The sequence below is a fragment of the Gemmatimonadota bacterium genome (assembly GCA_016713785.1).
Lineage (GTDB): Bacteria > Gemmatimonadota > Gemmatimonadetes > Gemmatimonadales > GWC2-71-9 > JADJOM01.
This window is the reverse complement of record JADJOM010000003.1, coordinates 616,247-673,571: the sequence shown is the minus strand read 5'-3', so window position 1 is coordinate 673,571 and position 57,325 is coordinate 616,247. Positions and strand designations below refer to the sequence as shown.

At 70.8% G+C, this 57,325-nt stretch carries 49 protein-coding genes and 1 pseudogene (2 of these 50 cut by a window edge); 34 read left to right on the top strand and 16 right to left on the bottom strand.

Annotated elements, in window-relative coordinates; genetic code table 11:
- Positions 1-952 carry the 5' portion of an aminotransferase class V-fold PLP-dependent enzyme gene (locus IPJ95_10915; protein ID MBK7924124.1) on the bottom strand. Its footprint begins 287 nt before the window's first position, so only the first 952 of its 1,239 coding nucleotides appear in the window; it begins with the start codon at positions 950-952; the stop codon falls past the left edge of the window.
- 118 nt (positions 953-1,070) lie between these two features.
- Here IPJ95_10915 and IPJ95_10910 point away from each other — a divergent pair, with 118 nt between their 5' ends.
- Both IPJ95_10910 and IPJ95_10905 read left to right on the top strand, forming a co-directional pair.
- The gene (locus IPJ95_10910; GenBank protein MBK7924123.1) at positions 1,071-2,426 is read left to right on the top strand and encodes a DUF4147 domain-containing protein; all 1,356 of its coding nucleotides are present in this window, start codon (positions 1,071-1,073) and stop codon (positions 2,424-2,426) included.
- A gap of 104 nt (positions 2,427-2,530) precedes the next feature.
- Positions 2,531-5,938, top strand: coding sequence for a PAS domain S-box protein (locus IPJ95_10905; GenBank protein MBK7924122.1), 3,408 nt, complete (start codon positions 2,531-2,533; stop codon positions 5,936-5,938).
- Here IPJ95_10905 and IPJ95_10900 read toward each other — a convergent pair.
- The 12 genes from IPJ95_10900 to trpC are packed head-to-tail and all read right to left on the bottom strand — an operon-like array spanning position 5,886 to position 17,701.
- A complete protein-coding gene (locus IPJ95_10900) occupies positions 5,886-6,317 on the bottom strand; it encodes a LytR C-terminal domain-containing protein (protein MBK7924121.1) in 432 nt (143 codons plus the stop codon). The two genes, IPJ95_10905 and IPJ95_10900, sit on opposite strands and share 53 nt — an antisense overlap.
- Complete coding sequence (locus IPJ95_10895; protein ID MBK7924120.1) at positions 6,284-6,871, bottom strand: hypothetical protein; 588 nt, start codon at positions 6,869-6,871, stop codon at positions 6,284-6,286. Before IPJ95_10895 ends, IPJ95_10900 begins: the two co-directional genes overlap by 34 nt.
- Positions 6,868-7,722, bottom strand: a complete 855-nt coding sequence (locus IPJ95_10890) for a pantoate--beta-alanine ligase (protein ID MBK7924119.1) — start codon at positions 7,720-7,722, stop codon at positions 6,868-6,870. The genes IPJ95_10895 and IPJ95_10890 overlap by 4 nt, the downstream gene beginning before the upstream one ends.
- Positions 7,722-8,531, bottom strand: coding sequence for a 3-methyl-2-oxobutanoate hydroxymethyltransferase (gene panB, locus IPJ95_10885; protein MBK7924118.1), 810 nt, complete (start codon positions 8,529-8,531; stop codon positions 7,722-7,724). The genes IPJ95_10890 and panB overlap by 1 nt, the downstream gene beginning before the upstream one ends.
- Positions 8,532-8,582: 51 nt before the next feature.
- Entirely contained in the window at positions 8,583-9,017 is a 435-nt protein-coding gene (gene folK, locus IPJ95_10880) for a 2-amino-4-hydroxy-6-hydroxymethyldihydropteridine diphosphokinase (GenBank protein MBK7924117.1), read from the bottom strand.
- Positions 9,014-11,095 carry a GAF domain-containing protein gene (locus IPJ95_10875; GenBank protein ID MBK7924116.1) on the bottom strand — a complete coding sequence of 694 codons (2,082 nt, stop codon included), beginning with the start codon at positions 11,093-11,095 and terminating at the stop codon, positions 9,014-9,016. The genes folK and IPJ95_10875 overlap by 4 nt, the downstream gene beginning before the upstream one ends.
- Positions 11,092-11,856, bottom strand: a complete 765-nt coding sequence (locus IPJ95_10870; GenBank protein MBK7924115.1) for a tryptophan synthase subunit alpha — start codon at positions 11,854-11,856, stop codon at positions 11,092-11,094. The genes IPJ95_10875 and IPJ95_10870 overlap by 4 nt, the downstream gene beginning before the upstream one ends.
- Positions 11,857-11,884: 28 nt before the next feature.
- On the bottom strand, positions 11,885-13,366 hold the full coding sequence (locus IPJ95_10865) for an HD-GYP domain-containing protein (GenBank protein ID MBK7924114.1): 1,482 nt from the start codon (positions 13,364-13,366) through the stop codon (positions 11,885-11,887).
- Entirely contained in the window at positions 13,363-15,066 is a 1,704-nt protein-coding gene (locus IPJ95_10860; GenBank protein MBK7924113.1) for a HEAT repeat domain-containing protein, read from the bottom strand. The genes IPJ95_10865 and IPJ95_10860 overlap by 4 nt, the downstream gene beginning before the upstream one ends.
- A 12-nt stretch (positions 15,067-15,078) precedes the next feature.
- Positions 15,079-16,272 carry a tryptophan synthase subunit beta gene (gene trpB, locus IPJ95_10855; GenBank protein ID MBK7924112.1) on the bottom strand — a complete coding sequence of 398 codons (1,194 nt, stop codon included), beginning with the start codon at positions 16,270-16,272 and terminating at the stop codon, positions 15,079-15,081.
- A 2-nt stretch (positions 16,273-16,274) separates the two neighbouring features.
- Positions 16,275-16,910 carry a phosphoribosylanthranilate isomerase gene (locus tag IPJ95_10850; protein MBK7924111.1) on the bottom strand — a complete coding sequence of 212 codons (636 nt, stop codon included), beginning with the start codon at positions 16,908-16,910 and terminating at the stop codon, positions 16,275-16,277.
- Between the two features lie 2 nt (positions 16,911-16,912).
- Positions 16,913-17,701, bottom strand: coding sequence for an indole-3-glycerol phosphate synthase TrpC (trpC, locus tag IPJ95_10845; GenBank protein ID MBK7924110.1), 789 nt, complete (start codon positions 17,699-17,701; stop codon positions 16,913-16,915).
- A gap of 68 nt (positions 17,702-17,769) precedes the next feature.
- Here trpC and lexA point away from each other — a divergent pair, with 68 nt between their 5' ends.
- On the top strand, positions 17,770-18,378 hold the full coding sequence (gene lexA / locus IPJ95_10840; GenBank protein MBK7924109.1) for a transcriptional repressor LexA: 609 nt from the start codon (positions 17,770-17,772) through the stop codon (positions 18,376-18,378).
- Between the two features lie 94 nt (positions 18,379-18,472).
- Entirely contained in the window at positions 18,473-18,835 is a 363-nt protein-coding gene (locus IPJ95_10835) for a four helix bundle protein (GenBank protein ID MBK7924108.1), read from the top strand.
- A 39-nt stretch (positions 18,836-18,874) separates the two neighbouring features.
- Here IPJ95_10835 and trpD read toward each other — a convergent pair whose 3' ends face one another.
- Positions 18,875-19,897, bottom strand: coding sequence for an anthranilate phosphoribosyltransferase (gene trpD, locus IPJ95_10830; GenBank protein ID MBK7924107.1), 1,023 nt, complete (start codon positions 19,895-19,897; stop codon positions 18,875-18,877).
- Positions 19,898-20,098: 201 nt separating this feature from the next.
- On the opposite strand from trpD, the gene truA reads away from it, so the two are divergent.
- From truA to IPJ95_10765, 13 genes are all read left to right on the top strand, one after another.
- Complete coding sequence (gene truA / locus IPJ95_10825; protein MBK7924106.1) at positions 20,099-20,908, top strand: tRNA pseudouridine(38-40) synthase TruA; 810 nt, start codon at positions 20,099-20,101, stop codon at positions 20,906-20,908.
- A complete protein-coding gene (locus tag IPJ95_10820) occupies positions 20,905-22,335 on the top strand; it encodes a trypsin-like peptidase domain-containing protein (GenBank protein ID MBK7924105.1) in 1,431 nt (476 codons plus the stop codon). The genes truA and IPJ95_10820 overlap by 4 nt, the downstream gene beginning before the upstream one ends.
- Positions 22,332-23,771, top strand: coding sequence for an adenylosuccinate lyase (locus IPJ95_10815; GenBank protein ID MBK7924104.1), 1,440 nt, complete (start codon positions 22,332-22,334; stop codon positions 23,769-23,771). Before IPJ95_10820 ends, IPJ95_10815 begins: the two co-directional genes overlap by 4 nt.
- A gap of 127 nt (positions 23,772-23,898) precedes the next feature.
- Complete coding sequence (locus IPJ95_10810) at positions 23,899-24,822, top strand: phosphoribosylaminoimidazolesuccinocarboxamide synthase (GenBank protein MBK7924103.1); 924 nt, start codon at positions 23,899-23,901, stop codon at positions 24,820-24,822.
- Entirely contained in the window at positions 24,822-25,448 is a 627-nt protein-coding gene (locus IPJ95_10805) for a phosphatidylserine decarboxylase family protein (protein ID MBK7924102.1), read from the top strand. Before IPJ95_10810 ends, IPJ95_10805 begins: the two co-directional genes overlap by 1 nt.
- Positions 25,448-26,314, top strand: coding sequence for a CDP-diacylglycerol--serine O-phosphatidyltransferase (gene pssA / locus IPJ95_10800; protein MBK7924101.1), 867 nt, complete (start codon positions 25,448-25,450; stop codon positions 26,312-26,314). The genes IPJ95_10805 and pssA overlap by 1 nt, the downstream gene beginning before the upstream one ends.
- 117 nt (positions 26,315-26,431) lie before the next feature.
- Positions 26,432-26,680 (top strand): phosphoribosylformylglycinamidine synthase subunit PurS, encoded by a 249-nt coding sequence (gene purS / locus IPJ95_10795; GenBank protein MBK7924100.1) that lies wholly within the window; start codon positions 26,432-26,434, stop codon positions 26,678-26,680.
- Entirely contained in the window at positions 26,680-27,375 is a 696-nt protein-coding gene (purQ, locus tag IPJ95_10790) for a phosphoribosylformylglycinamidine synthase subunit PurQ (GenBank protein MBK7924099.1), read from the top strand. The genes purS and purQ overlap by 1 nt, the downstream gene beginning before the upstream one ends.
- Positions 27,372-27,746, top strand: a complete 375-nt coding sequence (bamE, locus tag IPJ95_10785; GenBank protein ID MBK7924098.1) for an outer membrane protein assembly factor BamE — start codon at positions 27,372-27,374, stop codon at positions 27,744-27,746. Before purQ ends, bamE begins: the two co-directional genes overlap by 4 nt.
- A gap of 129 nt (positions 27,747-27,875) precedes the next feature.
- A complete protein-coding gene (locus IPJ95_10780) occupies positions 27,876-28,199 on the top strand; it encodes a zf-TFIIB domain-containing protein (GenBank protein MBK7924097.1) in 324 nt (107 codons plus the stop codon).
- 95 nt (positions 28,200-28,294) lie between these two features.
- Positions 28,295-30,502, top strand: a complete 2,208-nt coding sequence (gene purL / locus IPJ95_10775; protein ID MBK7924096.1) for a phosphoribosylformylglycinamidine synthase subunit PurL — start codon at positions 28,295-28,297, stop codon at positions 30,500-30,502.
- A 105-nt stretch (positions 30,503-30,607) separates the two neighbouring features.
- Positions 30,608-32,002, top strand: coding sequence for an amidophosphoribosyltransferase (locus IPJ95_10770; protein MBK7924095.1), 1,395 nt, complete (start codon positions 30,608-30,610; stop codon positions 32,000-32,002).
- On the top strand, positions 31,999-34,665 hold the full coding sequence (locus IPJ95_10765; GenBank protein MBK7924094.1) for a pyruvate, phosphate dikinase: 2,667 nt from the start codon (positions 31,999-32,001) through the stop codon (positions 34,663-34,665). The genes IPJ95_10770 and IPJ95_10765 overlap by 4 nt, the downstream gene beginning before the upstream one ends.
- A 303-nt stretch (positions 34,666-34,968) precedes the next feature.
- Here the strand turns inward: IPJ95_10765 and IPJ95_10760 are convergent, their stop codons facing one another.
- Positions 34,969-35,643, bottom strand: coding sequence for a DUF4397 domain-containing protein (locus IPJ95_10760; protein ID MBK7924093.1), 675 nt, complete (start codon positions 35,641-35,643; stop codon positions 34,969-34,971).
- 539 nt (positions 35,644-36,182) lie between these two features.
- On the opposite strand from IPJ95_10760, the pseudogene IPJ95_10755 reads away from it, so the two are divergent.
- The 13 genes and pseudogenes from IPJ95_10755 (at position 36,183) to lepB (ending at position 54,511) form a co-directional block, all read left to right on the top strand.
- Positions 36,183-36,341: pseudogene (locus IPJ95_10755) on the top strand (tyrosine-type recombinase/integrase).
- Between the two features lie 46 nt (positions 36,342-36,387).
- Positions 36,388-36,969, top strand: coding sequence for a GNAT family N-acetyltransferase (locus IPJ95_10750; GenBank protein MBK7924092.1), 582 nt, complete (start codon positions 36,388-36,390; stop codon positions 36,967-36,969).
- A gap of 1,286 nt (positions 36,970-38,255) precedes the next feature.
- Positions 38,256-38,708 (top strand): hypothetical protein, encoded by a 453-nt coding sequence (locus tag IPJ95_10745; protein ID MBK7924091.1) that lies wholly within the window; start codon positions 38,256-38,258, stop codon positions 38,706-38,708.
- A gap of 1,952 nt (positions 38,709-40,660) precedes the next feature.
- Positions 40,661-41,482, top strand: coding sequence for a hypothetical protein (locus tag IPJ95_10740; protein ID MBK7924090.1), 822 nt, complete (start codon positions 40,661-40,663; stop codon positions 41,480-41,482).
- A gap of 773 nt (positions 41,483-42,255) precedes the next feature.
- Positions 42,256-42,636 (top strand): hypothetical protein, encoded by a 381-nt coding sequence (locus IPJ95_10735; GenBank protein MBK7924089.1) that lies wholly within the window; start codon positions 42,256-42,258, stop codon positions 42,634-42,636.
- A gap of 106 nt (positions 42,637-42,742) precedes the next feature.
- Positions 42,743-44,656, top strand: coding sequence for a serine/threonine protein kinase (locus IPJ95_10730; GenBank protein ID MBK7924088.1), 1,914 nt, complete (start codon positions 42,743-42,745; stop codon positions 44,654-44,656).
- A gap of 928 nt (positions 44,657-45,584) precedes the next feature.
- Positions 45,585-46,076 carry an isoprenylcysteine carboxylmethyltransferase family protein gene (locus tag IPJ95_10725; protein ID MBK7924087.1) on the top strand — a complete coding sequence of 164 codons (492 nt, stop codon included), beginning with the start codon at positions 45,585-45,587 and terminating at the stop codon, positions 46,074-46,076.
- 587 nt (positions 46,077-46,663) lie between these two features.
- On the top strand, positions 46,664-47,635 hold the full coding sequence (locus IPJ95_10720) for an alpha/beta hydrolase (GenBank protein MBK7924086.1): 972 nt from the start codon (positions 46,664-46,666) through the stop codon (positions 47,633-47,635).
- Between the two features lie 1,587 nt (positions 47,636-49,222).
- Positions 49,223-50,812 carry an L-serine ammonia-lyase, iron-sulfur-dependent, subunit alpha gene (locus tag IPJ95_10715; protein MBK7924085.1) on the top strand — a complete coding sequence of 530 codons (1,590 nt, stop codon included), beginning with the start codon at positions 49,223-49,225 and terminating at the stop codon, positions 50,810-50,812.
- A 51-nt stretch (positions 50,813-50,863) separates the two neighbouring features.
- Positions 50,864-51,718 carry a sulfite exporter TauE/SafE family protein gene (locus tag IPJ95_10710; protein ID MBK7924084.1) on the top strand — a complete coding sequence of 285 codons (855 nt, stop codon included), beginning with the start codon at positions 50,864-50,866 and terminating at the stop codon, positions 51,716-51,718.
- Between the two features lie 72 nt (positions 51,719-51,790).
- Positions 51,791-52,738, top strand: a complete 948-nt coding sequence (locus IPJ95_10705) for an ornithine cyclodeaminase family protein (protein MBK7924083.1) — start codon at positions 51,791-51,793, stop codon at positions 52,736-52,738.
- 388 nt (positions 52,739-53,126) lie between these two features.
- On the top strand, positions 53,127-53,675 hold the full coding sequence (locus IPJ95_10700) for a hypothetical protein (GenBank protein MBK7924082.1): 549 nt from the start codon (positions 53,127-53,129) through the stop codon (positions 53,673-53,675).
- A gap of 143 nt (positions 53,676-53,818) precedes the next feature.
- Positions 53,819-54,511, top strand: coding sequence for a signal peptidase I (lepB, locus tag IPJ95_10695; GenBank protein ID MBK7924081.1), 693 nt, complete (start codon positions 53,819-53,821; stop codon positions 54,509-54,511).
- Positions 54,512-54,690: 179 nt separating this feature from the next.
- Here the strand turns inward: lepB and IPJ95_10690 are convergent, their stop codons facing one another.
- Positions 54,691-54,867, bottom strand: coding sequence for a hypothetical protein (locus IPJ95_10690; GenBank protein MBK7924080.1), 177 nt, complete (start codon positions 54,865-54,867; stop codon positions 54,691-54,693).
- A gap of 266 nt (positions 54,868-55,133) precedes the next feature.
- On the opposite strand from IPJ95_10690, the gene IPJ95_10685 reads away from it, so the two are divergent.
- The 4 genes from IPJ95_10685 to IPJ95_10670 all read left to right on the top strand — a co-directional run.
- The gene (locus IPJ95_10685; protein ID MBK7924079.1) at positions 55,134-55,514 is read left to right on the top strand and encodes a RidA family protein; all 381 of its coding nucleotides are present in this window, start codon (positions 55,134-55,136) and stop codon (positions 55,512-55,514) included.
- A gap of 707 nt (positions 55,515-56,221) precedes the next feature.
- Positions 56,222-56,728 (top strand): VOC family protein, encoded by a 507-nt coding sequence (locus tag IPJ95_10680; protein MBK7924078.1) that lies wholly within the window; start codon positions 56,222-56,224, stop codon positions 56,726-56,728.
- The gene (locus IPJ95_10675; protein MBK7924077.1) at positions 56,709-57,209 is read left to right on the top strand and encodes a DUF1801 domain-containing protein; all 501 of its coding nucleotides are present in this window, start codon (positions 56,709-56,711) and stop codon (positions 57,207-57,209) included. The genes IPJ95_10680 and IPJ95_10675 overlap by 20 nt, the downstream gene beginning before the upstream one ends.
- A gap of 4 nt (positions 57,210-57,213) precedes the next feature.
- Positions 57,214-57,325, top strand: the 5' end (the start) of a protein-coding gene (locus tag IPJ95_10670) for a DUF2306 domain-containing protein (protein MBK7924076.1). It continues 536 nt past the right edge of the window; 112 of the gene's 648 nt are visible here — the first part of the coding sequence; its start codon is at positions 57,214-57,216; its stop codon lies beyond the right edge, outside the window.

The following is a 57,325-nucleotide window of genomic DNA, read 5'->3' as shown; positions in this document are numbered from 1 at the left end:
CGATCACGTCGGCGCCGTTGAACCCCGGCGGCACCATGATGGCGCTGACCGTGTCGGAGTGCCACTGCGGCCCCTTGGAGCAGAGCGAGAGCCCCCACGCGGCCACGGCGCGGCGGCAGCCTTCCGCCAGGCGGTGGTGCCGCGCGTAGACATGCTCCATCCCCTCCTCGAGCAGCATGGTCAGCGCCTCCCGCAGCCCGTAGAGCATGGGGATCGACGGGGTGTAGGGGAAGTACCCGGTGGCGTTGGCCTTGAGCATGTCCTCGTAGCTCCAGTAGCAGCGCGGCAGCTTCGCCGTCGTGCCGAGCTCGAGGGCGCGCGGCCCCACGCAGACGATGCCGGCGCCCGCCGGCAGCATGAAGCCCTTCTGCGAGCCGGTCACGCAGATGTCGACCTTCCACTCATCCATGCGGAAGTCGATGCTGGCCAGGCCGGACACGCTGTCCACGAACAGCAGCGCCGGGTGCTTCGCCGCGTCGATCGCCTTCCGTACCGCCCCGATGTCGCTGGTCACGCCGGTGGCGGTCTCGTTGTGGACCACGCAGACCGCCTTGTACGCATGGGCGGTATCCTGGCGGAGGAGTTCCTCGATCCGGGCCGGCGGCGCGCCCTCGCCCCACTCCACGTCGATGGCGGTGACGTCGAGGCCGAGCCGTCCCATCATGTCGATCCAGAGGTGGCTGAACTGGCCGTAGCGGAAGGACAGCACCTTGTCGCCCGGGGAGAGCGTGTTCACGAGCGCCGATTCCCAGCCGCCGGTGCCGGTGCCCGGGAACACGAACGGGGTGCCGGTCGTGGTCTTGAAGACGGTGCGCAGGTCGCGGAGGATCGGCAGGGTCAGCTCGGGGAACGCCGACGAGCGATGGTCTTCCATCGGGACGTGCATCGCCCTGAGGATCCGGTCCGGGGTGTTGGTGGGACCGGGGACGAACAGGAAGTTGCGGCCAGGCATGACACCATCCTCTGCTGAAGTCACGACGAACCGGGCGCTCCGGGCGCCCGCGCGAATGCGTGCGGGTGGCTGTATGTTCATACGGCGTCACCCTGCCCCACGACCTCCGGACCCGAGCATGCCGACACTCGAACCGCCCGCGGACCCCCGGGCCCTGCTGGCCGAGCTGTACTGGGCGGCCGTCACCGCGGCCGCCCCCGGCCCCGCGCTGCGGGCCGCCCTCGATGCCGCCACCCCGCCGGCCGGCCCGGTACACCTGCTGGCCCTCGGCAAGGCCGCGCACCCGATGGCCGTAGCCGCGGTGGAGTGGCTCGCGGCCCGGGGCCAGGCGCCGGCCGGCGGACTGCTGGTCGTGCCGGAGCCTGCCGCGTCGCCACACCCCCGACTGGCCGTGGCCGTCGGCGACCACCCGCAACCGGGCGCAGGCTCGCTCGGGGCGGCGGAGGCGCTGGGCCGGGCCGTCCAGGGCGTGGCCCCGGGCCACGAAGTCTGGGTCCTGCTGTCCGGCGGCACCACCAGCCTGATCGGCGCCCCGGTGGCGGGGATCCCCCCCGCCGATCTGGCCCAGCTCTATCGCCTGCTGCTCGGTTCCGGCCTCGACATCACCGCGATGAACCGGATCCGCAAGCGGTTTGCACGGTGGGCGGGCGGCCGGCTCGCCGCCGCACTCTCCCCGGCACACGTGAAAAATTTCACAATCTCCGACGTCATCGGGGACGACTTGGGGTCGATCGGCTCGGGTCCGTGCGTTCCGGATGCGTCCAGCGCGGCGGAGGTGAAAGCAGCCATGGGCTCCGCCGGTGTGTGGGAACAGCTGCCCGCCACGCTGCGCGCGCACCTCGAGGCGGTGATCCGCGGGACCATCCCGGAGACGCCGAAGGCCGGGGACGCCGCCTTCCGGACCACCGAGACGACCCTCATTGCGAGCAACCGGTTGGCGCTCGAGGCGGCCTGCCGATGCGCGTCCGGGTACGGGCTGGAGGCGCGGCTGCTGGATGCTGCCCTGTCGGGCGAGGCGGCGGATGTGGGACGCCGCCTCGCAGCGACCCTGCTGACCTATGATGCCACAAATGGCACGGGAGCGCAAGCCGGGGGGATGAATAAAGATACAGTCCTTGTATGGGGTGGGGAGACCACCGTCACCCTTCCCCCCGACGCCGGCCTGGGGGGGCGTTCGCAGGAACTGGCGCTGGCCGCCGCCGGCGCGCTGGCCGCTGCGGGGCCCGCCGCGCGGCCGGTCACCCTGCTGGCCGCCGGGACCGACGGGCGGGACGGCCCCACCGACGCGGCCGGCGCCTTTGGCGACGCCGGCACCTGGGCGCGGGCCGCGGCCGCCGGTCGCGACCCCGGCGCGGACCTGGCCGCCCATGCCAGCCAGGCGGCGCTCGCCGCCGCCGGCGACCTGTTCCATACCGGGATGACCGGGACCAACGTGATGGACGTGGTGCTGGGTTTTCTCCTCCGCCCCCGCTAGGTTGCCCTAGCCCCTCCCCGCCCGCCGTCCGGGCGCCGGGCCCCCTGAGCTGACCGGCCGCCCCGTGCGGCGCCAGCCGCTCCCGATGGAGCGTGGGTGGGTTCATGGCGCTCGTCATCCTGTCGATTTTCCTCCAGCTCCTCGCGGCCGTCCAGGCCCTGCTGCTCGCGCGCGCCAGCTCCCGGCCGTGGGCCTGGCGCCTGCTGGCCGGCGCCATCTTCCTGATCGGCATCGGGCGGGTGCTGCTGCTGCGCCAGATCGCCGCCGCCCCGGATCACCCGTCCCTGGTCTTCGAGGGGCTCCTCGCCCTCGCCGTGTCCGTCCTGGTGGTCATCGGCCTCGCGGCCCTCCGCCCCATCCTTGGCACCGCCAGCCGGGCGCGCGCGGCGGAGGCGGAAAGCCGGGCCCTCGAGAACGAGCTGAGTTCGCTGCTCGAGGTGGTGCCCGCCGCGGTGTGGTTTGCCCGTGACCCCGACGCCGCGCACATCACCGGCAACCGCGCCGCCCGCGAGCTGCTCCGCATGCCCGTGGGCAGCAACCTCTCCCTCAGCGGTCCGGACGCCCCGCGGCATTTCGAGGTGCGGCAGCAGGGGCGGGCGCTCGCGCCGGAGGAGCTCCCCCTCCAGCGCACCGCCCGCCGCGGGGTGGAGCTCCGGGGCTTCGAGGAGACGATCCACTTCGCCGACGGCGCCGAGCGGCACCTGCTGGGCAACGTCACCCCGCTGCGCGACGAGGCGGGCCGGGCCCGGGGCGCGGTGGCGGCGTTCGTGGACATCACCGACCGGCGCCAGGCCGAGCAGGCGCTCGAGGCCAGCGAGCGGAAGTACCGGACCCTGGTGGACCTGACGGCCACCGGCTACGTGATCATCGACGCCGCGGGCCGGGTGCTCGACGCCAATCCGGAATACGTCCGGCTCACGGGCCACCAGTCGCTGGAGGAGATCCGGGGGCACCGGGTCACCGAGTGGACCGCCCCGTACGACGTCGACCGCAACGCCGCGGAGGTGCGGCAGGCGGTGCGCGTGGGCAGCGTGACCAACCTCGAGGTGGATTACCAGCACCGGGATGGCGCGGTGCTCGCCATCGAGATCAACGCCGCCGTCCAGGACGACGGCACGATCGTGGCGCTGTGCCGCGACGTCAGCAGCCGCCACCAGGCCGCGGACGCGCTCCGCCGCAGCGAGGAGCGCTACGCCCTCGCGGCCTCCAGTGCCCGCGCCGGGGTGTGGGACTGGAACGTGGTGAGCGGCGAGACCCTGTTCTCCCCCCAGTGGAAGGCGCTGCTCGGCTACGACGACGCCGAACTCCCGAACCATGTGCGCACCTGGGAGGAGGCGCTGCACCCCGACGACCGGGAGCGGGTCTTCGCGGAGGTGCGGCGGCACTTCGAGCAGCGCACGCCCTACGTGGTCGAGTACCGGATGCGGGCCCGCGACGGCGGGTGGCGCTGGTGCATGGTGCACGGGCAGGCGGTGTGGGACGCGGCGGGGCGGCCGGTGCGGATGGCGGGCGCCACCATCGACATCACCGGCCAGAAGGAGAGCGAGCACCGCATCCGGGAGCTGGAAGAGCGCTTCTTCCGCTACGCCGAGCAGAGCAGCGAGGTCTTCTGGCTCGCCCAGGTGGAGCCGGAGCGGGTGCTGTACGTGAGCCCCTCGTTCGAGCGGATCTGGGGACACTCCCCGGCCGCGCTGTACGCCGACCCGCACCTGTGGCTGGCCACGATCGCGGCGGACGACCGGCCGGCCGTCGAGCGGGCGTGGCACGGGCTGGTGAGCCGGGGTGAGGAAGGCGGGTACGACCTCGAATACCGCATCACCCGGGCGGACGGCCGGGTGCGCTGGATCCACGATCGCGCCACCCTGGTCCGGGACCCGCTCGCCGGCACGGCCCACCTCTCCGGCATCGCCGGGGACATCACCGACCGGAAGCACGCCGAACTGCTCGAGCGCGCGGCCACCCGGCGGGTCCGGGCCGTCATCGATGCCTCTCCCCTGCCGATCGTCACGCTGGACCGCGAGGGGATCGTCACGGGCTGGAATCCCGCCGCGGAGCGTCTGTACGGCTTCACGGCGGCCGAGGCGGTCGGCGGGCCATCCCCGGTGATCCCCCCCGAGGAACGCGAGGACTTCCGGCGGATGGTCGAGGCGGCGCGCCGGGAGGGCGGCGTGCGGCGGCTCTCGGCCACGCGGCGGCACAAGAACGGCACCACGCTCGAGATCACGATCTCCACCGCGCCGCTGCGGGACCACACCGGCGAGGTGACGGGCCTGGTGGCGATCCACGAGGACGTGACCGAGCAGCGCCGCGCCGGACGGGCCACCCAGCAGTTCCAGGAGCGGCTGCTGGAGGCGCAGAAGCTCGAGAGCATCGGGGTGCTCGCGGGCGGGATCGCGCACGACTTCAACAACCTGCTCACCCTGGTCCTGGGGAACGCGCACCTGGCCCGGGCGGCGCTCCCCCCGGAGCATCCGGCCACCGAGCCGCTCCGGCAGGTGGAGCAGGCCTCGCTCCGCGCGGCGGAGCTGACGGCGCAGATGCTGGCCTATGCCGGCCGGGGCCAGTTCGTGGTGGGCCCGGTGGATTCCTCGGCGGTGGTCCGCGAGAGCGCCAGCCTGCTGCAGGCGGCGCTGCCCAGCCCGGCGCGCCTGGTGCTGGAACCGGCCGAGGCGCTGCCCGCCATCGAGGCGGATCCGTCGCAGCTGCGGCAGGTGCTGGTGAACCTGGTGACCAACGCCGGCGAGGCGCTGGAGGGGAACCGGGGCATCGTCACGGTCCGCACCGGGCTGCTGCACGCCACCCGGGAGTTCCTCGTGACCACCCTCCTGCCCCAGGAGGCCCAGCCGGGGCCGTACGTCTCCCTCGAGGTGGAGGACGACGGCTCGGGGATCGACGTGGAGGTCCAGCGGCGGATGTTCGAGCCATTCTTCTCCACCCGCTTCCCGGGCCGCGGGCTGGGCCTCGCCGCGGTGCTGGGCATCGTCCGCCGCCACCGGGGGACCATCGCGGTCGCGAGCGCGCCCGGCCGCACCGTGATCCGGGTGCTGTTTCCGCTCGCCGGGCGCGCGCCGGCGGTCACGGTCGCCGCCCCCGCCGGGGCGCCCCGCGCGCGCCTCCTGCTGGTGGATGATGAGGCGGACGTGCTCCGGCTGATGCGGACGTTCCTGGAACGGGCCGGCTACGAGGTGACGACGGCGGCGAACGGCGAGGAGGCGCTGGCCCGCTTCCGCGAGCTGCGCGAGCGGCTGGGACTGGTGGTGCTCGACCTGACGATGCCGGGCATGGGCGGCGACGAGACGCTGGCGGCGATGGCGGCGCTGGCCCCGGAGGTCCCGGTGATGCTGACCAGCGGGTTCAGCGAGGAGGAGGTGTCCCGCCGGTGCGGCACGATGCCCAACGCGGCCTTCCTGCCCAAGCCCTATCTCCCCGCCGAACTGGTGGCGGAGGTGGGACGCTGGGTCAGGGCCGTCCCTCCTCATCCGGCTGGAAGTCCGGCCCGAGGAGCACGGTGACGTCCACCCGCCGCAGGGAGTCCAGCGCCACCTCGAGCCTGCCCAGGCCGAGGGCGCCACGCACCCGCTCGGCCCGGTCGCGGTCGCCGCGGCGCAGGATGATCCGGGTGCTGTCGGTGGGGGTCTCGGTGGCGGTCCCGAAGAGCACGACGTCGATCCCCTGCCGCCGCAGCCGGCGCGCGCCGAGACGGGCGAGGCCGTTGCGGCCGCTGCCGTTGAGCACCTCGACCTGCAGGGCGTGATCGGTGGCGGGGATGGCGAAGGCGTGCCCTTCAACCTGGTCGCGGCGGAGGGCCCGCACGGCGAGGACCAGGAGCAGCAGGGCCAGCAGGGCGCCGGCGGCGATCAGCCCGCGGCGCGCGCCTGGAGTGAGTTCCAAAACCGGACCGTGGGCTCGGGGAGGGGCCAGCCGGATTCCACGGCGTGGCCCAGGCGAAGGCGCGCCACCTCGCGCAGGACCCCGCCGGGGTCGTGCGGGAAGCGCGCCGTGAGGGCCGCGCGATCCTCGTTCCGGTACGTCCGCCCCGGCTCGAGAAAGTCCGCGCAGTACAGCACCCGTCCCACCATGTCCCATTCGGCCAGGCCGGTGGTGTGATACCGGACAGCGTCGAGGACGCCCCGATCGGTCTCGCCATCGGCCTTGGCGCGCGCGGCGCTGGCGGGCCCGTGGCGCAGTTCCACGGGGCCCACCGCCGACGGCGCCCACCGCTCCAGCTCCGGGGCCGGGGCGTCCCGCAGCGCGTCGTGCAGCCACACGGCGCGCAGCCACCGGTTCCGTTCGCTGTCCGGGACCCCCATCTCTTCCGCCCAGCGCGCCACCAGTCCCGCGACCCGCTCGATATGAGCCAGCCGCGCCGGGGTCACCACCGCCCAGTCCGGCAGGGTCGGCCGGAGTCCGGAAGGCGTGGGGCGTGCTTCGCCGATGAGGCTCAACAGAACTCCGTCCCGAGGATGTGGTTATCGAGCAGTCGCGTCCGACCTACGCGGGCAGCAACAGCGACGATCGTGCCACCGTCAGCCCGCTCCACCGGGCGCAGGGTGTCGGGGTCGACGATGGCAATATAGTCCACCGTAACTCCAATGGACATATGGAATTGCTCCATCATGAGGGAGTGGAGCCGCAGCGCCTCCGCCTCACCCCCGCGCCATGCCAGATCGGCGGCCCGGAGGGCCCGACTCAACGACAGCGCCGCGGCCCGATCCGCACTCGACAGGTAGGCGTTGCGGCTGCTCAACGCCAGGCCGTCGGTTTCACGGACGGTCCGCCCAACATGAATTTCGACCGGCAGGTCCAGATCGCGGACCATCCGCTGTACCAGGCAGACCTGCTGGATGTCCTTCTGGCCGAAGACGGCGAGGTCGGGCTGGACCAGGTTGAGCAGCTTGGCCACGACCGTGAGCACCCCGGCGAAGTGGCCCGGGCGCTGTGCGCCTTCCCACCGCTCCGCCATCGGGCCCGGCACCACGCGGGTCTCGGCCCCGGGGGGATACATCGCCTCCACGGCCGGCACGAACAGCGCGGCCACCCCGCGTCCCGCCGCGAGGGCGCGATCGCGGTCCAGGTCCCGGGGGTAGCGGGCAAAGTCCTCGCCCGGGCCGAACTGCAGCGGGTTGACGAAGACGCTCATGAGCACCGTCGGGGCGAGGCGCGCGGCCAGGTCCACCAGCGCCAGGTGGCCGGCGTGCAGCGCGCCCATGGTGGGGACGAACGCCACCCGCCGGCCGGCCGCCCGTTCCGCCGCGCGCCAGGCCCGGAGCGCGGGGATCTCCCGCAGGTCGACCATCACTCGAAGCTGTGTTCCTTCCCGGGATAGCGGCCGGCGCGCACGTCGTCGCTGAAGGCGCGGGCCGCGCCGCGGACCACCCCCGCGAGGTCGGCGTAGGTCTTGAGGAACCGGGGCCGGAAGCCCTCGTTGAGGCCGAGCATGTCGTGCAGCACCAGCACCTGGCCGTCGCACCCGGCGCCGGCGCCGATGCCGATCGTGGGGATGCGGAGCAGCGCGCTCACCTCGGTGGCGAGCGGCGCGGGCACCAGCTCGAGCACCACCGAGCAGGCGCCGGCCTCCTCCACGAACCGCGCATCGGAGCGGAGCCGGTCGGCGGCGGCGGGGTCGCGGCCCTGCACCCGGTAGCCCCCGAGCTGGTGCACCGACTGGGGCGTGAGGCCGATGTGCGCCATCACCGGGATGCCGATCCGCACCAGGGCGCGGATGGTCTCGGCCATGGTCTCGCCCCCCTCGAGCTTCACGCCGTGCGCGCCGGTCTCCTTCATGACGCGGCCGGCGTTGCGCAGCGCCTCCTCCACCGTGACCTGGTAGCTCAGGAACGGCAGGTCCACGAACACCAGCGACTTCTCCGCGCCGCGGCGCACCGCCTGGGCGTGGTAGATCATCTGGTCCAGGGTGGCGCTCAGCGTGGTGGCGTGCCCGGCGAGCACCTGGTTGAGCGAGTCGCCCACCAGCAGGAGGTCCACCGCGCCGTCGAGCAGCCGGGCGAAGAGGGCGTCATAGCAGGTGAGCACGGTGAGCTTCCGGCCCTGGGCCTTCTGCTCCCGCAGGTCGGGAATGGACAGGGACTTCGGTTCGACGGACATGCAGGTTCCCCAGGAGGAGTGCCGCGCCCCGTGGTCCGGGCGCGGGTCGGGTCAGTCGCTGGTGCGCGCCGGCGCGAGCCGGTCCACCTCCTCGATCTCCCGCTGCCACCAGTCGCGGTTGGGGAGCTCGAGGTGGGGAATGCGGAGGTCGGCATCGCGCAGGCGCCGGGTGCCGAAGCGGACGATGTCGAGGTCCAGGGTGCGCGGCCCCCAGCGCTCGCCCCGCTCGCGCCCGTTCTCGTCCTCGATGCGGTGCAGCTGCTTGAGGAAGCGGCCGGGGTCGAGCGCGGTCTCCACCAGCACCATCTGGTTGAGGTAGCGCTCCTGGCCCGGGGGCCCCACCGGCTCGGTCTCCTCGATGGAGGACACCGCCAGCACGGTGGTGAGGGGCAGCTTGCCGAGCGCCTCGCGGGCCCGGGCGAGGTAGCCCTCGCGGTCCCCGAGGTTGCTGCCGAGGGCGACATAGACGCGTTCGCGTGGGTTCATAGTTCCTGCGAAAAGTGCTGGGCGATGGCCTGGAGCCGTCCCGCCACCCCGGCCAGCTCCCGGATGGCGCGTTCCAGCTCGGCGTGACTGCGGGCGGCCTCGGAGGCGCGCCGGGCGGTGGTGTTGGCGTCCTCGAGGGTGCGGATGGAGACCGCGGACACCTGCTCCATCTGCGCCCGCAGCCGGTGCACGGCCTGTTCCTGCCGCGCGGCGGTGGCCGCGATGCGCTCGGCGTGCGCGCCGGCGTCGCTGGTGCCATCGACGATGTCGGTCAGGGCCCGCGCCGCGTCGGCGGAGAGCTCCTCCACGCCGCGCACGATCCCGGTGCCCCGGTCCATCTCCTCGGAGATCTGCGCCACCTGGCCCAGGATCGCGGCCACCAGGCCCCCCGCCTCGCGCGAGGCCTGCGCGCTCTGCGCGGCGAGCTGGCGCACCTCCTCGGCCACCACGGTGAAGCCGCGGCCCTGGTGCCCCGCCCGCGCCGCCTCGATGGCCGCATTGAGGGCGATCAGGTTGGTCAGGTCGGCGATCTCGCGGATGGTCCCGATGAACCCGATCAGCCGGTTGGTCACCTGGTAGAGCTCCCCCACCCGGGTGGAGGTGTCCCCGACGAAGCGCTGCAGCTCCACCAGCCGCCCGATGGCGTCCTGGATGTGGGTGCGGTTCTCGGCGGCGGTGGTGCTGGCGGTGGCGGAGGCCTTGCGGGCGGCCTCGCCATCGGCGGCCACCTCGCGCGCCTCCTGCACCAGGCTCTCGGTGGCCTGCCGCCCCGCCGCCACCAGCTGCTCCTGCTCGGCGGCGCCGGTGCGGATGGCCTGGGCGGTCTGGGCCACCGCACCGGCGGCGGTGCGCAGGCGGTCCGCCGTGTCGGCGAGGGTGCGGACCTCCGCCCCCACCCGCTCCACCGTGTCGACCAATGGGCGGCGCAGGTCGGCAATATGAATGGCGGTGGCGAGCTGCGCGGCGAAGGTGGCGGCGGCCGCCACCTCCTTCTTGCCGTAGGTGCGCGGCTTGTGGTGGTCGAGCTCCAGGGTGCCGATCGACTCGCTGCCGAAGCGCAGGGGCAGCACCAGCATGCTCACGGCGTCGGGGGTGGGGGCGAGGATCCGGTCGTCGGTGCGGGCATCGTGCACCACCACGGTCTCGCCGGAGGCGACCACCCGGACCCGGAGCTCGGCGCTGTCGAAGGGCGGCTCGCGGCGCTCGGGCCAGCCGAGGGCGCCGCGGTAGGCCAGCGCCAGGGCGCCGTCGCTGACGCGATAGATCCGGAAGTCGCTCCAGTCGAGCACCCGGTTGGCCAGCTCCTCGAGCTGGGTGAAGGCGTCCTGCAGCGACAGGTTGCTGGTGATCACCCGCTCGCGCGCGTGGATCTTGTTGAGCTCCTCGGCGGCGATGGCCTCCTCGAGGATCCGGCTGGTGAGCACCCCGAGCACGCCGAGGGTGCCGAGCACGGTGAGCCATCCCTCAGGCGGCAGCGAGTGGATGGCGCCGGCGGCGATCACCGACCCGATCAGGGTGAGGAGGTAGGAGAGGATCTCGTAGCGCAGGATCATCAGCCGCTCGTGCGCCTCGAGCTTGGCGCGAACGAGCAGGGTGAAGTAGAACAGCGCGCGGGTGCAGAAGAAGTACATCCCCGCCAGGGTCAGCGCGGCGGGGAGGAAGTCGAGGCTGGGGCCGTTGGCGCCGGAGCGCAGCAGCACCACGCTGTAGGCGCCGAAGGCGGCGAGGAAGCCGAGCACCTCGCGGCCGGCATTGATCCAGGCGGCGGTGAGCAGCTTGCGCTGCCAGAAGGCGTCGGCGATGAACGTCCCGAGCCCGAGGGCAAACACCACCATGCCGGGGCCGAGGGTGACGGCGCCGACCAGCGCCACGAGGCCGATCTGGGTGAGGTAGGAGAACTTGGAGAGCTGGATCTGGCCGCGGCGCAGCAGGATGGCGAACGCCAGCACCCCGCCCGCGAGCCATGGGCGCTCCATCCAGCCGCGGTCGAGCCCGAGCGCCGCCAGCCCGAGGACGGTGCCGCCCCACGACATCAGGGCGGCATAGCCCTCCAGCAGGCCGCGCGGGGCCGCCTTCACGCGGGGCGCTCCCTGTCGGCCTGATCGAGCGCGGCGCGCAGTTCGCCGAGCAGGCGCCCGGCCGCCTCGGGGCCGTCCCGGCCGAGGCACTCCACCAGCGCGCTGCCCACGACGACACCGTCGGCGAGGTGGGCCACGGCGCAGGCCTGGGCGGCCGTGCTGATCCCGAAGCCGATGGCCAGGGGCAGCGGGGTCGCGGCGCGCACCCGGGCCACGTAGGCCTCGAGGCCGGTGGCGAGGTCGCGGCTGGCGCCGGTGACCCCGAGGCGCGCCACCAGGTAGAGGAAGCCCTCGGCGCCGTCGACCACCTCGGTGAGGCGGGCGCCGGTGGTGGTGGGCGCCACCAGCCGGATCAGGTCGAGGGGGCTCTGCCGCACCTTTGCCTCGAGGGCGGGGTCGCTGCCGGCGGGGAGGTCGGTGAGCAGCAGGCCGGCCACGCCGAGGCCGGCGGCGTCACGCAGGAACTCGTCCACGCCGTAGCGCAACACCGGGTTGAGGTAGCTGAAGACCACCACCGGGCGGTCGAGCCGGGCATCGGAGATGAGGTCCAGGGTGCCGGCCAGCGTCATGCCGTGCTCCAGCGCCTCGAAGCTCGAGCGCTGGATGGTGGGCCCGTCGGCGAGCGGGTCGCTGAAGGGGACGCCCACCTCGAGGATGTCGGCGTGCTCGGCGGCGCGGCGCAGCGCCTCGATGCTCCGGGCGCGGTCGGGGTGCCCCGCCGTCAGGTAGGGGATGAGCGCGGTGCGGCGCGCGCGCGCCATCGTGGCCCAGGCCCGGGCCAGCCGGGACTCAGACGAAGTAGTCGCCGACAATGATGCCATACCGGTCGGGGTTGGTGACCTTGACGATCGAGCGCAGGAAGGTCCCGTCGGCGTCCTGCGCGGCGAGGTTCTCCTCGCGGCCCGGCGGGCCCGTCATGGCGCCGTTGACGTCGATGCAGATGCGCACGATGGGCCGGTTCATGAAGCTGGGGTCGGGGTTCGCCGCCGAGACCACCGCCACCTCGAAGGTGTCGAGGATGACGCAGGTGCCCACCGGGTAGATGCCGATGAGGTTGATGAGCGCCTTGACCAGCACCGGGTCGTAGCCGCGGCGGGGGTTCTCCCACATCTCGCGCAGCACCTGGTCGGGCTGGATGGGCACGGTCTGGTAGCTGCGCCGGGTGGTGGCGGCGTCGTAGCCGTCGGCCACGGCCACGATGCGGGAGTAGATCCCCATCTTCCGGGGCCGGAGGGCGCGGGGATAGCCGGTGAGGTCGGTCTTCATGTGGTGCTCGTGCGAGACCACGATCTGCCGGTAGGGAATCTCCCCGTAGCCCCGCATGTTGAACAGCGTGAACACCCCCTGCCAGGGGTGGGTCTGCATCATCTTCCACTCGTCCTCGGTGAGGCCGCCGGTCTTGTTGAGCACCTCGACGGGGATGCGCGCCTTGCCCACGTCGTGGAGCAGCGCGGCGAGGCCGAGGTCGTAGAGCTGGAGCCGGGTGAGGGAGAGCTTCTTGCCGATGGCCACCGAGAGGATGCACACGTTCACCGAGTGGGTGAAGGTGTACTCGTCGTAGTCGCGGATGGTGGTGAGGCCGATGAGGCTGGTCTCGTTGTTGAGCACCTGGTCCACGATGGCCTGCACCGCGCGCTTGACCTTGGCCACCGAGGTGGTGCGGCCCAGGCGGACGCTGTTGATCAGGTCCTTGGTGACCGCCACCCCGTGGGAGTAGGTGCGCTTGGCCACCTCGCGGGCCCGCTCCGCCTCGGCCAGCTTCTCCTCGGACTCGAGCGGCGGCTCCAGGTCGAGGTGGGTCACCCCGGCCACGGCGAGCTTGTCGCGCAGGTCGAGCAGCGCCTCGGGGTTCACCTCGGTGCCGCCCTTGCCCGAGAGCGAGAGCAGCACACCGAGGAACACCTGCCACTCGCGACGCTCCACCCCGGTGGCCACCTTCATCTCGCCCACGTCCACGGCGCGCAGCGCGGCCAGCAGGTTGGAGAACGAGGCGTAGTTGTCGAGCTCGAGCCGGAGCCGGGTGCCGTTGACGAAGATGAAGTCGCCGGAGAGCCGCAGCTCGATCTCGCCCAGCGGGGTGAGCAGCGCCAGCGCCGCCGCCTGCAGCTCGTCGAGCGCCTTCTGCGCGGTGGCGTTCTCCACGGGGTAGAGCTTGAGGCTGCGGAGCCCGGTGTACATCGCGAGCAGGAAGTTGCGCCCCGCCTGCCGCAGGAAGGCGTCGTTGCCGACCTTGTCCTCGGGGGCCGGCATGCCGGAGGCCTCGCGGGTCATGCGCCGGCCTCCCGCAGGGCGCGGCTCACCGCGTTCCGCACCACGAGTTCCTTGTCGTCCTTGTACTTCTGCAGCACCTCGCGGGCCTCCGCCGACTTGAGCCGGCCGATGGCGAGCGCGGCGCAGGCGCGGACCTCCGGGGATTCCTTGCGCTTGAACAGCCCGCCGGCGGAGAGCATCCCCGCCAGGTTCTCCAGCGAGCCCGGCCCCGCGATCATGGCGTAGGCCTCGAAGAAGCGCATCCGCTCGGTGAGGTCGATCTCGCGGGTAAGCTTGCCCTGCACCACCGGCTCGATGCGCCGCAGGGCGCCCTTGTAGCCGCGGCGGCCGAGGGACTGCACCCCCGCGATGCGCACCTCGCGGTCGGCGTCGTCCACCGCCTTCTCCAGCGCCTGCAGCGCCGCGGGGGTGCCGATGGCGTCGAGGGCGGTGACGCCCGCCAGCCGGGTGGGCGCCGCGGGGTGCCCCAGGGTGTCGGCCAGGCCGGGCACCGCCGCCTGCAGCTTGAGGCGGCCGCACAGCGCGATGACCGACGGCAGCGCCTCGGACTCGGGGAGCCGCAGCAGCCGCAGCACCTCCTGCGGCGTGGTCTCGGCCAGCCGGTCGGCGGCGGAGGCGAGCAGCTTGTGGATGGCGCTCGCGGCCGGGAGCCGGGGCAGCCACACCAGCACCGTCTCGAGGCCCGCGGGCCGCAGCTCGCGGAACAGCTCGCCCAGGTCATCCTCGGTGGGCGGGCTCTGCGCCTCGGTGACCGACTGCAGGATCTGCTGCAGCACCCCGGGATCCGACAGCCGCCCCGTGAAGGCGTCCATCCGGTCCCGCTGCTCCAGGGTGAACTCCTCGGGGCGCCGCACCAGCAGCCGGGTCTCGCGCAGGATGAGCGCCACCGAGCGGAAGTCGCCGGCGTTGAGCAGGTGCGGCAGGTAGGTCTCGAGGTGGCCCATCACCTCGCCGCGGGTGACCTCCTCGGTGCGCTGCTCCAGGATGTCGAACAGGATGCCGAGCACGTTGGCGCGCAGGTCCTGCCGGTACTCCTCCTCGATGGCGTCGGCGATCGCCTTGATCTCGGCGTCGTCCAGCCAGTACAGGGTGGAGTCGAAGTCCTCGAGGTCCACCACCCCGCTCTTCCGGGGCGGCGCCTCCTCCTGGACCTTGCCCTGGGTCTCCCGGGCCTGCTCCTGGACCACGTTGGGGTCGGTGGGCGGGGCCTGGCTGTAGGCGCCCTCGCCGGAGAGGCCGGGCACGCCGGAGTCGGGGATGAATTCGGTGAAGTGGTACTGGATGAAGCCGAACTCCTGCTCCCACAGCAGGGTCAGCAGGTCGTCGCCGGCGTCGGCCTGCAGGGTGCGCGAGCGCTGCACCATCTCGAGGAAGCGGACGACCTCCTCCTCCTCGACGCCCGGAAAGAGCGTGAGCACCCGCATCCCGTCCTTGAACAGCCCCCAGGCCAGGCTCTCCGCCTTGTTGGGCTGGTGGTAGACCACCTGCTCTTCCCAGACGATGTCGGTCTCCACCACCTGCAGCACCAGGCGGTCCACCCCCGCGGCCCAGATGGGCTGGAAGGCGGCGCGGACGTTGCCGACGGCGCGCTGGTAGATGGGGTTGTTGGGGAGGTACATCTGGAAGGCCCGGAGCCCCTTCACCAGGGTCCGGAGCAGTTCCTCGACCTGTTGCTGCGGCAGCACCACCGGTGCGGGCATGCCGTGGGTCACTTAGCCGGTCCCGAGCAGTTTGGCCACGTGCGCGACGTCCTTGTCGCCGCGGCCGCTCAGGCAGACGAGGACCAGGTCCTCGGGCTGCCAGCGGCCACGATTCCGCTCCAGCCACGCCAGCGCATGCGCGGTCTCGAGCGCGGGGATGATGCCCTCCAGCCGGCACAGCGCCTGGAAGCCGGCCAGCGCCTCGTCGTCGGTGGCGGCGGCGTACTGCACCCGGCCGGTGTCGCGCAGCCAGCTGTGCTCCGGCCCCACGCCGGGGTAGTCGAGCCCCGCGGAGACGGAGTGGGCCGGCAGCACCTGCCCGTCGGGGTCCTGCAGCAGGTAGCTCAGGCAGCCGTGCAGCACGCCGGGCCGCCCGGCGGAGAGGGTCGCGCTGTGGTGCCCGCTCGGGATGCCCTCGCCGGCGGCCTCCACGCCCACCAGCTCCACCGCCGCGTCATCCAGGAAGGCGTGGAACATCCCGATGGCGTTGGAGCCGCCGCCCACGCAGGCCACGACGGTGCGCGGCAGGCGGCCGGCGCGCTCCAGCACCTGGGCCCGCGCCTCGCGGCCGATCACGGACTGGAAGTCGCGCACCATGCGGGGGAACGGGTCGGGGCCGATCACCGAGCCGATGATGTAGTGCGTGGTGGGGACGTTGGTGACCCAGTCGCGCAGGGCCTCGTTGGCGGCGTCCTTGAGGGTGCGGGTGCCGCTCGCGACCGGCACCACCGTGGCGCCGAGCAGCCGCATCCGGTAGACGTTGAGGGCCTGGCGCTCCACGTCCTCCGCGCCCATGTAGACCACGCAGTCGAGCCCGAAGTGGGCGCAGACGGTGGCGGTGGCCACGCCGTGCTGGCCGGCGCCGGTCTCGGCGATGATGCGCCGCTTGCCCATGCGCCGCGCCAGCAGCGCCTGGCCCAGCGCGTTGTTGAGCTTGTGGGAGCCGGTGTGGTTGAGGTCCTCCCGCTTGAGCAGCACCGTGGCGCCGATGGCGGCGCCGAAGCGGGGGGCGTCGGTGAGGGTGGTGGGCCGTCCGGCGAACTCGCGCAGCAGCCCCTCGAACTCGCGCCAGAAGCCGGCGTCGGTCCGGGCCGCGTCGTACAGCACCGCGAGTTCGTCGAGGGCGGCCATGAGCGTCTCGGGGACGTACCGTCCGCCGTAGGCGCCGAAGCGTCCGCCGACCGCGCGCTCGCGCGGCAGGGTCACCGTCACCGCACGACCTCCAGGAATCGGGCCATTCGTTCAGGGTCCTTCACGCCGGGAATCTGTTCCACCCCGGAGGATACGTCCACCACGTCGGGCGCCACCACGCGGATGGCCTCCCTGACGGTCTCGGGCGTGAGCCCGCCGGCGAGCCACAGCGGGCGGCCGCCGAGGCGCTGCCGCGCGGCGCGGGCCAGGTCGAGCGCGAGCGGCACCCCCGTCCCGCCGAGCCGCCCCTCGACCTTCGGCTCCACCAGCACCGGTCCCGGCAGGTGATCCAGCCGGACGAGATCGTCCGGGCCACCGAGACGCACCACGGGAAGGACCAGGAGACCAGCCGCGGCGAGCCGCTCGATCAGGACGGGGGAATGGTCGCCGTGCAACTGGGCACCGGCCAGGCCGGCCGCACGGCACACCTGTAATATCTCCCCCTCCCCCTGCGAGCCAAAGACCCCAATCACAGGAACTTGGCCGGCGGCCTCCATGATGGCCCGGGCCCGCGCCGGGTCCACCTGCCGGGGCCCGCCGGCAAAGATGACCCCGAGGTAGCTGGCGCCGAGGCGGACGGCGGCCCGGGCGTCGTCAGGCCGGGTCAGTCCGCAGATCTTGGCGGCGACCCGGCGGCTCGGCGCGTCGGGCATGGTCAGCGGCCGATCCGGGGCACCGCCGCCACCGCGCGGGCCAGGGCCGACGGGTCGGCGGCGCTGGAGAGGGCGGTGCCGATCAGCACGCCGTCGGCGCCGGCGGCGGCGGCCTTCCGCACGTCGGCCTCGGAGGCCATGCCGCTCTCGGCGATGGCCACCCGGTCGGCGGGGATGCGGGCGAGCAGCCGCCAGGCGGCGTCCACGTCGATGGCGAAGGTGTCGAGGTTGCGGCTGTTGACGCCGAGGTAGCGAGCGTCGGTCTCGAGGGCGAGGTCGAGCTCGCGGGCGTCGTGCACCTCGACCAGCGCGGCGAGCCCGGCGTCCCGGGCACAGCCGAGCAGCTGCCGGAGCCGGGGGAGCGGCAGCGCACGGACGATCAGCAGCACCGCCGAGGCCCCGGCGGCGCGGGCCTCGAGGATCTGCAGCTCGTCGAGGATGAAGTCCTTGCGGAGCAGCGGCACCCCCACGGCGCCGGCCACCTGCTCAAGATCGGCCAGCGCCCCGCCGAAGAAGGGGCCATCGGTCAGCACCGAGATGGCGCTGGCCCCCGCGGCGGCGTAGGCGCGGGCGTGACTCACCGGATCCAGGTCGGCGCGGATGGTCCCGGCCGAGGGGGACCGCCGCTTCACCTCGGCGATCAGGGCCAGGTGGCGGCGGTCCCACGGGGCTAGGAAGGAAGGGCGCGGCGGGGGGGCGGCGGCCCGCCGTTCGATTTCGGATCGGCGGGCGGCCAGTGCGGGCAGCCCGGCGCGCGTGGCGGCGAGGATCTGGTCCAGGGTGGTGGGCATCTTGCTCTTCGGTCAGTATTCGGGTAGCTTCATTCGGAGTCCGTTCGGTCACAGCCACCGGAGGCACCATGCCGCTCACCAAGCGCCAGAGCGAGATCCTCAAGTACCTGCAGGAGCATATCCGCGACCAGGGGTATGCGCCAAGCTTCGAGGAGATCGCCGAGCACTTCAGCTTCCAGTCGCTGGCCACCGTGCACGAGCACCTGACCAACCTGGAGCGGAAGGGCTACATCCACCGCACCCACAACGAGAGCCGGGCCATCGAGGTGCTGCCGCCCAAGGGGACGAGCGGCGCCACCGAGATCCCGTTGCTCGGCCGGGTGGCGGCGGGCCTCCCCATCGAGTCCACGGTGAGCGGCGAGACCCTCTCGGTGCCCGACGAGCTGCTGCCGCGGCGCGGTCCCAACTATGCCCTCAAGGTGCAGGGCGAGTCCATGATCGATGAGCACATCATGGACGGGGACTTCGTGGTGGTCCACGGCAAGCAGGCGGCCGACAACGGCGAGATGGTGATCGCGCTGGTGAACGGCAACGAGGCGACGGTCAAGCGCTACTACCGGGAGCAGGGGGGCTGGATCCGCCTGCAGCCCGCCAACCCCACGATGCAGCCCATGCGGTTCCAGGAGCGCGACGTGCTGATCCAGGGGGTGGTGGTGGGGGTGATTCGGAAGTATTAGGGCGGTAGGGCGGTAAGGCGGTAAGGCGGTAAGGCGGTAGGGCGGTAGGAGGGTGGATTGAGGGTTGGTTGACCGGGCAGCGTCATGCTCCGTCATGGCCCCCTTCGAGCGATTCACCGCCTGGCAGCACTCCCACAGGCTTGTCGTCGAGGTCTATCGTGCCACCGGACGGTGGCCGGTCAGTGAGCGCTTCGGCCTTGCAGGCCAGGTCCGCCGCGCCGCGGTCTCGATACCCACGAACATCGCCGAAGGATCCGCCAAGCGGGGGTCACGCGAGTTCCGGCGTTACCTCGATATCGCCCTCGGCTCGCTCGCCGAGCTGACCTACCTCCTCCGCCTCGCATGCGACCTCGGGTATCTCGAGCAGAATGAGTTCGAGCGGGTCGAGCAGGCCCGGGATGAAGCGGGTCGGCACGTCTGGAGGCTGTACGAGAGCCTCCGTCCACCACCCTCCTAATACCGCCCTACCGCGTTACCGCCCTACCGCCCTACCGCCCTACCGCCCTACCGCCTTACCGCCTCCAGCACCTCCCCTGGCTCCGCCTGCCGCCAGCACCTCCGCCGCGCGGCGGACGGCGGTACCGTAGTCGGCCACCAGGCCGGACACATAGAGGGCGGCGCCGGCGTTGAGGACCACGGCCCGGCGGGCGGCCTCGTCGTCGGCGCCGGCGAAGAGGGCCTCGATCCGCGCGGCGTTGGCGGCCGGATCGCCGCCGGCCAGGGGCGCGGTGTCTTCCCAGTCCAGCTCGTACTCCGCGGGGTCGATGGTCCAGGTGGCGATGCGGCCCCCGCGCACCTCCCAGACCGCGGTGGCACCGGCGGGGCTGATCTCGTCCATGCCCACCTCCCCGTGCACCACCAGCGCATGATCCGCCCCGAGGCGGAGCAGCGCCTGGGCCAGGAGCGGCGCCCGGTGGGGGTCGGCCACGCCGATGACCTGGCGGCCCACGCTTGCCGGGTTGGCGAGGGGGCCGAGGAGGTTCATGATGGTGGCCACGCCCAGCTCCTTGCGGGTGGGGCCGACGTGGCGCATGGCGGGGTGGTAGTTCGGGGCAAAGAGGAAGACCATCCCGGCCTGGTTGAGGCGGCGGGCGGCGCGGTCGGGATCGAGGGTGATGTCGATCCCCAGCGCCTCGAGGACGTCGGCGGAGCCGCACCTGCTGGTATAGCTGCGGTTGCCGTGCTTGGGCACCCGCGCCCCGGCGGCGGCGGTCACGAAGGCCGCGGCGGTGGAGACGTTGAAGGTGCTGACGCCGCCCCCGCCGGTGCCGCAGGTGTCGACCAGGGGGGCGCCGGCGCCGGCATCGAGGGGGATCATCGCCTCGCGGAGGGCGGTGGCGGCGCCGGCGATCTCGTCGCTGGTCTCGCCCCGGGCGCGGAGGCCGAGGAGGAGGCCGGCGATGAGGGCCGGGGAGGCCTCGCCCCGCATGATGACCCGGAAGGCCGCGGCGGCCTGGTCGGCGGTGAGCGGCTGGCCGGTGGCGACGGTGCGCAGGGCGGCGTGGAGGGGGGTGGGCATCGTCATCAACTTACAGGCTGGGGGTGGACCCAAGAAGGCACCCCGGTTGGCGGCGCAGCCGGCTGCTCGCCCGGGGGCCCCGCGGGGCCTGCCCATTCCCCTTCCCTCTTCCCTTTGCCCTCTTCCCGCTTCCCGTCTTCCCGCTTCCCATCGGTTCTCGCGGTCCCCTCCCCCTTCCCTTCCGGCTATATTCCGGGCCTCATGAGCCGGACCTATCTGGCCCTCCTGCAGTATGATGGACGTGCCTTCGCGGGCTGGCAGCGGCAGCCGGACGCGCGCACGGTGCAGGCGGAGGTGGAGGGGGTGCTGGAGCGGCTGTGCGGGCGGCGGGTGGTGGCGCATGGGGCGGGCCGGACGGACGCGGGGGTGCACGCCCTGGGGATGGGGGTGAGCTTCACGGTCCCGGCCAGATGGACGGCCGAGGCGCTGCGGCGGGCGCTCAACGGGCTGCTGCCGCGGGAGTGCTGGGTGGAGCGGGTGACGCCGATGGTGGCGGGGTTCCATGCCCGCCGGAGCGCCACCGGCCGCCGGTACCACTATGACATCGGGACCGACGCCGCCGCGGCGTCGCCCTTCCGGCGCCCCTACGCGTGGGCGCTGTGCCGCCCGCTGGATGGAGACCGGCTGCACCGGGCGGCGGCGTACCTTCCGGGGACGCATGCGTTCCACGCCTTCGCGGTGCGGAAGCCGGTCGCGGACGACGATGTGCAGGCCCGCTCGGGGGCCCATCCGGGGCGCCCGTACGAGTGCACGATCCGTCAGGCCGCCTGGGAAGCCCGGGAGTCGGGGTGGCGGCTGCAGATTGCCGCCGACCGGTTCCTGCACCACATGGTGCGGTTTCTCGTCGGCACGATGGTGGACATTGGCCTGGACCGCCGCCCGGTAGAGGACATGGCGACGCTGCTCGCATCGACCGACAATCACCTGACCAGCCCACCGGCCCCGCCCCAGGGGTTGTACTTCGTCGCAGCCGAGTATCCGGCGAGCTGCTACGCGGAGGCCGGGGCGTGAGGGGGGTCCGGGGTGGCGCGGCGGCCCGGCGGCTCGGCCTCGGGGCGGCGCTGCTCCTCGCGGGGTGCGGCGGCGGCGAGGGGCGCCCGCAGTTCGTGGAGACGCTGGAGGCGCAGCGGCCGGCGCGGCCGGCGGTGGCCGACGCGCTGAACGGCTCCCGGCGCACCGCGATCGTGGAGGCGGCGCAGACGGTGTCGCCCGCGGTGGTGTCCATCACCGTGACGAGCACGCGGGCGGTAGCGGCGCAGACGCCGTTCGACTTTTTCTTCGTGCCCCAGTCCCCCCGGGAACAGCAGAGCTTCGGCACCGGCTTCATCATCCGGCCGGAGGGCGTGATCCTCACCAACCAGCACGTGGTGGGGGGCGCCGACAAGATCATCGTGACCCTGCCCGACGGCAGCGACGCGCAGGCGCAGCTGCTGGGCGAGGACCCGCTCACCGACATCGCGGTGATCCGGGTGGACCGCACCGGGCTCCGCACGGTGAAGACCGGCAAGAGCACCGACCTGATGATCGGCGAGTGGGTGGTGGCGCTGGGCAACCCGTTCGCCTACCTGCTGGGCAACGTGGAGCCGACGGTGACCGCGGGGGTGATCAGCGCGGTGAACCGCAACATCCTCCCGGGCCGCGACCAGTCGGGGCTGTACCTCGACATGATCCAGACCGACGCCTCGATCAACCCCGGCAACTCGGGAGGCCCGCTGGCCAACGCGCTGGGCGAGGTGATCGGGGTGAACAGCTCCATCCTCTCGCAGAGCGGCGGCTCCATCGGGCTGGGGTTCGCGATCCCGATCGAGCGGGCGCTGCGGGTGGCGGAGGAGATCCTCCGCGCCGGGGCGGTGCGCCGGGCGTGGGTGGGGTTCGAGGTGGCGGGGGCGGAGAGCCTGCGCGACTGGAAGAGCCAGGGCGGCGTGCTGGTGACGGCGGTGGCGCCGGGGGGGCCGGCCGAGCGCGCGGGGCTCCGGCGGGGCGACGTGCTCACCCGTGCCAACGGGCGGCCGCTGCACAACTACCTCGACTGGGAGGCGGTGAAGCTCGACCTGCACGTGCACGACGTGGTGCAGCTCGGCGCGCGGCGGGCCGCCCGCGAGGTGAGCCTCACGCTCACCAGCGGCGACCTCCCCACCAGCACGGCGGAGAAGGTGACCGTGCTCAAGGACCTGCAGCTGGTGACGCTGACCGAGCAGGTCCGGGCGGAGCGCGGGGTGCAGGCGGACCGGGGGGCGCTGATCTTCCGGATCTCGCGGGAGCTGGCGGCGGCCACCGGCCTGCGGGAGGGCGACGTGATCGTGGGGATGAACCGGCGGCGGATCGCCACCGCCGACGACGTGCGCGACGTGGTGAACGTGCTCAAGCCGCGGCAGGCGGTGCGGCTCTTCTTCGAGCGTGACGGCTCCATCGCCTACACCGACCTCGAGTTCCGATGACCGACGACGGCTACCGCTCGCCGCTGGGCACCCGCTACAGCTCCCCCGCCATGCAGCGGCTGTGGGGGGAGCGGCACCGCATCGGGCTGTGGCGCCGGGTGTGGCTGGCGCTGGCGGAGAGCGAGCGGGAGCTGGGACTCGAGATCCCCGCGGCGGCGCTCGCCGACCTGCGGGCCCACCTCGACGACGCCGACCTGGCGCAGGCGGCGGCGTACGAGAAGCGCTTCCGGCACGACGTCATGGCGCACGTGCACCACTTCGGCGACCAGGCGCCGGCGGCCAGGCCGATCATCCACCTGGGCGCCACCAGCGCCTTCGTGACCGACAACGCCGACGTGCTGGTGCTCAAGGCGGGGCTGGAGCTGCTGCTGGGCCGGCTGCTCGAGGTGCTGGCGCACCTGGAGCGGTTCGCGCTGGCGCACCAGGCGCTCCCCTGCCTGGCCTACACCCACTTCCAGCCAGCGCAGCTCACCACGGTGGGCAAGCGGGCCACGCTGTGGATGCAGGACTTCGCGCTCGACGTCGAGGAGCTGCTGCACCGGCTCGCGGCGCTCCGGCTGCGCGGCTGCAAGGGCACCACCGGCACCCAGGCGAGCTTCCTCGAGCTGTTCAAGGGCGACCACGGCAAGGTCCGCGACCTGGAGCGGCGCATCGCGGAGAAGCTGGGCGTGCCCCGGGTCTTCCCGGTGACCGGCCAGACCTACAGCCGCAAGGGCGACAGCACCATCCTCGACGCGCTGAGCGGCATCGCGCAGTCGGCGGCCAAGATGGCGCACGACCTGCGCCTGCTGCAGCACGAGGGGGAGCTGCTCGAGCCCTTCGAGAAGGACCAGATCGGCTCCTCGGCGATGGCGTACAAGCGGAACCCGATGCGGGCGGAGCGGATCTGCGGGCTGGCCCGGTTCGTCATCAGCCTGCAGGCCAACACCGCGCACACCGCCGCCACCCAGTGGCTGGAGCGCACCCTCGACGACTCCGCCAACCGGCGGCTCACCCTGCCGGAGGCGTTCCTGGCCACCGACGCGATCCTGCTGCTGGTGGGTAACATCGCGGCGGGGATCGAGGTGCGGCCGGCGGTGATCGCGCGGCACGTGGCCGACCAGATGCCCTTCATGGCCACCGAGCGGTGGATCATGCTCGGCGTCGAGGCGGGCGGCGACCGGCAGGCGATCCACGAGGTGATCCGGCAGACCAGCCTGGCCACCGCGGAAGAGGTGAGCCGCGGCGAGCCCAACCGGCTGCTCGACCGGCTGGCCGCCGACCACACCTTCGCGAAGATCCCCACCGCCCGGCTGACCGCCGAGCTCGACCCGGCGCGCTACACCGGGCGCTCGACCGAGCAGGTGGGGGAGTTCCTGGCGGAGTACCTGCGGCCGCTGGTCGGCCGCGCGGCGGCGGTGGCGGCGGCGGTGGGGACGGAGGAGATCAGGGTATGAAGCGGGGACGGGAAACGGGAAACGGGAAGCGGGAAACGGGAAACGGGAAGGACGTGGCGGGTCCGGGACGCACCCGTCCTTCCCTCTTCCCGCCTCCCGCTTCCCGCCCCAGGAACGAGGCGACGCGATGACGGATGTCCTGACCGAGAGCCGCCTCCCCCTGCCCCTGCTGCGGAAGGGCAAGGTGCGCGAGGTGTACGAGGCCGACCGCGACCACCTGCTGCTGGTGGCCAGCGACCGGGTGAGCGCGTTCGACATCGTGATGCGCGAGGCGATCCCGCGGAAGGGCGCGGTGCTCACGCAGATCAGCGCGTTCTGGTTCGAGCTGCTGGGGGCGCAGGTGCCGAGCCACTTCGTGACGGCGCGCACCGGCGAGATCGCGCGGCGGTTCCCGGCGCTGGCGCCGCACCGCGCCGAGATCGCCGGCCGCACCATGCTGGTGCGGCGCACCACGCCGGTGCCGTTCGAGTGCGTGGTGCGCGGCTACCTCTCCGGCTCGGCCTGGCAGGAATACAAGGCGAGCGGCACCCTGGCGGGCGAGCCGCTGCCGGGCGGGCTGGTGGAGAGCGCGCGGCTGGAGCCGCCGGTCTTCTCCCCCGCCACCAAGGAGGAGACGGGACACGACATCAACGTGACCTTCTCCACCATGGCGAACGCGCTGGGTCCGGCGCAGGCCATCCGGCTGCGGGACGCGAGCTTCGGGGTCTACGGCGCCGGCCGCGACTACGCCGCCACCCGCGGGATCATCATCGCCGACACCAAGTTCGAGTTCGGGGTGGACGCGCAGGGCACGCTGCGGCTCATCGACGAGGTGATGACGCCCGACAGTTCGCGCTTCTGGCCCGCCGACCAGTACCAGCCGGGCCGCAGCCAGCCCAGCTTCGACAAGCAGCCGCTGCGCGACTGGCTGCTTGGCCTCAAGGCCGAGGGCCAGTGGAACGGCGAGGCCCCGCCCCCCACGCTTCCCCCCGAGGTCATCGCGGCCACCAGCCAGCGCTACCTCGAGGCCTTCCGCCGGCTCACCGGCTTCGACCTGCCGGAGGATGCCTGATGCGCATCGCGCCTGAGGGGTGGCCGTTCATCCTGGCGTTCTGGGCGCTGGAGCTGGTGCTCTACGCCTTCGCGCCGCTCTGGGCCGCGCTCCTCTGGCTGCCGGTGGCGGTGTGGGTCATCGCCTTCTTCCGTGACCCGGTGCGCGAGGGGCCGCGGGGCGACCAGCTGGTGATCGCCCCGGCCGACGGGGTGGTGGTGAGCGTGGTGACGGTGGACGAGCCGGACTACGTGCAGGAGCGGACCCAGCGGGTCTCGATCTTCATGAACGTGTTCAACGTGCACGTGAACCGCTACCCGATGAGCGGGACGCTCGAGTACCGGCACTACAACAAGGGGAAGTTCGGGCACGCCGGCACGGAGAAGGCGAGCCTCGAGAACGAGCAGAGCACCATCGGCCTCCGCACGGCGCGGGGCAAGGTCCTGGTGCGGCAGATCGCGGGGCTGGTGGCGCGGCGGATCGTGACCGACCACCAGCCAGGCACCGCGGTGCGGCAGGCCGAGCGGATGGGGCTCATCCGGTTCGGCTCGCGGGTGGATGTCTTCCTTCCAGCCAGCGCCAGGGTCCTCGTGCACGCCGGCGACAAGACCGTGGCGGGGCAGACGGTGGTGGCCCAATGGGACTGATGCCTTCGCGCCGGGGCCTGCGGCGGCCCGACATGCGGCGGGTGGTGATCGTGATCCCGAGCGCCTTCACGCTCGGCAACATGTTCTTCGGGATGTGGGCGATCATCTCGGCCTACCGGGGAAACTTCACCTGGGCGGCCTGGTTCATCGTCTTCGCCGGGGTGCTCGACATGCTGGACGGCCGGGTGGCGCGGCTCAGCGGCACCGGCACCAAGTTCGGCGCGGAGCTCGACAGCCTGGTGGACTGCATCAGCTTCGGGGTGGCGCCGGCGCTGATCATGTTCTTCCTCGAGTTCCAGAATGCGGGGAAGTTCGGCTGGCTCCTCTGCTACATGTACGTGGTGGCGGTGGCGGTCCGGCTGGCCCGCTACAACGTGCAGCACGGCACCGGGAAGCCGGGGTGGTTCACGGGGATGCCCTCGCCCTCGGCGGGGATGACGCTGGCGGTCTACTATCCCTTCAGCCAGACCCACTGGTACCGGCAGTCGCTGGCCTACCTCGACTTCCAGCGCGAGGGGCTCACCATCCTCATGGTGCTGCTCTCGCTGCTGATGGTGAGCACGGTCAAGTACCCCCGCTTCCCCGCCCTGGGGTTCCGGACGGCCAAGGGCCTCGCGGGACTGGCGGTGCACCTGGTGATCCTGGTGGGGTCGCTGGCGATGCCGAGCATGTTCCTCTTCCCCCTCGGCGTGGTGTACCTGGCCTTCGGGCTGGTGCGGCACGCCGCGCTCCGCCTGAGCGACCACGACGACGCGATCCCGCTCGCCGTGGTCGACACGGGCGAGACCGAGGAGACCGACGAGTCGGAGAGGCGGCGGACCGCGCCGAGGATGACCGGGCTCAAGCGGGGGAATGGGGAGGAGTAGGAGAACGGCGGGAGGCGGGAAGAGGGAAGCGGGAAGCGGGAAGCGGGAAGAGGGAAAAGGGAAACGGGAACCGAGGCGCGCACGGCCGTGCGCGCCAACCGAGACAGGGGAGCAGGCATGGCATACAAGGTTCACGTCCGGATCGTGCCGCGGGCGGGGTTGCTGGACCCGCAGGGGCTGGCGGTGGAGCACGCGCTCACGGCGCTCGGCTTCGCCGAGGCGTCGAACGTCCGGATCGGCAAGGCGATCGAGCTGTCGGTCAACGCCACCACGGCCGACGAGGCCCGGGCGCGGGCCCGGGCGATGTGCGACAAGCTGCTCGCCAACCCGGTGACCGAGGACTACCTGGTGGAGGTGGAGGCCTGATGCGGCGCGTGGCGGTGGTCCGCTTCCCCGGCAGCAACTGCGACTGGGACACGCTGCACGCGGCCCGGCGCTCGGGGAGCGAGGCCTACTTCGTGTGGCACCGGGAGACCGACCTCAAGAGCGCCGACGTGGTGCTCCTGCCCGGCGGCTTCAGCTACGGCGACTACCTCCGCTCCGGCGCCATCGCCCGGTTCAGCCCGATCATGCCGGCGGTGCAGGCCTTCGCCCAGGCGGGCGGGCCGGTGCTCGGCATCTGCAACGGCTTCCAGATCCTGTGCGAGGCGGGGCTGCTGCCCGGCGCGCTGATGCGGAACAGCCGGCTCTCCTTCGTGTCGCGCCCGGTGCTGCTCCGGGTGGAGCAGCCGGACACCGCCTTCACCAACCGCTACGGCAAGGGCGCCCTGCTCCGCATGCCGGTGGCCCACGGCGACGGCCGCTTCACCGCCGACGCCCGCACCCTCAAGGAGCTCGAGGCCACCGGCCGCGTGGTGGTGCGCTACATGGACCTCGACGGCACGCCGCTGCGCGAGACGATCAACGGCTCCGCCAACGACATCGCCGGCATCGCCAACGCGGCGGGGAACGTGGTGGGGCTCATGCCGCATCCCGACCGCGCGGCGGACCCGGCCATCGGCAACACCGACGGGCTCGGGTTCTTCACCTCGGTGCAGTCGTGGGCGGGGGCGGCGCGATGACGGGACGGCTCGGCGGCTCGGCGGCTCGGCGGTTGGCCGGTTCGGCGGTTGGGCGGTGCGGACTGCTGCTCACCCTGCTGGCGGCGGGGCCCGCCACCGCCCAGGCCCCGGCGGTGGTGAGCATCAAGCCGGGGATGACCGAGGCCCAGGTGCGGGAGGCGTGGGGCACGCCGCTCACCCGCCGCAGCCACGGGATCATGAGCTACCTCTATTACCGCAACGACTGCCTGCAGCGCTGCGGCACGTACGACATCGTGTTCCTGGAACAGGGGCAGGTGATCGACGCGATCGTGCGGGACTCGCGCCGGCGCTACGACGGGATCTCGTCGTCGCCGGCCGAGCGGGTGCCGGAGCGGACGGTGGGGCCGTAGAGACGGGAAGCGGGAAGAGGGAAGAGGGAAAAGGGAAGTGAGGGTCAGCGCGCACGGCCGTGCGCGCCAACCAACGCGATCAGGGCGCGCCAGGGTAGTGGGCGATCACCATACGAGGATCGAACGACCATGACTGCCGAGAACAAGCCGAGCCGGAACGAAGAAGAGTACTTCGCGAAGCTCGAGGCGGAGCGGATCGAGCGGAAGAAGGCCGAGCAGGCCCGGCTCAACCAGGACACCGAGAAGAAGAGTCACTACATGCGCTGCCCGAAGTGCGGCGGCCACCTGGTGACCCGGGAGTTCCACAAGCTGCAGATCGATTCCTGCCCCGACTGCCACGGGGTGTGGCTGGACGCCGGGGAGATGGACGCGGTGATGCAGCTCGAGTCGAGCGGCTTCATGAGCCGCGCGCTGGGCGACTTCTTCGGCAGCCTCCGGGGGAAGAAGAAGTGACCCAGGCCCATCCGTTCCCGGGCGAGCGCCCGGTGACGCCGGCGGTCGTCAAGGAGCACAACCTGAACGACCTCGAGTACCAGCGCATCGAGGCGATGCTGGAACGGAAGCCCACGCTCACCGAGCTGGGCATCTTCAGCGCGCTCTGGTCGGAGCACTGCTCCTACAAGCACTCGAAGCCGGTGCTCAAGACCTTCCCCACCGAGGGCCCGCAGGTGCTGCAGGGTCCCGGGGAGAACGCCGGCGTGCTGCGGCTCCCGGACGGATGGGCGGTGGCGTTCAAGATCGAGTCGCACAACCACCCGAGCGCGGTGGAGCCGTTCCAGGGCGCGGCCACCGGGGTGGGCGGGATCCTGCGCGACGTCTTCACCATGGGCGCGCGGCCGGTGGCGGTGCTCAACAGCCTGCGCTTCGGCCCGCTCGACTCGGCCCGCAACCGCTACCTCTTCGGCGGCGTGGTGAAGGGGGTGGGCACCTACGGCAACTGCGTGGGCGTGCCCACCCTGGGCGGCGAGGTGGACTTCGCGCCGGGCTACAGCGGCAATCCGCTGGTGAACGCGATGTGCGTGGGGCTGCTCCGGGCCGAGGACCTGACCCTGGCGGCGGCGCACGGGGTGGGCAACGTGCTGCTGGCGATGGGGTCGAGCACCGGGCGGGACGGCATCCACGGCGCCTCGTTCGCCTCGGAGGACCTCTCGGCCAAGAGCGAGGCGCGGCGGCCGCAGGTGCAGGTGGGCGACCCCTTCACCGAGAAGCTGCTGCTCGAGGCCACGCTGGAGCTGATCGAGAAGCGGCTGGTGGTGGCGATCCAGGACATGGGCGCCGCCGGCCTCACCAGCTCCTCGGCGGAGATGGCGGCGCGCGGCGGGGTGGGCGTGGAGCTCGAGACCGACAAGGTCCCCACCCGCGAGGCGGGGATGACGCCGTACGAGATCATGCTCTCGGAGTCGCAGGAGCGGATGCTCATCGTGGCGCTCCCGGAGCGGGTGGCGGAGATCCAGGCGGTCTGCCGCACCTGGGAGCTCGATGCCACCCCGGTGGGCCGGGTCACCGACGACGGCATGTACCGCATCCGCCACCACGGCGTGACGGTGGCGGAGATCCCGGGGCAGCGGCTGATCGACGACGTGCCGATCTACCACCCCGAGGCGGAGGAGTCCGAGGCGGCGAAGGCGCGGCGCGCGGCGCGCCCCACCGCCCTGCCCAAGGCCGACCTCTCCGGCGCCATGGAGGCGCTGCTCGACGAGCCCTCGATCGCCAGCAAGCGCTGGGTGTTCGAGCAGTACGACTCGACCGTGCAGGGGGGCACGCTCATCGCGCCGGGCGGCGATGCCGGGGTGCTGCGGGTGGACGGCACCGGCTTCGGGCTCGCGGTGACGGTGGACTGCAACAGCCGGCTGGTGGCGCTCGACCCGTACGAGGGGGGCAAGGCCACGGTGGCGGAGGCGGCCCGCAACATCGCCTGCACCGGCGCCCTGCCCCTCGGCATCACCGACTGCCTCAACTTCGGCAACCCGGAGCGGCCGGAGATCTTCTTCCAGTTCCGCGAGGCGTGCCGCGGCATCGCCGACGCCTGCCGGGCCTTCAACACCCCGGTGACTGGCGGCAACGTGAGCCTCTACAACCAGAGCCCCACCGGCGCGATCGACCCGACGCCGACGGTGGGCATGGTGGGGCTGCTGGCGCAGCTCGACCACCGGGTGGGGAGCCACTTCCAGGCCCCGGGCGACCGGATCGTGCTGCTGGGCGCCGCGCCCTCGGGGCGGCTGGGCGGCTCCGCCTACTGGACCTACGTGCGGGACTTCGTGGGTGGCGAGCAGCCCCCGGTGGACCTCGACGCGGAGCTCCGGCTGCAGCGCTACCTGGTGGCGGCGGCGCAGGGGCACCTGCACCGCTCGGCCCACGACTGCAGCACCGGCGGGCTGGCGGTGGCGCTGGCGGAGTCGGCGATGGGCGGCCCGTACGCCACGGCGTCGTTCGGGGCGAAGGTGATCCTGCAGATTGACGGCTCGGCGGCTCGGCGGCCCGGCGGCTCGGCCGAGGAGGATGGGGAGTGGGAGGCGGCGCTGCTCTACGGCGAGGACCAGGGCCGGGTGCTGGTGAGCGTGCATCCCAAGGACGAGGCGGCGGTGCTGGCGCTGGCGGCGGAGCACGAGGTGCCGGCGCTGGTGCTCGGGACGGTGGGGGTGCCCGGCGGCGAGATCGTGATCGTGACGCGCCAGGGGCGGTACGCCTGGGCGGTCGAGCGGCTGCGCGAGGTGTATCACGCGGCGATCCCGCGGCGGATGGCGAGGGTGGAGTAGGGCGGCGACCGAGGGCCCTTCGGGAGCGGCGCAGCCGCGACCCGGGCCCGAGGGAGTGGCGGTTCGGCGGTTTGGCGGTTTGGCGGTTCGAGCGAGGAGTTCTCCATGTGCGGTGTCTTCGGCGTCTCAGGCGTTCCCGACGCGGCGCGCCTGACCTATCTCGGCCTCTACGCCCTGCAGCACCGGGGGCAGGAGTCGGCCGGGATCGTGGCGGTGGATGGGCAGGGCCGCGCCCGGGCGCACCGCGGGATGGGGCTGGTCTCGGAGAACTTCAACGAGGCCAACCTCTCCCGGCTCCCGGGAGACGTGGCGGTGGGGCACACCCGCTACTCCACCGCCGGCAGCTCGGTGATCGCCAACGCGCAGCCGCTGCTGATCGACTACCGCTACGGGCCGCTCACGGTGGCGCACAACGGCAACCTCACCAACGCCCCCGCCCTGCGCCGCGAGCTGGTGGACGAGGGGTCCATCTTCACCACCACCACCGACACCGAGGTGCTGCTGCACCTCATCGCCCGCAGCCGCCAGGCGACGCCCGAGGGCCAGATCCGCGAGGCGCTGGAGCGGTGTGAAGGCGCCTTCACCCTGCTGCTCTCGGTCGGGCGTACTATTTACGCGGTGGTGGACCCGCGCGGCTTCCGGCCGATGGTGCTGGGGCGGATCGCCGGCGGGGTGATCGTGGCCTCGGAGACGTGCGCCCTCGACCTGGTGGGGGCCTCGATGGTCTGCGAGCTCGAGCCGGGGCAGTTCCTGCGGATCGAGGAGGGCCAGATCACCGAGCTGCCGCGGCTGCAGCCCCGCCCCGAGAGCCGCTGCATCTTCGAGCTGGTGTACTTCGGCCGGCCGGACAGCCGGATCTTCGGCGAGTCGGTGGACCGGGTGCGGCGGGAGCTGGGCCGGCAGCTGGCGCGGGAGCACCCGGCGCCGGGGGCGGAGGTGGTGTTCAGCGTGCCGGACAGCAGCAACGCGATGGCACTGGGCTTCGCGGAGGTGAGCGGGACCAAGCTCGAGAACGGGCTGATCCGCAACCACTACGTGGGGCGCACGTTCATCAACCCGACGCAGGCGCTGCGGGTGGCCAAGGTCAAGATCAAGTTCAACCCGGTGCGCGGGGTGATCGAGGGGCGCAAGGTGGTGATGGTGGACGACAGCCTGGTGCGGGGCACCACCAGCAAGGGGCTGGTGCAGATGATCCGCGCCGCGGGGGCCCGCGAGGTGCACCTGCGGCTGGGCAGCCCGCCGATCACGGGGCCGTGCCACTACGGCATCGACACCCCGACCCGCGAGGAGCTGATCGGGGCCACCCATTCGCCCGACGAGATCCGGGAGTACCTGGGGGTGGATTCCCTCGGCTACCTCTCGCTAGATGGCATGCTCCGCGCAGGCGGGGCCAGGAGTCAGTTCTGTCACGCGTGCTTCTCGGGCCACTATCCCACGGACATCTCCGATGACCTGGTGAGCCTGCGGCACGCCGCACCCATTCTCACGACACCGGCATGAGCGGAACCTACAGTCAGCCCTCGGTCTATTTCTTCGGCTCGGGCCGCGCCGACGGCACGGCCACCATGAAGGACATCCTGGGCGGCAAGGGCGCGGGCCTGGCCGAGATGACCAACCTCGGCATCCCGGTCCCCCCCGGCTTCACCATCGCCGCCACCCTGTGCAACACCTACCTCGAGACCCGGCAGTTCCCGCCCTGGCTGCGCAGCCAGGTGGAGACCAGCCTGCAGCGGCTGGAGGCGGCGGCCAACCGGCACTTCGGCGGCAAGGACCGGCCGCTGCTGGTGTCGGTGCGCTCCGGCGCGCCGGTGTCGATGCCGGGGATGATGGAGACGATCCTCAACCTCGGCCTCAACGACGTGACGGTCGAGGGGCTCACCCGGGAGAGCGGCAACGCGCAGTTCGCCTGGGACAGCTACCGCCGCTTCGTGCAGATGTACTCCACGGTGGTGCTCGACCTGCAGAAGGCGCCGTTCGAGGCGATGCTCGAGGCCCGCAAGCACGCCGCCAAGGTGGCGCGCGACATCGACCTGCCGGCGGACGAGTTCCGCAAGCTGGTGGCCGAGTACAAGGCGCACGCCGAGCAGGAGAGCGGCAAGCCGTGGCCCAATGACCCGATGGAGCAGCTGTGGGGCGCGATCGCGGCGGTGTTCGAGAGCTGGCACACCCGCCGGGCGATCGACTACCGGAAGCTGCACGACCTCCCCGACAGCATGGGCACCGCGGTCAACGTGGTGACGATGGTCTTCGGCAACCTGGGCGAGGACTCGGGCACCGGGGTGGCGTTCACCCGCGACCCCTCCACCGGCGAGCGGGCGCTCTACGGCGAGTACCTGCTCAACGCGCAGGGTGAGGACGTGGTGTCGGGCACCCGGCACGTGGACCCGATCGCCAAGCTGAAGGAGGAGATGCCGGCCGCCTACGCGGAGCTGGACCGGATCGCGCGGGTGCTGGAGCGGCACTTCCGGGACGTGCAGGACATGGAGTTCACGATCGAGCGGGGCAAGCTGTACATGCTGCAGACCCGGCGCGGCCAGCGCTCGGGGCACGCGGCGGTGCGGATCGCCTGCGAGATGGTGGACGAGGGGTTCATCTCGGAGGAGGAGGCGGTCGCCCGCATCCCCCCCAACGACCTCAACCAGCTGCTGCACCCGACGATCAACGCGGACAGCCAGGTGGACCTGCTCACCACCGGCCTGCCGGCGTCGCCGGGGGCGGCGTCGGGGGCGGCGGTGTTCGACGCCGACCTGGCGGAGCAGCTGGCGCGGAAGGGCGAGGCGGTGATCCTGGTGCGCCGGGAGACCAGCCCCGAGGACTTCCACGGGATGGTGGCGGCCAAGGGGATCCTCACGGCGCGGGGCGGCATGACGAGCCACGCCGCCGTGGTGGCCCGCGGCATCGGCAAGCCGTGCGTGGCGAGCGCCCAGCACCTGGTGGTGGACGAGGCGAGCCACACCTTCGCGGTGAACGGCCGCACCCTCAAGCAGGGCGATTGGATCACGATCGACGGCGCGAGCGGCAAGGTCTACGCCGGCAAGGCGGAGCTCAAGTCGCCGGAGCTGTCGGGGAACTTCACCCGGATCCTGCTGTGGGCCGACAAGGTGCGGCACCTGCGGGTGCGGGTGAACGCCGACACGCCGGCCGACGCGCACCGGGGCCGCGACTTCGGGGCCGAGGGGATCGGGCTGTGCCGCACGGAGCACATGTTCTTCGAGGGCGACCGGCTGATCGCCATGCGGGAGATGATCCTGGCCCAGGACGTGGCGGGCCGCAAGAAGGCGCTGGCCCGGCTGCTCCCCATGCAGCGCAGCGACTTCGAGTCGATCTTCCGCGCCATGGAGGGCTACCCGGTCACCATCCGGCTGCTCGACCCGCCGCTGCACGAGTTCCTGCCCAAGGAGAAGGGCGAGGTCGAGGAGATGGCGCGGGCGCTGGGCAAGGCGCCCGAGGAGGTGCAGCACATCGTCGACGGCCTGCAGGAGGCCAACCCGATGCTCGGCCTGCGCGGCTGCCGGCTGGGCATCATCTACCCCGAGATCACCGCCATGCAGGCGCGGGCGATCTTCGAGGCGGCCTGCGCGGTGGCGCTGCGCAAGGGCCGGGTGCAGCCCGAGGTGATGATCCCGCTGGTGGCCAACGTGGTGGAGTTCCGCAAGCAGGCGCTGCTGGTGCGGCAGGTGGCCGAGGAGGTGTTCCGCGAGCGGCAGATCACGGTGCCCTACCTGCTCGGCACGATGATCGAGCTGCCCCGCGCGGCGCTCACCGCCGACGAGATCGCCCGGGAGGCGCAGTTCTTCTCCTTCGGCACCAACGACCTGACGCAGACGACGTGGGGGCTCTCGCGCGACGACGCGGGCCGCTTCCTCCCCTATTACCTGGAGCACGGGATCATGGAAGACGACCCGTTCCAGGTGCTCGACCAGGGGGGCGTGGGCAAGCTGATCCAGATGGCCTGCGAGCTGGGCCGGAAGACGCGCCAGGACCTCAAGCTCGGGATCTGCGGCGAGCACGGTGGCGAGCCCAAGTCGGTGGCGTTCTGCGACAGCCTGGGGATGAACTACGTGAGCTGCTCCCCGTACCGGGTGCCGATCGCGCGGCTGGCGGCGGCGCAGTCGGCGCTCAAGGAGCGCGGGACGATGGACCGGACGATGGCGACGGTCTGAGCACGGACGCGGCGACCCGGCGGCGAGGGAGTGCGGGAAACGGGAAATGGGAAACGGGAAACGGGAAGCGGAGAGGGTTCCGCTTCCCGTTTTGCGTTGGCTGTCATTCCGAGGGAGCGGTGCGACCCCGCATCCATTGCATGGCAGGCATTGCTCAGGCCGCCGTCGCGGTGGGTCCCTCCGCGCGCCGACGCGCGCTGCGGGACTCCACCGCTTCCGGCGGCACTGGCCCCGCTTTCCTTTTCCCTCTTCCCTTTTCCCTCTTCCCTTTTCCCGCTTCCCGCTTCCCGCTTTCCCCTCAGCTCACTGACCGGGCAGGACGACCGCGCTGATCCCGCCGGTGGCGGTGGAGTCCATCAGCACGACCGAGACCCGCTCCCCATCGGGGACGACGATGGGGCCGGAGGCGTAGAGGGTATCGGTGCTGTTGTCGGGGGTGACGACGACGGTCCAGGTGCCGGGGTCGCTCTGCAGGAAGGGCGACGACGCGCCGAAGTCGAACGGGAACATGACGTTCACCAGGTCCGGGAAGTCGGGCTGGGTGCGGTAGACGTCGATGGCGGGGGCGAGTCCGGCGCCGTGGATGACGCGCAGCTTGCTCTTGCCGGCCGGGACGATGGCGCCGGTGTCGGCGAGGACCGACCCGACGATGGTGCCCTGGGAGTCCTGCGCCACGAGGACGTAGGTCTGCCCCGCCACGAGGGTCATGGTGCCGCTCGAGCCGGTGACGCCGGTGCCCTGCACGTCGAGCATGTAGGACCGGGTGCCCGCGGGCACGTCGAGCGAGCCGACGCCGCCGGGAAGGATCGCGGGGAGCCAGGTCCCGCCGACCCGCGCCCGGAGCGAGGTGGCGCGCCCCGCCGCGCTCACCACGACCACGGTGGCGGTGGGACCGCCCCCGGGCCCGTTGCCATCGCTGTAGCCGTCGCAGGCCAGGAGCACCGCGAGCGCGGCGAGGGGGATCCGTCGGATGAGCATATGCGTCCCTTCCCGAAACGTGGAGGAATCCTGGGCCGTCAGCTACATGACCGTGGCCCGGGGTGGAAGGTTACACCGACGTACGGGAAACGGGAAACGGGGGAAAGGGGAAAGGGGAACCACCAGGGGACTCCTGCCGGGCCGCCGGCGCGGTGGGTCCCTCTGCGCGCCGACGTGCGCGCTCGGAGGGTGAGGGCTCAACGGGGCTGCCGCTTACTGATGCGCGCTGCGGGACTCCACCGTCTCCGGCGGCACCGACCCCGCTTGCATCGCCTGTCATTCCGAGGGAGCGCAGCGACCGAGGAATCCCTCGGCCCGGGCACCGGCGCCTGGCGCCATTGCGGGTGCCGCCGTCGCGGTGGGTCCCTCCGCGCGCCGACGTGCGCGCTCGGAGGGTGAGTGCTCAACGGGGCTACCGCTTACTGACGCGCGCTGCGGGACTCCACCGCCTCCGGCGGCACGATTCCCCCTTCCCCCTTCCCCATTTCCCTCTTCCCGCTTCCCGCTTCCCGGCTCTTCCCATTCCCGCACTCCCCCATTTCCGTCACTCCTTCGCCACCCATCTCCTGGAGGACGGGTACGATATCCGGACCGTGCAGGAACTGCTGGGCCACGCCGATGTTAGTACCACGATGGTCTATACCCACGTCCTCAACCGGGGGGCGTTCGGGGTGCGGAGCCCGGCCGACCGGGTGTGACATCCCGTGACATCGCAAGGGGTGGCGGGTGACTAGATTACGGGCCATGGATTTCCGCACCTACGACGCGCCGGGCGCCCTGCGGGACGGGACGCCGATCCGGATCCGGGCCATCCGCCCGGACGACGGGGAGGCGTTGCGGGAGGGGCTGGCGCACCTGTCGGAGCGGACGGTGTACCACCGCTTCTTCCAGAGCAAGCGGGAGCTGTCCGAGCGGGAGATCCAGTACCTGACTCACCTCGACTTCGAGCACCACGTGGGGCTGGCGGCGGTCATCTCCAACCCGGCGGGGGAGCTGCTGATCGGGGTGGGCCGCTGGGTGCGGCTGGGGGCGGGCCGGCCGGGGGTGCGGGGGGCGGAGCGGGACCGGACGCCGGCGCACGCCGAGGTGGCGTTCGTGGTGGGCGACGAGTTCCAGGGCCAGGGGGTGGGGAGCCAGCTGCTGGCGCACCTGGCGGGGATCGCCCGGGCGCTGGGGATCCGCTACCTGGACGCCGAGGTGCTGCCGGGGAACCGCCAGATGATCGACGTCTTTGCGCACAGCGGGCTGCCGGTGACGGAGCAGCTGCGGGATGGGCTGGTGCATGTGGAGATGCGGCTGGAGGAGGGGGAGGCGGTGGGGCGGTAGGGCGGCGACCGAGCCCCCTTCGGGAGTGGCGGTAGGGCGGTAAGGCGGTAAGGCGGTAAGGCGGTAGGGCGGTAGCGCGCACAAAGGGATCCCATCGGGTTCGGACTGAACCTGGGGATCCCTTGGTCGTTTTCGGGAGTGGCGGCGGGCGGCCCGGGAGCGGCCACGCGGGGCGTGGAGGGGGCCGAGTGCCACACGGAAGTGGCGACGCACGGCCGGGAAATGCCAACGGATCATGGGAAAGTGCCTGAGGGCGACGGGAAAGTGCCTGAGGGTGACGCGAAAGTGCCGACGGGCTGTGGGGAAGTGCCTGAGGGCCACCGGAAAGTGCTGATGGGCTGTGGGGAAGTGGCTGAGGGCCACCGGAAAGTGCTGACCGGCTGTGGGAAAGTGGCTGAGGGCGACTGGAAAGTGCCGACGGACTGTGGGGAAGTGCCGGAGGGCGGGTGGAAAGTGGCAACGTGCGCCGGGGAAGAGCCGGAGGGTGGGTGGAAAGTGGCAACGTGCGCCGGGGAAGAGCCGGAGGGTGGGTGGAAAGTGGCAATGTGCGTCGGGGAAGTGCCGGAGGGCGGGTGGAAAGTGGCAATGTGCGTCGGGGAAGTGCCGGAGGGCGGGTGGAAAGTGGCTACGCGCGCCGGGGAAGTGCCGAAGGGCGGGAGGAAAGTGGCAACGCGTGCCGGGGAAGCGCCGGAAGGTGGGAGGAAAGTGGTGACGCGCGCCGGGAAAGCGCCGGAGGGTGGGCGGGCATCGGGGAGGCACGGGGGCGGGCCTTCGGCGGCCGAGGGGGTGCCCGGGGGCGGGGGCCGAGTTGCGGCTTATATCCGCCCGATACTCGGCCCCCAGAGGCGTGTGGATTGCCCCCTGCGCGCTTTATCCTAGGTTAGACAAGCAGGTTTTCCGGTCGCCATCCGTGGGCCGGGAGTGGGGGGCGGGCGCCTATCCGTGATCTGTCCCGCAGGCCAAGTGGCTCCCCACCGGGGGGCGCCGGGGTGGTGGCGCCGCCCGACCCGTCCAGGCCGCGGGGCCCGGCGGGAGCAGTAGACTTGGTAGTTAGGCGGCACACCCATCTCGCACGAGGTCTTCATGGCATCCAGCCCCACAGCTCGCCCGCTTCGCTTGTGGCACGCCGTGCTTGGCCTTACCGTCCTCCTCGCTATGGCCGCCGTCGGTGCCGGTGTTCAGCAGGAGCGCACTGATCTCGCCCTCGTGGCTGGCCTCGTCGCGGTAGGTGGAATCGTGCTCACTCTCTGGCTCCGTCGCTCCCGCGGGCCGCGCTGAGCCGCGCCGTGGAAGGCCGCCGCCCGGCCCCGCCCACCCCACCCCCGGCCCCCGCCGCCACGGGTTCTCCCGAAGCCGCGCAGGGCGTGCGCCTTTGGCAAGGTCTAACCTGGGCGGCCTTCGCCATTTTCCTGCTCACGGCCGGCCTCAACATGGGCGGCATTCACGCCGGTTTCGCGACCAATTATCTCGCCGATCTCGTGGTGCCGGCATATCTCTACCTAGTGATCCGTTCGCCCCTCCCGCCCAACTGTCAGACCTGGTTGGCGAGACGCGTAGGCGCCACCCCGGAACGGGCCGCCGTCCTCCTGTTTCTCGGCAGCTTGGCGACCGAGGTATCTCAGAAGTACTGGCCAGCAGGTCTTTTTCGCGGGCGCTTTGACCCGCTCGATATCGTCGCCTTCGCCGTCGGACTCATGCTGGTCTACGCTCTTGACAAGAAGATCCGCCCCCGCGCCTAGCGCGGCCAGGCCGCCCCAGGTGCCTGTGTGTCGCCTAACCACCGCATAAACCTGTCAGCGGTCGGCGCCACAGTTGGCGCTGCCCTTGAGTCCACGAACCTCCCGCTGCAGGTTATGCGGGGACGTTGGCCGGGCACCGTTCAACGGTTTTCCTGCTAGATTGGCTCAACCACTCTAGCGAGCCTCCAAATGCGACCGATGCCTCGTTTCCGGTCCGGTCCCCTGGCAGTCCTTGCCTGCTCCACTGCGCTTCTGAGCGCTTGCGACAGCCAAGGGCCCAATGTCGCCTGCACGGCCGTCCGCTCGATCGCTATCCAACTCACGGTGACGGACTCCGTTACCGGAGTGGCGATTGCGGACAGCGCGTTCGGACAGGTTGTTGCTGGCCTCTACACCGACTCCCTCCACCACGTCTTCTCGTCCCCGGCCCTCCTGATCGGGGGCGATTCTCTCGGGACCTATGACGTGACCCTCAGTCGCTCTGGATACGCTACCTGGACCCGGGCAGGTATCGCTGTCACCCAAGTCGGCGTCTGCGGCAATGTCCGGCCGGTCGCGCTCGACGCGTTGCTACAGCCTCTCCCATGACGCCCGAGGGCCCCCGCGCGTAAGCCCTCGCGCGACGGCGCCGGCTTACTGGCGCTGGGACTTGCCGGGTGCTAGCATCGCCACATCCCCTGCAGCGCTCGGATCCTGGCGAGGTCGCCCGTCCCCTTCGCGGAGCCATCCCAGTGCCCGCAAGTCAAGCGCAGGCTGTTAGCCAACATCGGCCATTCGGCCATGCCATTCAGGGAGGCACCATGCACACTCGCGACCTTTGCGCCCTGGTCCCACTGATGCTTGGTGCGTGCAATGACCCCTCAAGCGGCCGCGACCCAGTGCCACTGCCCGACCCGGTCGGGACTTTCAGCGCCTCGCGCCTGCAGATCAGCCTGGGTGGCGACCAGATCTTTGACATGCTCGCTTTAGGCGGACATTTGACGCTCTCTCTCACGCCCGACCACGCGTTCACGGGCGACTTGTATCTGCCAGCTCCGTGGGCCCCATTCTGGCACGATACGACTGCCTTTGCCCTTCAGCTAGGAGGCAGCTGGACTGCGACAGATTCCGCGGTCACACTGACCGGCCTCGCACAGAGCGTTCTTGCCCACATCACACTTCGTCGTACCGCCGACTCGCTCGCAGGCAGTGTCCTTACAGACTCACTTCCGGACGACTGCTGCAACAACATTCGACTTCATTTCGCCCTCACGGTCGATAGCACTGGCCCATCCGTTCGGCAGTATCCATCGCGCACCATAGAGCGCCTGTTGGCTAACGAGCGCATGCCCCCGACGTGGCGCGGCCACACCCTTGCTCCAGACATGGGATTGGCTTACGTTGGCGGCCAGATCCGTGTTCTTCGCCGCGCCCCGCAGGTCATGCGCGGCCGGTAGACGGACGGCCCCCTCCGTGGACAGCGCCTAGCAATCATGCGACGCTCACGCGTTACCTGGGCGCTTCTCGCGGTCGCGTTGCTCGCCGCGGCGCTGTGGTCGTGCTACTTCTGGCTATTCCATGGGTGGGCCGCTGGCGGTCCGCCCACGGACTACCGGGAGCCACATCGAGGGTGGTCCGTTCGCTTCTTCTGGGTCATGGTTCTTGGCACTCTTGCAGCCGGACTGGCTCTCTGGCGCTCCCGCCGAGCCGGCAAAGCTTCGAGTTCTCTGTAGCCGTCGTCTAACCGGCGCATGAAGCTGTCGAAGCGCGGCCAGCTTCATCGGGACTACTAGCGCAGGTGGGCCGCGCTTCGCAGCTTGTACGCAGACGTTATGCCGCCATAGTCATCTGGCCACGCGGCGCTGGCTCCTGCACAATTGGCAGTCGGCTCGGTCCGCATCCTTCCCCACCTTCCGGTTGCGAGCGACCGTTTCGCCGTTCACGCTGTACGCGTCGATAACCGAGAGGACGTGATGAGGCAGAAGCACACGCTAGAGTTCGTCTTTCTGCTCATGGTCATCGCCTTGAGTTTGATCGGCTTCTCGAGCCTCTCGCTCGGCGACCACACTGAGCTCACCCCCTACCATGTCCTGCACATCAGCACCACCCTTGCGTGGTTGCTGCTGTTGTTACGCCAACTCGTCTTGATCAGGCAGAACAGTTTCCGGCGCCATCGTGCCACCGGCACATCAATTGTCGTCGCGGGACCGTTGCTCGTTGCGAGCCTGATGCTCCTCTCCGTGCATTCGGCGACGAAGGAAGCCGACGCGGGCCTGGCGGATGACCTATTGGTCCAGAATGTCGTGACTACATTGGAGATCGCGTTGCTCGTGTTTCTGGCGTTCGTCCTGAGGCGGCACCGGGACGTGCACGCGGCGTTCCTTATGAGCACCGCCCTTGTGTTCATGGGGATCGCGCTCTTCTTCACGTTCATCAGTTACGTCCCACGGTTCAAGATCGCGGGGCCCGAGACGTTCTCACGGTTTGCCGAAGCCGGCCAGACCATTTCGATCATCATCCTCCTCATTGGCCTGCTGTTCTTTCTCAAGAACTGGCGAACAGGGTGGCCGTGGATCATCGCCGCCGCGTTCTTCACCCTGAACGGGTTTCTGCAGCTATACCTGGACAGCACGGGCCGCACCAAGTCCCTCACCCAGCTCGTCGCTTCTGTCGGTAGAGCGCCTGCATTTGGCGTGAGCTTGTTGAGTTTCGCGGCCTTGCTTTGGGTGGCATGGAGAGTTGCTCCAGGCACACGGCCGCAGCATCCTGTGGCCAAGGACGCAATACGCGACTGACGATTCAGCGGTCCGACGCACCTGCATTCCACATTCTGCTCGCCTACCGGCGGTTGCGGTCGGATACCGATGCGTGGTATCTCTACGAGCGGTTCCGGCCTAACGACGCGTGGCAGTTGACAACCGCTCTAAGGAGTGCGCGCTACGCTCGCGTTATTGCATTCGCTTGCAGCTGACCGCGAACGTTCGGTGGCTGACACTGGCTCAGGCCCGTCGCCAGTTGGAGCGGGCCTTCTGATGGGTTGCCAGCCCGGGTGAGCTGCCTGCCCGCGGGCTGCTGGACGATCCAGAGCACTCCGGCAGCGAGAACCTCCTCCGTCTCCCTGGTCTCAGCGCCGCCCTGCACCTCCTCGTGGTCGTGCACTGCTACCAGACCCCGGGGGATACCATTCGCCTGGTCTCTGCCCGCAAAGCGACGCGCGTGGAGCGCAGGGCATACACGGCTTGGTGGATTCAATGACGAGGGAGTACGATGTCTCAAGGGCGCGGGCCAACCCCTACGCCGCCACGCTCAAGAAGGCTGTGACGATTCGTCTTGCTCGGCCGACGATCGCATACTTCAAGGGTCTAGCCGAATAGCCCGGGATTGCTTACCACACCCTGATCAACGCGATTGCGCGGCCAGCGGGCGCAAGCTCAATCTTCAGTGGCGGCCTTCAAAGGCTGCTGCGGTCACACAGCCGGATGAAGTTGGCAGGGCGCGGCCCGCCAGCTTGCGCCGGGTGGTTCGGGGGGTGAACTTTGCGAAAGGCTGGCACCCAGGGAGCCCCGCCATGACCCACCCCCTCGTCCGCTGGCTTGGAGCTCTCCTCGCGGCATCCGCGGTGTGCTACGCCACCTGGCTCCTCACCGGTCTCGTCTTCGCATTCGTCCTGCCCGCCGCCGGCCGGCTCCTGGCCCCAGGCCTCCCCGACGCGACGGCTGGGGCGATGTTCGTTTACGTCGCCTCCAAGGTCGCTCCCCCACATCGCCGGGTGCCGTTCATCGCGCTTCTCGGATTCGCCCTTCTCCTCTCCGGGCTCACCCTTGCCGGGGTCCTTGCGTTCCCAGCCGGCCAGCAGTGGATCGGCGTAGCGGCCGCGCTGCTCGGCGCCGGCGGCACCGCCTGGCTGGTCGCGCATCGGCCGCCCTACCGACTCAACCCCGGGCCGTAGTTGCGGGCCGCGGCGAGGGGAAGTCGCGGCACCATGGCACCCGAATCACTCCGGCCACTCTGGCGGAGCACCGCGCGAGGCGAAATGGCTCCCGATGCATAGCGAGGTGCCGGTGCCGCTGGCCTCCGATCCACTCTTCGCCAGGTTCCAGGCGGTCATCGCAGGACGGTACTTCCTCGATCGCGAGCTGGGTCGCGGCGGCATGGGCGTCGTCTACTTGGCCTACGAAGTGCGCCTCCAGCGCCCGGTCGCCATCAAGTTGCTCCCACCCGAGCTCGCCGCGCATGTCCTGCTGCGTGAGCGCTTCCTGCGCGAAGCCCGCACCGCCGCACGACTCTCCCACCCCAACATCGTCCCGGTTCACGCCGTCGATGAAATCGCCGAGTGGGTCTACTACGCCATGGCCTATGTGCCTGGCGAGACCCTGGCGCGACGAGTGGCCCGAGGACCGCTGCCGGCGATGGAGGCTGCCCGGGTCCTGCGGGAGGTGGCGTGGGCGCTGGACTACGCCCATGTGCAGGGTACGGTCCACCGGGACATCAAGCCCGAGAACGTGATCCTCGAGCAAGGAACCGGGCGGGCGATGGTGACGGACTTCGGCATCGCAGCCGTGGAGTGGGACACACGCGATACCGCTCCGGGGCAGCTGCTTGGGACCCCCGAATTCATGAGCCCGGAGCAGGCTGGGGGTGAAACGGTGGACGGGAGGAGCGACCTCTACTCCGTCGGGGCACTGGGCTACTATCTCCTCTCCGGCAAACCACCGTTCCAGGGAGCGACCACGGCCAGACTGTTGGCCCAGCACCTCACCGCTCCGGTCCCCAGCCTCGCCGCCTCGGCGCCGGGCACGCCGGACGCGCTGGCCCAGCTTCTCGAGCGGTGCCTCGCCAAGGAGCGCGGTGAACGCCCCGTGAGCGGCGCTCAACTGGCAGAGGAGCTGGGCCTCGTCCTCCAGGCACACGCCGAGCCGCCGGCCATGCTGCGTGCCATCGCGCGGCAAACCAGGTGGATGCTGGTCGGCGCCTGCGTCCCGGGCCTGATAATAGCCATCCGGGGGATTCAAGACGCGACGGCGCTCGGGACCGGCGCGGTGGTGTCGTTCGCGACCGTCGCCGCGGCGATCACAGCTGCCTTTCTTCTCTACCTCCTGGACTCTCAGCTCAAGCAGCTTCGTGACGCGGGGTATGGACCAGGGGACCTGGCTGAGGCCGCAGATGCGCAGGCACGGGGCCGGGCCGACGAAGCGAGTTCGCTTTCGCGGGTCACTCCATTCCAGCGGTCACCCCGGAGTGCGCGGCGTGGGCTCTGGCTCTGGTTCGGCCTCTTCGTGCTGGAGGGCGGCGGCATCCTCGGCTTCGGGGCCTCCATCGGAGACTACGTCGCCCTGTTGGGGTTCGCGGCGGGGGCGCTCGGCCAGATCATGGTGCTGGAGGCGTTCCGCCGCCCGCCCCGGACCAGGCGATCGCTCTTCGGCCGGTTCTGGGCCAGCCGCTTCGTCGCCGGGCGCTGGCAACGTCTCACTGCCAGCACCCCCGAGCCCAGCGCCGCCCCCCTGCCACGCCTGACGGAGATGCGCCTGGGCCAGACGGTCGAGCACCTGCTTGCGGCCTTGCCGCTGGACCTGCGACGCCAGCTGCCTGACGTCCTCCCCGTCGTCCGCCGCCTCGAGGCGCGGGCGCAGAGCGTCCGGCAGCGCCTGGAAGACCTCGATCGGCTGCTGGCGACGGCACGGCGCGGCCACGACGCCGACCCCGCCGCTGCCAGGCGGTCTCTGCTGCTTGCGGCCCTTGGGACCTCCAAGGCCGCCTCGGAGAGGCAGCTGGAGGAGCTGGTGGCGGCGCTGGAGATCATCCGGCTCGACCTGTTGCGCCTGACGGCCAGTACCGCCACACTGGAAGGGGTCACCGCCGACCTCGCTGCCGCCGCTCGGCTCGACGCGCACACCGAGCAGCTGCTGGCCGGCTGGGAGGAAGTGGCTCGCCTGACGGGAGAGCGGGACGATCACACCACCGCTCGCTAGATGTGTTTGCTGGCCAGCACAAGCCCCCATCGTAGCGGGATGGTCCCTCTCGCTTCCAGTGACTCCCGCGAGTCAGCAGCAGGCGCTGATCCACCCGCCCGTGCGGGCCTGCCTCACACCGGTCCCTCGGCTTCGTCGCCGGGGCCTGCGCTGCGCTCGTGGCCTTGTCCACGCATACGTCTTTGGTATTCGGCGACAAGCCTCAGGCCACATCGCCGACTGCGGCATCCACGTAGAGGCGTCGGTCGCACCTCAATGCGGCCCAACTCGCGCATGCACGCGACGTGGCGCGGCCATGGGCTTGCTGGGCGGACAGCTTTGCTCGACTTTGGCCGACAGGTCCACGTTCCGCACCGCGCCACGCAGGTACGGACACACTGGCGCACTCTTCGCGCTTCTGCCTTGGGGTGTCATTCCCATTCTGTGGTTCTTGTTTCTGCGGCGGTAAGCCCCGCGGCTCATAGCACGCCACGTCGCCACGAGTGACCCCTCAGTGAAGGGTGTGATCCACCGTGTCATCGTGGAGGACGGGCTTCACATTCGTACGGACATTGCCGCCGTAACCCTGACGTGGTCTCATATGGCGCACGTTGTAGAGACGCCGGAGCACTTCCTCTACGACTATGCGCCGCGGAACGCCTACTACACTCCTCGACGAGCCATTCCCGAGGCGACGATCGCAGGTCTCAGGGACACGCTTTGCCGGTTACTGGGTCCGCGTGTCCACCTCATGGGCGGAGCGGCACCCTCTATTCCGGGCGGATCCTAAGACTGCCCACGTAGTGGTCTGACCACCGCATGCAGCAGTCAGGGCGCGGCCGTCGCTTTGCCCTGGCCTAGCACCACCAGTCGGTGCGAGGTAGGTTCCCGGTACTTGCCGCTGCCCACAGCCGATGCGCGGGTGTTAGACGATTCACCGGGGAGTTTCATGCCGCTTTGGCTGCGCGCGACGGCGATGACCCTCCTGTTCCCGGGAATGGTCGCCGGAGTGATCCCTTACCGTCTCGCGCACGGCGCGTGGGCCCTGCCCTTCGCCACCGCACTGACGCCATGGCTCGGGTGGCCGCTGATCCTCGTCGGCACCCTCCTGCTGATCCTCACGATCTGGGCGTTTGCCTGGTCGGGAGGTGGCACCCTCGCGCCCTGGGATGCTCCGACCACCCTCGTCCAGGGTGGCCTCTATCGGTGGGTACGCAACCCGATGTATCTCGGCGTCGTGGCGGCCATCGTCGGCCAAGGCCTCCTGTGGTCGTCAGCGGCGACCTTCATCTACGCGGCTGGTATCGCCTTCGCCTTTCACGTGCGAGTGGTGCGGTTCGAAGAGCCGGTGCTGCGTCAGCAGTTTGGCCCTCTCTTTGAGGGCTACCTCCGTGCAGTACCCCGATGGGTGCCGCGACGGCCTCGCGCTCGAGTCGTCTAGCAACCGCATTCTGTGGCCTTGGCGCGGCCATCGGATGGCGTGGTATTGGCGTCACCTGAAGGTGTCCCGACGCGGTCTGGCGACCGCGCCGCGACCTGCCACCTGTGCGGGGCGTCATGCAGCGGCATCGTTCGGGTAGGTCCAGCCTTCCTCATGCCCTTTTCGGGCTCCTCCTTGCAGATCCACATGCTCCCTCTCACCTGGTCCGACCTCGCCTATCGCTACACCTTTCCGGAGGTCTGGCCCGTCCTGCTGCAGGCGGATCTCCGGACGGCGCGCCGGGTCCTCTCCGCACCGGACTTTCAGGCGTACGATCAATGATCGGGCAGGCCTTTGTGGTCACCCTGGCGGACGAACCGCTGTGCAGGGGCTCTTCCATGACCCGGGAGGAGCCGCGGCCATCCAGTGTCCGGTCATTCACATCGTCGGCTTCGCGTGTGAAATTGTCCGGATCCGACAGTCCCCTGTTCCGCGCCGCGCCACGCAGGTCATGCGCGGGTGTTAGACGCCTTCATCGACACGCTTCAGGAGCCTGGCGAGATGCTCGCACATTGCCCCGCCCCAGTCATCGCGCTGCCGCCTTGCATATGACAAGCGCGCTGCAGCCTCACTCATGGGTCGTCGTCCTTCCATTACTGCTTTCGCTTTCCGCTCCCTGCGCGGGGCAGGCTGCCTGGCAGCCAGGGCGGGGGCTGACCGAGATGCCACTATGGCCCGGAACGGCCCCCGGCGCTCGCCCCCTCGAGAAACCCGAGATTGCCGGCACCGTGATCGACGCGGCGGGCCGCCCGAAGCCGGTGGCCGGCAAGCCGTGGGTCTACGTCGACCGGGTCTCGCGGCCGACGCTGACGGTCTACCCTCCCCGGGGCACGAACTCCGGCGCCGCGGTGGTCGTGTTTCCGGGCGGGGGGTACAACGTGCTGGCCATCGACCTCGAAGGCACCGAGGCGTGTGACTGGCTGACGTCCAGGGGAATCACCTGCGTGCTGTTGAAGTACCGGGTCCCGTGCGTCAAGACCGGTCCCTATCGGGAGTGCCTGGCGGCGCTGCAGGACGCCCAGCGCGCCCTGGGGCTTGTGCGCCTTCACGCCCAGGAATGGCATATCGATCCCCGCAAGGTTGGCGTGCTGGGCTTTTCGGCCGGGGGCCACATGGTGGCCGCACTCAGCACCCATTTTGCCAAGCGGCTCTATCCGGCCGTGGACGCGGCCGACACGCTGAGCTGCCGCCCCGATTTCGCCGTGGCGCTCTATCCCGGCCACCTGGCCATCCGGGAACGGGGGTTCGCGCTGAACCCGGAGATTCGGGTGACCAGCGAGACACCGCCGACCTTCCTGCTGCATGCGGAGGACGATCCCGTCGACCCGGTGGAGAATTCACTCGTCTACTACTCGGCCCTCAGGAAGGCGGGCGTTCCGGCAGAACTGCATGTGTATGTGAAGGGGGGACATGCGTTCGGGTTGCGTCGTACCGCGTCGCCCATCACCGCATGGCCGGAGCTGGTGGAGGCGTGGCTCGGGGCGATGGGGGTGACTGGGAGCACCGGCCGAGGGCCCTAGCAACCTGCATCAGCAGCCTGACAACCGCATGACGTTGACAGCGATGCGGGGACGGGGCTTGAGCCCAGGAACCACGACCCACTGATCCGGCCAGCCGCGCTCCTCAGGCCGCTCCCTGAACGCCAGGATCCAGCCGGCGTCGTGGCCGTCACCTTCTTTGCGCTGTCCTCCGTCTCTACGGCTCTCGTTTGGTCGATCGCCGCTGGCCTCCTCCCCATGAAGCACTATCACTGGGCTGCGCTCTTCACGCGGAACGTGGGGATGGCCCTCTCCGTGGTCGCCGTAGGCTTCGGGCTCCTGTCCGAGACGCGGCTTTCCCGCTGGCTTTCCACGTATCTACTCGTCATTGCCGTCGCCTGGCATGGATGGGACGCAGTCGGCCTTCCCGGCTCGCTCCATCCCTGGAACGTGATCTCCCACCCCGTGATCGGCCTGGCGATCGCGCTACCGGCGCTACTCGCTCATGCCTGGCGACGCGTGAAGGGCACGGCGTACCCACCGCACGCAGCAGCCAGGGCGTGGCCGTCAGGTCGCGGGCGGGCTGGCACGGCCGTCACCGGACCGGTAGGTTCATCGACGCACGCCGCGCCCTGCAGCTGAGGCGGGGATGTTAGGTGCATAGCGATCACCCCCTTGACGGATGTCGCCGCACACCGGCGTTGCGCCCGCGACGCCAGGCCCTCGCGCATGGACTACCACCCTGGGACTATCACCGTTGCCTTGGTTCATCTGGGTGCCGCTACTTGCCTTTGGGCCTGGCTCCGCAGGGTGCTTTCTGCGGTCCTATGCCCACCTCACTCCGGCCGCGAAGCAAGAGGGGTCGCGAGCGACACTCCATGGCGCGCTCACGCGACACGACATCTTCACCCCACGCGGTTGGCATCTGCGCCTATGGGGGTGGGCGCTCTCCGGCCTTGCATTGCTGACGTTGGCCATCGCGGGCATTCATGCCGCCCGCGCTCCCTAGGACTTCAGCGGCCAGGGGTTGGGCTTTCGCGCTACCGCATCCACTGGCATCGGCGCTGGCGTCACCTGAGCGACCCGGGACATAGGTAACACTTGAGACCGGGTACATGGGTCACAGGGCCGGTCAGGGCGGTTGGCAGTACACCTCGTCGCGGGTCTTGCAGTGGCCTCTGCAGTCTGCCGTCCACAGATCGTTCGGGGGTGTGGTGGTTGGGGGGACGACGCCCGGATGATAGCACGGCCGTCGGCGGGGCCGCTTCGTGAGGAGCCCCCGGCGTTCGAGCAGGACAGCTGGATGTTGATCGGGATCCGAAGGGGTGCATGCAGGGGCGGACGCAGGCGCCCGGGCGCCTGGCATTCGTCTCCGGTCCGTCGAGGGGGGCGCAGCCTCGGCCCACCGGTACCGGCTGACCGGCGCAGGACCGCACTGGCGGGCTTGCCGGCCGGGCCGCTGGGCTGCAGCTTGTCGGAGGCTCTGGGGCCGCGAGGACCCCAATCGATCGGGGCACCCACGCCGCTGGAGCTCGGTCCCCGGCCATGGAACCTCCATACACGCAGGTTGAAGTCGCGCCCCCACAGGTTCCGCGGCGCGCTCACCGGCCCACCCACCCGCCGACCACCATGACGACGTATCCCAGCATCTTCAACGACGTCATTGGCCCCGTCATGCGGGGCCCCTCCAGCTCCCATTGTGCAGCGGCCCTGCGCATTGGCCGACTGTGCCGTGACTTGATGCACGGCGACATTACCGACGTGCACATCGAGTTCGACCCCAACGGCTCGCTGGCCACGACCCACAAGGGCCAGGGCTCGGACATGGGCCTGTTTGGCGGCCTGCTCGGATGGGAGGCCGATGACGAACGCCTGCCAGACTACCTGCAGGCCATTGCCGATGCCGGGATCACCATCACCATCGCCATCCATCCCATCGGCGCGACCCATCCCAACACCTACAAGATCACGCTCCGCAACAGGCACGACACCAGGAGATTGACCGCCATCTCGACCGGTGGCGGCATGATCGAGGTCCTCGAGATCGATGGCGCCCCGGTGTCCATGGCCGGCGACTTCTTCGTGACCCTGGTCTACGTGACCTCCCCCGGCGCCGTCCTCGCCTTGCTCGAGCGGTCGGCCACCTACGACGCGATCGCGCTCCGGCACGGCACGGCCACATTCATTGAAGTGGCAGCCACTCGCTTCCTGTCCGAGGAGTTGTCCGCCGCGCTCGCGGCCAGGGACGACGTACTGTTCATCCGGAGACTCCATCCGGTCCTTCCGGTCCTGTCGCGCCAGGATCTCGCCGTGCCCTTCATCACCAGCGCCGAGATGCTCGCCTACAACGCGGAGCGGCGACTGCGGCTGTGGGAACTGGCGGTCGAGTACGAGAGCATGCGCGGGGCCCTCTCGAAGGCCGCGGTGTTCGAGAAGATGCGCGCCATCGTGGCGATCATGCAGCACTCCATGACGCGCGGCCTGCAGGGTACCACGTACGCCGACCGGATCCTCGGAGCGCAGTCCCTCGGTTTTCAGCGCCACCTGAAGGCGGGGACGCTGCTGGAAGGCGATGTCCTGAACCAGGTGATCCTCCACACCTCGGCCATGATGGAGGTCAAGAGTTCCATGGGCGTGGTCGTGGCCGCCCCGACGGCCGGATCGTGCGGGGCGCTGCCCGGGGCCATCCTCGGCACCAACACGGTACTCGGGCTCCCGCCAGACGACGTGGTGAAGGCGATGCTGGCCGCCGGCCTGATCGGCGTGTTCATCGCCGCCCACGCCACGTTCGCGGCCGAGGTGGGCGGATGCATGGCGGAATGCGGGTCGGGATCCGGCATGGCGGCGGCGGGGCTGGTGGAGCTGAAGCAGGGCACGCTTGATCAGTCGCTGGCGGCGGCCTCGATGGCCCTGCAGTCGTCGCTGGGCATGATCTGTGACATGATCGCCGATCGGGTCGAGGCACCATGTCTCAACCGGAACGTGATGGCGGCGACGAACGCCATTTCCTGTGCCAACCTGGCCCTGTCGGGCTACGATCACCTGATTCCGCTGGATGAAGTGATCGAGACCATGAAGAAGGTGGGCGATGCCATTCCCAACACCCTGCGCTGCACCGGCCTCGGCGGATTGGCCATCACCCCGACGGCGAAGTCGATCGAGGCCCGGCTGGCCACGGCCGCAGACGAGCGGGCCCGGACCGGCTTCAAGGCCTGCTAGGCCGGCCGCCCGGCCGCCGCGCCCACCGGGCTCCCCTCCTCTGCTCCGCTCATGATTGCCGTCATCTGGGTGTCGCTCGCACTCCTCGCCGTGTGGTTCGTCACCGGCTTCACCAGGGACCTCCTGAAGCACAGGCACAGCCTCGAGGACGCCAATTGGGGCACCACCGGCCTCATCGGCTTCGTCGTGAACTTCTTTGACGTGCTCGGCATCGGAGCGTTCGCGCCGCAGACCGCGTTGCTGAAGTTCACCCGGCAGACGGAAGACCGGCTGATTCCCGGGACGATGAATGTCGCCAACACCATCCCGGTGGTGGTGCAGGCGCTCATCTTCATCACCATCATCGAGGTCGAGCCGCTCACCCTGGTGCCCATGCTTGCCTCGGCCGCGGTCGGCGCGATCGTTGGTGCCGGCATTGTCGCCCGGCTGTCCGAACGCCGGATCCGGCTGACGATGGGGATTGCCCTTCTGGTCACCGCTGCGTTCATGCTGGCCCGGACCATGGCGTGGATACCGGGCGGGGGGGATGCCATCGGCCTGCACGGCGGCAAGCTGGTGTTCGCGGTCCTGGTCAATGGCCTGCTGGGGGCGGTGATGACGGCCGGCGTGGGCTTGTACGCGCCGTGCATGGCCCTGGTGTTCGCCCTCGGCCTGTCGCCCAGGGTCGCCTTCCCGATCATGATGGGTTCCTGCGCCTTCCTCATGCCGCCCGCCTCCATCCGCTTCATTCGGGAGGGGGCGTACAACCGGAAGGCCGCCGTGGCAATGGCGATTCCGGGCGTGGTCGCCGTGCTGATCGCGGCCTTCATCGTCAAGGAGCTGCCGCTGGACATCCTGCGGTGGCTGGTGATCGGGGTGATACTCTACACCTCCGCCATGATGCTGCGCGCCGCGTTCGCCGACTAGCCTGGTGCGAGGGCCCCCTGTGCACCTGGGAGCCGCGGCCGCTGTGACAGCCGGACCTGGGAGGAGCCTGACATGGAGCTGCTGCTGCTGACCCGGGACGAGGTGCAGTCGCTGCTGGACGTGGACGCGCTCCTGGAGGGCCTCGAGGACGGCTTCCTCGCGCTGAGCGACGGACGGGTCCGGTCGCCGCCGCGGAGCGAGGTCGGCGTCCCGGGCGCCGGCCACCTGCTCCTCAAGCCGGCGTGGCTTCCGGGCCATCCCATGGCCGTCAAGCTCGTGTCGACCTTCATCGGCAACAGCAGCCGCGGCCTGCCGACGATTCAGGCGCTCATCACGCTCGTTGATCCGTCCACCGGGACGCCGCAGGCGGTCATGGACGGATCGTACATCACCGCCATGAGAACCGCGGCCTGCGCCGCCATCTCCGCCCGGTGCCTGGCGCGACGGGACGCCCGGGTGCTGGCCATCATCGGCGCCGGCGTGCAGGGCCGGGCCCACCTGCGGGTGCTTCCGCGGGTTCGCGCGTTCGCCGAGATCCGGATCGCCTCACGCAGGTTCTCGGACGCGCAGGCGCTGGCGGCAGCCGACCCGCGCGCGCACGCCTGTGAGTCGTTCCAGCAGGCGGTGCACGGGGCCGACGTCGTCTGCCTCTGCACCTCGTCCGGCACTCCAGTCATCAGTATCGACTGGCTCTCCCCCGGCGCTCACGTCACCTCGGTCGGCTACGCCCCGCCGGGGGGTGAACTGCCCATCGAGATCGCCCGGCAGGGCAGGCTCGTGGTGGAATCCCGGCTCGCGTTCGAGCCACCCCCAGCCGGCTGCGGCGAGCTGACCGGACTCGACCCTGCGATGGGCACCGAACTTGGCGATCTCCTGTCGGGCAAGGCCGCGGCCCGCGCCTCCGACACCGAACTGACGGCGTTCAAGTCCATGGGCCACGCCATGGAGGACCTGGTCGCCGCTGACCTCGTCTACCGGAAGGCCCTGCAAGGGGGAGCGGGTCGAAGAGCACGTCTCTGAACCCATCGGTTCACGCGCCTCCTCCATCACCGCAGGCGTCCCGACGATCGGTGGACGCAAGGACCTCGGGGCATTCGTGGGTGCGGTATGTGCCGCCGGCATGCCGAGGGCGCTTGTTGACCACCCACTCGTCGTGCAGGGTACAGCATGTAGGCTATCCTGCTTCGCGGGTCCGCCGAGAGGTGCGGCTGCGTTCACCAGGCTCGCCATCGCGCTTCGTGGCGGTCCCGTTGGCCTCCGCCACCCCTGGCGCATGGACCTGTCAGCGCCCGGGCGGTAAGTTGCTGCCACGGACAGTCCACAGCCCTCGCGCTGCCGGTCGTACGCGGGCGTCAGGTCACTGTGCGACCCCGGGTCTCTCCCCCCTCTCTCCCCCACGGTCCCGAGCATGATGACCTCTGCAGACAGGCTCCTCTCGAGGCTCGCTGCCGCCGGGCTGCTGGTGGGCGCCGCCCTCGGCCTCGCCGGCACTTTCGCCTCCTCCGCCACCCTCCAGGCGAGCCTCTGGGCCCTCGACAGCGTGGCCCTCGTGGCGGGCACCACCCTCCTCGCCCTCAAGTACTTCCGGGCGGGCGTCGACCTCGCCGCGGCGGGCTTCCTCGTCTTCGCGATCGGCGAGGGGGTTCTCCTCGGTGGGACCGCCGCCGGGCCGGCTGGGAGCGTGCCGGCCTTCGCCGCGGGCACCGCCCTCTGGGCCACCGCCCTGCTCATGGTGAGCGTGACCCCCGTCTTCCCCGCCTGGATTCGCGGGGTCGGTGTCATCTCGGCCTGCCTCTTTGCCCTGACGGCGAGTCAGCTGTTTGCCGGCCACCCGCTGCTCCCGACTTCGTCGCCCCTGCCGTTCTTCGCGTATCCCTTCCTGGTCCTCACCCTGCTCGGGTGGGCGTGGAGCCAGCTCCGGCCAGCGGTCTCAGCCGTCGACTCGGCAGGCGCCTGACGTCCGAATGGACCCTGCCGGGGGGCGGCTGTCAGCCTGGGAAGGGTCTGGCACCATCAGGCGAGGTGCCCGGGACCGTCGCGCTCCCGCCGCGCCCGGCCACATCTGCGGGGGCGTCAGGCCAATGCGATGAGACACCTGCGATGACGCTCAAGGGCACACCGAAGGTCCTGTTGATCCTGCCGCTGCTGGCCGCGGCTATCCTTGCCGCCGCGCTCCTTGGCGGCCATGGCGCGCCAGGGCGGCGTACGGCCTTCAGGATGCCCACCGGCTCCATGGAGCCTGCGCTGCTGGCAGGTGACCACCTCATGGTGGAGCTTCGGCCGGGTTACCGGCCTCAGCGTGGCGAGGTCGTGGCCTTCATTTCCGTGGAAGCGCCTGGTCTCCTCACGGTCAGCCGCATTGCGGCCGTCCCTGGCGACAGCGTCGGCATGAGCAACGGCGAGCTGTTCCTCAACCGGCTCCAGCCGGCCTGGTCCCAGGGTCACTCGTCGGTGGGTGGACCCGCGGACTCCCCGGAGCTCCGCGAGCAGATGGCTCGCTGGCAGGCGCCATTCCTCCTCCATCGCGCCGATGGGCTCGTTCCCGATCGGCGGAACTGGGGACCGCTTCGTGTCCCGGCGGGCGCCTATCTCGTGCTCGGGGACCATCGGGACTTCAGCTACGACAGTCGCTTCTGGGGGTTCCTGCCTGCGAGTCATGTCGTGGGCAGACCCCGCTACGTCTATTACAGCTATGACCCACATTCGCCTCGCCTCCTCCCATGGCTCTCAGCCATCCGGTGGGGGCGCATCGGGCAGCGCGTTCCGGCTTCCGTCCCGGCACGGCCCAACTAGCGCATCCACCAGTCGGGGCCCGGCCATAGCCTAACTGTCCGGTAGCATGTGATCCCCGCCAGCCCGACGGGTTCCTCCTCTCCGCCGCCCCAGGCAGGTGATGCGCGGGTGTCCGGCGACGAAACAGAACCCGCCTACGCGCGTAGTGGGCGCGTCGTCCGCCCCTTGGCACGCCTCCCTCACCCCACCCGGTGATGATCGGCCCCATCCTGCTGGCCTTCTCGTGGATCCTCCTGCGACTCGAGGGAAAGGGTCCTGGCGTCCTTGGCGTGGACGCACCGCGTGTGCGCCTGGGCCAGTGCGCGGCGGGTTTCTTCGTGGCGGGTCTCGCCGTCATCGTGCAGCAGCTCGGGCACGCCGCGGCTGCCGACGTGCCATGGCGGGTATGTCCCGCGGCCCCGACCGGGCGCCTCAGCCGACCGTGGGTGTTCGGTCACGCATGAACTCCCCACCCCACCGACACTCCGCCCAGGTAACCCGTGGACAGAAGGCTGCGTCCTTCTGGCCGGCCAGCTGTTGATCCACCCCCGTGATCCCGCCGGGCCCGTGACGTGTCGGCAGACTAGATTTCCCATGCACGACATGGACCCCTGACATCGCCCCGCGTCCTGCTGGAGACACCGTGCCCCGTACCGTCATTCGGACCACCACTGCTCCAGCCGCCCCGCCCACCTACAGCCAGGCGACCCGCGCGGCAGGCCTCATCTTTGTCTCCGGCACTGCGCCGGTTGACCCCGCCACGGGCGCCCTGGCCGGATCCACCATCCAGGAGCAAACCGCCCAGTGCCTCCGGAACATCGCGGCCATCCTCGAGGCCGCGGGCAGCTCCCTCGACCAGGTCGTGAGTGCGACGGTCGTCCTGGCCAACGAGTCGGACTTCGCGGGGATGAATGAGGAGTGGCTGCGGTGGTTCCCGGTGGATCCACCCGCGCGGCAGGGCGCCAAGCTGCCGGTCAGGGTGGAAGGCCTGCTGATCTCGATCGCGGCCATTGCAGAAGCGTAGTTCCCCTTGTCGCATTGGAGCGCCATGCCCTGGCACCGGTTTGTGACGCAGCCGCCTGGTCCCGCCTGGAGGCTACCCGGAGCGCTCCTCCTGCTTGCGGGAGCCTTGGGGGCATTCGCCGCGGCGCTGCTGCTGGCCCTGACACACGCTCCTTCAGTCAGTCAGGCACTCCGGGCCATCGCCTGCCTTGCGGCAGCCGGGTTTCTGACCCTCGCGGCCGTCGCAGTGGCCCGGGGCCGTCTCAACGATCCTTCCCTCCGCCCATACTTCGTGGGCCTCGCCTCCCTCCTGACACTCGGGACGGCGCTCGCGATCCTCACGAGCGTCTAGAGCGTACGGCCGCCGGTCACCCACCGCACGCAGTGGACAGGGCGCGGTCCGGTCGGCTGCCGCGGGCTGGCAGGACCATACGTTGCCACGTAGGTTTCCGGGACCCCGATGCGCCCCGCTCGATCAGGCACAGGCGTGATTCCGACGATGGCCTGACGCCAGGGAACAGGCGCTCACCCTGCGCGAGCGTGGCGCAGGGCCGCCCCAGGCAGTGGATTCAAGCCAGCCGCTGTTGAGATTGGGTGGCACGGCACCAGCGGGTGCACCCGTTCAACCAAAGACCCACCTGGGCCAACAATGGCACGACCCACGCGGACCTGCGCGTGGGCACGCTCTCGTCAACTACTCTCGCCCCTCCGCGACAGGGAGGATGTCCGATGACCAAGGTGACACCCTTCCTGATGTTCAATGATCAGCTCGAGGCGGCCATCGCGTTCTACACCGCCACGTTCCCGGACTCCCGGATCAAGCACGTCGCCCGGACCGGCAAGGATGGCCCGATCTCCTCCGCCGAGTTCGTGGTCGGGGGCCAGGCCTTCATGGGCTACAACGGGGGCTCGTACTTCAGCTTCTCCGAGGGCTTTTCCCTCTACGTGGACTGCGCGGACCAGGCGGAAGTCGACCTGTACTGGGACAAGCTGGTCGCGGCGGGCGCCACGCCGAGCGCGTGCGGGTGGATCAAGGATCCGTTCGGCGTCACGTGGCAGATCGTGCCGCGGCGGTTCATGGAGCTGATCGGCGACAAGGACAGCCGGAAGGTGCAGGCCGTGATGGACGCCATGATGACGATGGTGAAGCTGGACGTGGCGGCGCTCGAGAAGGCCTACGATGCGGCGACACACCTTCCCGCTCCGGGAGACCGCCATGCCGGCTCGCAAGACTGACAAGGTGGCCCGGCCCGCAGGCCGGAAGCCGGCCAAGAAAGCGCCGAAGGCCAAGGCCGCCACGCCCCTGCCGGCATCGATGGTGACGGGCAAGGCCAGCGCCGCCAAGGCGGCGGCCGGCGATGCGCCGGTCCTTGCCTACATCGCGAGCCTTCCGCAGCCGCAGCGCGGCGTCGCGGAGCGCGTCGACGCCCTCGCGGCGCGGACGCTGCCCGGCCTGCAGCGGTCGGTGAAGTGGGGGATGGCCTACTATGGTGTCGGCGATGGCTGGTGTTTTTCCTGCGGCGCCTTTGCCGGCCACATCAAGCTGATGTTCGTGAACGGTACGGCGCTCACGCCGGTCCCCCCGGTGACGCCGGTGGCGATGGGCAAGGCGACGCGTGGCGTCGAGCTCCGGTCACTGGCCGACCTCGACGCGCGCCAGGTGGCCGCCTGGATGCGGCAGGTCGCGGCCGTGCCCGGGGTCGGGGGGAAGCGATGACCGCATGACCACGACTCGCCCGACGGCGGTGCAGACCCGGCTGGCCTGGGGCATCCTGCTCCCCTTGAGCGTCTACTACCTGTATCGCGCGATCAGCTTTCGCTTCCTGACCCCTG

Bases quoted from the DNA above. Each gene is read 5' to 3' on its own strand.
- IPJ95_10910 (MBK7924123.1), top strand. From the start codon at position 1,071: ATGCCGACACTCGAACCGCCCGCGGACCCCCGGGCCCTGCTGGCCGAG.
- IPJ95_10905 (MBK7924122.1), top strand. From the start codon at position 2,531: ATGGCGCTCGTCATCCTGTCGATTTTCCTCCAGCTCCTCGCGGCCGTC.
- IPJ95_10890 (MBK7924119.1), bottom strand. From the start codon at position 7,722: ATGGTCGACCTGCGGGAGATCCCCGCGCTCCGGGCCTGGCGCGCGGCG.
- panB (MBK7924118.1), bottom strand. From the start codon at position 8,531: ATGTCCGTCGAACCGAAGTCCCTGTCCATTCCCGACCTGCGGGAGCAG.
- folK (MBK7924117.1), bottom strand. From the start codon at position 9,017: ATGAACCCACGCGAACGCGTCTATGTCGCCCTCGGCAGCAACCTCGGG.
- IPJ95_10870 (MBK7924115.1), bottom strand. From the start codon at position 11,856: ATGGCGCGCGCGCGCCGCACCGCGCTCATCCCCTACCTGACGGCGGGG.
- IPJ95_10865 (MBK7924114.1), bottom strand. From the start codon at position 13,366: ATGACCCGCGAGGCCTCCGGCATGCCGGCCCCCGAGGACAAGGTCGGC.
- IPJ95_10860 (MBK7924113.1), bottom strand. From the start codon at position 15,066: ATGCCCGCACCGGTGGTGCTGCCGCAGCAACAGGTCGAGGAACTGCTC.
- IPJ95_10850 (MBK7924111.1), bottom strand. From the start codon at position 16,910: ATGCCCGACGCGCCGAGCCGCCGGGTCGCCGCCAAGATCTGCGGACTG.
- trpC (MBK7924110.1), bottom strand. From the start codon at position 17,701: ATGCCCACCACCCTGGACCAGATCCTCGCCGCCACGCGCGCCGGGCTG.
- lexA (MBK7924109.1), top strand. From the start codon at position 17,770: ATGCCGCTCACCAAGCGCCAGAGCGAGATCCTCAAGTACCTGCAGGAG.
- IPJ95_10835 (MBK7924108.1), top strand. From the start codon at position 18,473: ATGGCCCCCTTCGAGCGATTCACCGCCTGGCAGCACTCCCACAGGCTT.
- trpD (MBK7924107.1), bottom strand. From the start codon at position 19,897: ATGCCCACCCCCCTCCACGCCGCCCTGCGCACCGTCGCCACCGGCCAG.
- truA (MBK7924106.1), top strand. From the start codon at position 20,099: ATGAGCCGGACCTATCTGGCCCTCCTGCAGTATGATGGACGTGCCTTC.
- IPJ95_10815 (MBK7924104.1), top strand. From the start codon at position 22,332: ATGACCGACGACGGCTACCGCTCGCCGCTGGGCACCCGCTACAGCTCC.
- IPJ95_10810 (MBK7924103.1), top strand. From the start codon at position 23,899: ATGACGGATGTCCTGACCGAGAGCCGCCTCCCCCTGCCCCTGCTGCGG.
- IPJ95_10805 (MBK7924102.1), top strand. From the start codon at position 24,822: ATGCGCATCGCGCCTGAGGGGTGGCCGTTCATCCTGGCGTTCTGGGCG.
- pssA (MBK7924101.1), top strand. From the start codon at position 25,448: ATGCCTTCGCGCCGGGGCCTGCGGCGGCCCGACATGCGGCGGGTGGTG.
- purS (MBK7924100.1), top strand. From the start codon at position 26,432: ATGGCATACAAGGTTCACGTCCGGATCGTGCCGCGGGCGGGGTTGCTG.
- purQ (MBK7924099.1), top strand. From the start codon at position 26,680: ATGCGGCGCGTGGCGGTGGTCCGCTTCCCCGGCAGCAACTGCGACTGG.
- bamE (MBK7924098.1), top strand. From the start codon at position 27,372: ATGACGGGACGGCTCGGCGGCTCGGCGGCTCGGCGGTTGGCCGGTTCG.
- IPJ95_10780 (MBK7924097.1), top strand. From the start codon at position 27,876: ATGACTGCCGAGAACAAGCCGAGCCGGAACGAAGAAGAGTACTTCGCG.
- purL (MBK7924096.1), top strand. From the start codon at position 28,295: ATGCTGGAACGGAAGCCCACGCTCACCGAGCTGGGCATCTTCAGCGCG.
- IPJ95_10770 (MBK7924095.1), top strand. From the start codon at position 30,608: ATGTGCGGTGTCTTCGGCGTCTCAGGCGTTCCCGACGCGGCGCGCCTG.
- IPJ95_10765 (MBK7924094.1), top strand. From the start codon at position 31,999: ATGAGCGGAACCTACAGTCAGCCCTCGGTCTATTTCTTCGGCTCGGGC.
- IPJ95_10760 (MBK7924093.1), bottom strand. From the start codon at position 35,643: ATGCTCATCCGACGGATCCCCCTCGCCGCGCTCGCGGTGCTCCTGGCC.
- IPJ95_10750 (MBK7924092.1), top strand. From the start codon at position 36,388: ATGGATTTCCGCACCTACGACGCGCCGGGCGCCCTGCGGGACGGGACG.
- IPJ95_10740 (MBK7924090.1), top strand. From the start codon at position 40,661: ATGAGGCAGAAGCACACGCTAGAGTTCGTCTTTCTGCTCATGGTCATC.
- IPJ95_10735 (MBK7924089.1), top strand. From the start codon at position 42,256: ATGACCCACCCCCTCGTCCGCTGGCTTGGAGCTCTCCTCGCGGCATCC.
- IPJ95_10725 (MBK7924087.1), top strand. From the start codon at position 45,585: ATGCCGCTTTGGCTGCGCGCGACGGCGATGACCCTCCTGTTCCCGGGA.
- IPJ95_10720 (MBK7924086.1), top strand. From the start codon at position 46,664: ATGACAAGCGCGCTGCAGCCTCACTCATGGGTCGTCGTCCTTCCATTA.
- IPJ95_10715 (MBK7924085.1), top strand. From the start codon at position 49,223: ATGACGACGTATCCCAGCATCTTCAACGACGTCATTGGCCCCGTCATG.
- IPJ95_10710 (MBK7924084.1), top strand. From the start codon at position 50,864: ATGATTGCCGTCATCTGGGTGTCGCTCGCACTCCTCGCCGTGTGGTTC.
- IPJ95_10705 (MBK7924083.1), top strand. From the start codon at position 51,791: ATGGAGCTGCTGCTGCTGACCCGGGACGAGGTGCAGTCGCTGCTGGAC.
- IPJ95_10700 (MBK7924082.1), top strand. From the start codon at position 53,127: ATGATGACCTCTGCAGACAGGCTCCTCTCGAGGCTCGCTGCCGCCGGG.
- lepB (MBK7924081.1), top strand. From the start codon at position 53,819: ATGACGCTCAAGGGCACACCGAAGGTCCTGTTGATCCTGCCGCTGCTG.
- IPJ95_10680 (MBK7924078.1), top strand. From the start codon at position 56,222: ATGACCAAGGTGACACCCTTCCTGATGTTCAATGATCAGCTCGAGGCG.
- IPJ95_10675 (MBK7924077.1), top strand. From the start codon at position 56,709: ATGCCGGCTCGCAAGACTGACAAGGTGGCCCGGCCCGCAGGCCGGAAG.